Raw genomic sequence first — 57402 nt, forward strand, 5'->3', positions numbered from 1 at the left:
GCTCGAAGCTCGAAGCTCGAAGCTCGAAGCTCGAAGCTCGAAGCTCGAAGCTCGAAGCTCGAAGCTCGAAGCTCGAACACAGGATGAGCTTCTCTCCACGCGCAACGCAAACACCCCCACAGCATCGCTACGGGGGTGTTCTCTTCAAGCTTCAGGCTTCCAGGCGCGAAGCGCCGCTCTTCCGGCTTACTGGCTATCCCGGATCACATCGGTGCCGTCGGGGATGGCGAAGTCGAAACGACCGGGCTCCAGCCGCTCGTTCATGCGCACGTTATCGAAGCCGATGGCGGTGCGCTGCCCGGTGCTGTCGGTCATCTGCAGCATGGCCAGCGCCTCGCCGCGGAAGGTCATCTTCAGCTCCTCGAACAGGGTGTCGGGATCCTTCGGCACCAGGATGAAGGTCTCGCTGGCCCCCTGCTGCTGACGGGTGACCTCGTAGCTGTCGGTCAGCTCGTCGGCGCTACCGGAGAGCAGCAGGGCCGGGGTGTGAGTCACGCGCTGATCGAGCGGCTGCACCGTGGCCTGCTCGAGGTCGGGGTCGTAGAGGATGACCTCCTCGCCACCGGAGACCACCAGCTGCTCGTAGGGCGCTTCGACCTCCCAGCGGAACTTGCCAGGACGCGACAGCCACATGCGCCCACGCGCCTCCTGCAGGCGCTGGCCGCTACCGTCGAGGATCTGCTGCTCGAAATCGGCCGCGTAGGTCTGCAGCGGTTCGAGAATCGCCGCCAGGCGATCGGCGCCTTCACTGGCCAGCGCCGACATCGGCACGGCAAGCGACATGGTCAGCGCGGCGAGGGTCTTCTTGATGCTCATCGTCTCTGTCTCCCTGGACGGGTCCATCATGACATCCTGCCATTCGGACCCTAGAGGCCCCGACGGGTTGCACCCCCGCCGGGGCTTCCATCATTGGTGCATGATTGCGGCGCGTCAGTCGTTCACCGGGGGCGGCGCCAGCACCTCGCGGGCACCGTTGGTGCCCATGGTGGAGACCACGCCGGCCATCTCCATCGACTCGACCAGCCGTGCGGCGCGGTTGTAGCCGATCTTGAAGCGACGCTGGACCGCCGAGATGGAGGCGCGCCGGCTCTCGGTGACGAAGGCCACCGCCTCGTCGTAGAGCGCATCCTGCTCGGCGTCGCTGTCGCCACCGCCCCCCTCGGCTTCCAACCCGGCCAGGGCCTCGGCGGAAACGCCCCCGGAGAGGATCTCGTCGATGTATTCCGGCTCGCCGCGGCGCTTCCAGTCCTCGACCACCCGGTGCACCTCGTCGTCGTCGACGAAAGCGCCGTGCACGCGGGTCGGCATGCCGGAGCCGGCGGGCAGGTAGAGCATGTCGCCGTGCCCCAGCAGGTTCTCGGCGCCGCCCTGGTCGAGGATGGTGCGCGAATCGACCCGCGAGGAGACCTGGAAGGCCATGCGGGTGGGGATATTGGCCTTGATCAGGCCAGTCACCACGTCCACCGACGGGCGCTGGGTGGCGAGAATCAGATGGATACCAGCGGCACGGGCCTTCTGGGCCAGGCGGGCGATCAGCTCCTCGACCTTCTTGCCGACGATCATGAACATGTCGGCGAACTCGTCGATCACCACCACGATATAGGGCAGCTTCTCGAGCACCGGCGGCGCCTGGTGCATCTCCCAGGGCTGGGGCTCCCACAGCGGGTCGGCCACCTGGGCGCCAGCCCGCTCGGCCTCGTCGAGCTTGGCGTTGAAGCCGGCGATGTTGCGCACGCCCATGGACGCCATCAGCTTGTAGCGGCGCTCCATCTCGGCCACGCACCAGCGCAGGGCGTTGGCCGCCTCCTTCATGTCGGTGACCACCGGCGCCAGCAGGTGCGGGATGCCATCGTAGACCGAAAGCTCCAGCATCTTGGGGTCGACCATGATCATGCGCACCTCATCGGGCGTCGCCTTGAGCAGCATGGAGATCAGCATGGCGTTGACCCCCACCGACTTACCCGAGCCGGTGGTCCCGGCCACCAGCAAGTGGGGCATCTTGCCCAGGTTAGCCACCACCGGGCCGCCACCGATGTCCTGGCCCAGGGCCAGGGTCAGCGCCGAGGCCTCGTGCTGGTAGCGATCGGAATCGATCACCTCACGCAGGCGGATCATCGCCCGGTGCGGATTGGGGATCTCGATGCCCACGGTGGGGCGACCCGGGATCACCTCCACCACCCGCACGCTCTTGACCATCAGCGAGCGCGCCAGGTCCTTGGCCAGGTTGCTGATCTTGGAGACCTTCACCCCGGCGGCCGGCTTGATCTCGAAGCGCGTGATCACCGGCCCCGGCCAGGTGTCGACCACCTCGGCCCGGACCCCATATTCGCGCAGCCGCGTCTCGAGCAGCTCGGCCATCTCGGCGAGCTGCTGCTCCGTGTAGTTGCGCTGCTGGGGCTCCGGCGGCGTCAGCAGGCGCATGCTCGGCAGCTCGCCATCGGGCTCCGGCAGATCGTCGAACATCGGCCGCTGACTCTGCAGATGCTCCACGGTCCATAGCGCCGGACCCTCGGGCTCGTCGGCAGCCTCGCGCCCCTGTTCGGCGCTCGCCACGCGGGGCGCGTCGTCATGCGCGCCAGGCGCGAGGACGCCCACGACCGGCTCATCCTCTTCCTCGGCGGGCTCGGGAGGCGCCATGCCGGGATCCCACCGAGCCGGCGTCTCGGCGGGGACATACGGCTCTTCGCGGTTCGCTCGAAGGGCGTCGCGTGCCGCCTCGGGAGCTTCACGAACCGTCTCGGGAAGTTCACGAACCGCAGGAGAAGCAAGGAACGGCTCCGAGGCCTCCTCGTCGAGCTCAGCGTCCTCACCCTGCCAGTCGGCGAGCCGCGGCTCGTACCGCCGTGACTCGTTTCGCCGGGGCTCGCGAGCGGGCGAATGCGGCGAGGCCCCCGAGGAGGCACGCGCGACGGGCGGCTCCTCGATGTCTTCGGCGTCGTGCCGAGTGACCTCCCGGACGTCGTCCTGAGCGTTGCCCCGGGCATCGACGGACGCCTCGCGCGGGGCGTCCAGGCGATCCTCGTCACGCTGTGCCCGCAGGGCCGGCCCCTGCCAGGCCGGCATCACCTCGTCGTCATCGGGCAGCACCGGCTCGGGGATCGTCTCCGGCCGACGCGGCGCGCTTGGCGCCTCGGCGGCGGGCTCGCCGCGAGAGCGCTCGGGTGCCACGCTTTCGGCGGAGGCCCGCGAGGCCGGCGTCTCGCGGCGCGGCGCCTCGGGAGGCGTGACGTCGACCCGCGGCTCCTGGGCCATGCGCGCCGCGTAGGCGGCCTCGGGGCGTTTGGCCGACGGCGTGCGCGCGGGTACCTCCCAGGGGATATCGGTCTCGCCGTCGTCGCCGAAGCCGGGGGCGCGACGCCCGCCCTGATCGGTCGCCAGGGCCGGCTCGGCATCGCGACGCCGGCCACCGACCAGCCGCCGCCACCAGGATGGCCGCTCCTCGGTCTCGCCGGAGTCCGCAGGCTTCGTCTCGCGCGCCTGCTGGTCGAGGTCGCTTCGCTCGGCGCGTCGTTCCCGCGACAGCCCGAACCGATCGACCACCCAGCGCCACCCCAGCAGGCTGCGACCGCCCAGCTCGTCCATCACCGTCAACCAGGAGAGACCGGTAAACAGGGGAAAGCCGCAGAGCATGGCCGCCACCGAGAGCAGGCCGGTGCCGCCCGACCCCACCAGCGGCAGCAGCGCACCGACCAGCCCCTCCCCGAGGATCCCGCCCGTCGAGTAGGGCAAGGGGCCTTCGGGGCGATAGAAGTGCAGCGCGCCCAGGGTGGTGGTGCCCAGCAACAACAGCAACAGCCCCCCGCAGCGCACCGCCAGGGCGGTGGGGTCCCACTCGAAACGCACCTGCCGTGAACGGATCAGCCACCAGGCGGCGAACCCGAGCATGCCGGGCCACCACAAGGCGCTCACGCCAAACAGCGAATAGAGCACGTCGGCGAGCCAGGCGCCGATGGCGCCCATCCAGTTGGCAACCTCGGTTTCCGGGCCGCTGCTCGACCAGCCGGGATCGTCCCCACGAAAGCTGTAGAGCGCCAGCAGCAGGAACACGCAGGCGGCCAACAGCAGGATCACCACGCCCTCGCGAGTCGCCCCCTGCAGCCGCAAGCCAAAGCGCTTGGCCGTCGCCCTGGCATTCGCCGCCGTCGCCCGACGCGACGAGGACCTTTTCTTGACACTCAAGCGGCCACCTCCCTTGCGCCCATATGGCGTATTGCGGATGTCATGCGACAATCATACCGAGCAAGCGCTCACCATCACAGGGGCCCGCGCACCTTGAGCCCTGCCCCCCGGCGCGGCAGACTGGGCGAGCCGCCAACGAGGAAGAGGCCCCATGCTGCCGTGGCTACCCGCCCATGCCGTCCATTTCCCCCCTGTCGAGTCCGCGCTGCGCGACCCCGACGGCCTGCTGGCCGCGGGCGGCGCCTTGACCCCGGCCTGGCTGCTGGCCGCCTATCGCCACGGCATCTTCCCCTGGTTCGGCGACGATCAGCCGATCCTGTGGTGGAGCCCGGACCCCCGCATGGTGCTAGTGCCCGGCGAGATCCGCGTCAGGCGAAGCCTCGCCAAACGGCTGCGCAACGCCGGCTTCACCATCACCGCTAACCGCGCCTTCGAGGCGGTGGTGACGGCCTGCTCGGCCCCGCGCAACGGCCAGCCAGGCACCTGGATCACCGACGAGATGCGCACGGCCTACGGGCAACTTCACGCGCTGGGGGCGGCCCACTCGGTGGAAGTATGGCGCGACGACGCCCTGGTCGGCGGCCTCTACGGCATCGCGCTGGGACCGGTGTTCTTCGGCGAATCGATGTTCTCCCGGGTACCGGACGCCTCCAAAGTCGCCCTGGTGCAGCTGGCCCGCGCCATGGCCGCTGGCGACGGTCGGCTGATCGACTGCCAGATGCATACCGACCATCTGGCAAGCCTGGGCGCCCGGGACATCGCCCGCCGCGAGTTCATCGACTATCTTGATCAGTGCCTGGGTGACCCCGTGCATGGCCGCCGGAAAGCGGCCACGAACGTGCCGGCCCCCACCTGGACCTTCGATACGATCGGCACCGCAGGATGACCGGGCCGGGGACTCCCCGGAGCCGGAGCATGAAGTAGAGGAGATGGCAGCCTTGAGCAGCAACGCCCCCCGACAGCCGGTCAGGGATCTGCGCTTCTTCCTGACCGTGCCCCACGCCTGCAGCTACCTGGCAGGGCGTGAGGCGACCACGCTGTTTCTCGATCCCCAGGAGGCACCGGGCCAGGGCGTGTACGATGCCCTGGCACTGCTCGGCTTTCGTCGCAGCGGCCGCCACCTCTACCGTCCGCACTGCGATGCCTGCAGCGCCTGCATCTCGGTGCGCATCCCGGTGGAGGCGTTCTCGCCGAACCGGACCCAGCGCAAGCTGATGAACCGCAATGCCGATCTCAGCCTGCACGTGCGCCCCGCCCTCTTCGATGCCGAGCACTATGCCCTCTATGCGCACTACGTCAGGACCCGCCACGCCGATGGCGACATGTACCCGCCGAGCCACGAGCAGTACCGCACCTTCCTGACCCTCGATCAACCCTATGCCCGGCTGCTGGAGTTTCGCCTCGACGGTCGACTGGTGGCCGTCTCGGCCTTCGATCAGCTCGAGCATGGCCTCTCGGCCATCTACACCTTCTTCGATCCCGCGCCCGAGCTGGAGCGCCGCTCCCTGGGCACCCTGGCCGTGCTGTGGCTGGTGCGGCGCGCCCTCGATCAGGGACTCCCGCATGTCTATCTCGGCTACTGGATCCGCGAGTGTCGCAAGATGAGTTACAAGCAGGCCTTCCAGCCGCTGGAGATGCTCGACGGTCGCCACTGGCGACGCCTGATCACGACGCGATAGGCGCAGGCAAGCCAGGGTTCCTTTGCCATGAAGAGCGGCATGCGGCACAATATCGCGCTATCCTGTCGGCACGGGTGGACCAGCCGCGACATCGCGCCGCCTGTTTTTTGTCATCATCAGCGAGGAACCGCCTATATGGCACGTGAAGACCATATCGAAATGGAAGGCGTCGTCGTCGATACCCTTCCCAACACCATGTTCCGCGTCGAGCTCGAGAACGGCCACGTGGTGACCGCCCATATCTCTGGCAAGATGCGCAAGCACTACATCCGCATCCTCACCGGCGACAAGGTCAAGGTCGAGCTGACCCCCTACGACCTGTCCAAGGGCCGCATCGTCTACCGCGCCCGCTGAGCGCCGATCGGGCCACCAGGGCCCGGACGCCGCTCGAGTGCCGGCCGCCTCCGCGTCCGCCACCTCCTCCCGCATCACGCCCGAACGAACAACGCCCCGTCCGAAGACAGGGCGCTGTGCTGGATTAGCCGACCGAACTCCCGTCAGGGCGCGTCGGCAAGCTCAGACTCCGTGGCCAGGTGCAGCTCGCCGTCTTCCACGCTGACGTGCACCACGCCGCCGTGCTCGGCGAGCTCCCCGAACAGGATCAGCTCGGCCAACGGTTTCTTGAGTTTCTCCTGAATCAGACGAGCCATCGGGCGTGCCCCCATATCGGGGTCGTAGCCCTTCTCGGCCAGCCACTCCCGCGCCGCATCGTCCACGTCCAGCTGGACACGCTTCTCATCGAGTTGCGCCTGCAGCTCCACCAGGAACTTGTCCACCACGTTGCGCACCACCGAGGTGGGCAGGGCATGGAACTGGATGATGCCGTCCAGGCGGTTGCGGAACTCCGGCGAGAAGGTCTTGCGGATCACCTCCATGGCATCCGTGGAGTGGTCCTGGGTCTGGAAGCCGATGGAGCGCCGTGTGGCCTGCTCGACCCCGGCGTTGGAGGTCATGATCAGGATCACGTGGCGGAAGTCCGCCTCGCGGCCATTGTTGTCGGTCAAGCGGCCATGGTCCATGACCTGCAGCAGCAGGTTGAAGACCTCGGGATGCGCCTTCTCGATCTCGTCGAGCAGCAGCACGCAGTGGGGCTGCTTGGTGATCGCCTCGGTCAGCAGCCCGCCCTGGTCGTACCCGACGTAGCCGGGAGGCGCGCCGATCAGCCGCGACACGGTGTGACGCTCCATGTACTCGGACATGTCGAAGCGCACCAGCTCAATGCCCATGATATGGGAGAGCTGCCGGGCCACCTCGGTCTTGCCCACACCGGTCGGGCCGGCGAACAGGAAGCTGCCCACCGGCTTGTCCGGCGCCTTGAGGCCGGCCCGCGACAGCTTGATCGCCGCGGCGAGGCTGTCGATGGCCTCGTCCTGGCCGAACACCAGCATCTTGAGATCGCGGTCGATGTTGGCCAGCAGCTTGCGATCGGAGCTGGAGACGCTCTTCGGCGGGATCCGCGCGATGGAGGCCACCACCGCCTCGACCTGGTCGACGTCGATGGTATCCACGCGCACCTCCGGCGGCAGAAGCCGCTGGTGGGCGCCGGCCTCGTCGATCACGTCGATCGCCTTGTCGGGCAGGTGCCGGTCGTTGATGTAGCGATCCGACAGCCGTGACGCACTCTCCAGGGCCGCGTCGGTGTACTTCAACTGGTGATGCTCCTCGAAGCGAGAGCGCAGCCCCTTGAGGATGCGGGTGGTGTCCTCCACCGAGGGCGCCATCACGTCGACCTTCTGGAAGCGCCGCGCCAGGGCCCGATCCTTTTCGAAGATACCGCGATACTCTTGGAAGGTGGTGGAGCCGATGCAGCGCAGCTCGCCCGAGGAGAGCAGCGGCTTAAGCAGGTTGGAGGCATCCATCACCCCGCCGGAGGCGGCGCCTGCGCCGATCACCGTGTGGATCTCGTCGATGAACAGGACAGCGTTGGGCTGCTTGCGCAGCTCGGCCAACAGGTTCTTCAGGCGCTTCTCGAAGTCGCCGCGGTACTTGGTGCCGGCCAGCAGCGCGCCCATGTCCAGCGAATAGACCACGGCGTCGCTGATCACCTCGGGCACGTCCTCCTCGACGACGCGCTTGGCCAGCCCCTCGGCGATGGCGGTCTTGCCGACCCCGGCCTCGCCGACCAACAGCGGGTTGTTCTTGCGTCGCCGCGCCAGGATCTGCACCACCCGCTCGAGCTCATGGTCGCGACCGATCAGCGGATCGATCTTGCCCATTCTTGCCTGCTCGTTGAGGTTGGTGGCGTAGCTGGTCAAGGGGTTGGAGCCCGTCTCGGCTCCCCCTTCCTCGGCCTCCTCGGCCTCGGGCGAGGGCGAGGGCGAGGCCTGACTCTGGCCGTGCCCGGCCACCTTGGAGATGCCATGGGCGATGTAGTTGACGGCATCGACCCGGGCCACGTTCTGCTGCTTGAGGAAGTAGACCGCCTGGCTCTCCTGTTCGGAGAAGATCGCCACCAGCACATTGGCGCCGGTGACCTCGCTCTTGCCGGACGACTGGACATGGAAGACCGCGCGCTGCAGCACGCGCTGGAACCCCAGGGTCGGCTGAGTCTCCCGGTCAGACTGATCCTCGGGGATCAGCGGCGTGGTGGAATTGATGAAATCCTGCAGGTCGGACCGCAGCTTGTCGAGGTTGGCCCCGCAGGCGCGCAGCACGTCCGCCGCCGAGGCGTTGTCGAGCAGCGCCAGCAGCAGGTGCTCCACGGTCATGAACTCGTGGCGCTTGGAGCGAGCCACGGTGAAGGCCGTGTTCAGGGTCAGTTCAAGTTCTTTACTCAGCATGGCAGTCCCCTTCTCGCCGCTCAGGGCTTCGCGTCGGATCGTTCGTGGTCCGGCATCATCAACATTCGGGTACAAATGGCAGCGTTGCAAGTCTCCCGTCAACGCTTGACCGTCATACGCCCTCTTCGACCATGCCGCTCAGTCCACCGCCTCGATGTCGCACAGCAGCGGATGCTGACACTCTCTTGCATATTGATTGACCTGATGGCTTTTGGTTTCCGCAATGTCGTGAGTGAAGACGCCACAGGTCGCTTTGCCGCGGGTGTGAACGGTCAGCATGACCTGGACCGCCGTCTCGCTGTCCATATGGAAAAAGGTCTGCAGCACCTCGACCACGAACTCCATGGGCGTGAAGTCGTCGTTGTGCAGCACCACCTTGTACATCGAAGGGCGCGCGACTTCGGGGTCGGCATGCTGCACCGCCAGGTCGCCATCGTCCTCCTCCTCGGGGCTGCCGGGGCCTTGTGGGCCAGGCGTCTCAGGTCCCGGCGGTCGTGTCATGCCTGCCGTCGGGAAGGCCAGCCACGCTCGCCCCATCACCTCATCGTCTCTACTGAACATAAGAGCCACTATCCATCTCGACAAGCCGCGCGCGGCGATCATCTCAACCGTGTTTGGACGCCGCCGCGCCGGCAGGGTTCATCACCATGGTTCGTTATGGGAACAGCCGAACGCAAAGAACCCCCGCCCGCCTGGCGGCGGACGGGGGCCCCGGGCTCGGCAACGCGATTACATGTTGTCGGCGACGGCCTGGCCGAACTCGGAGCACTTCAGCAGCTTGGCATTGTCCATCTGGCGATGGAAGTCATAGGTGACCTCGCCCTTGGAGATGGCCTTCTCCATGCCCTTGAGCACGAGATCGGCGGCCTCGGCCCAGCCCATGTGGCGCAGCATCATCTCGGCGGAGAGAATCAGCGAGCCCGGGTTGACCTTATCCTGACCGGCGTACTTCGGCGCGGTGCCGTGGGTAGCCTCGAACATGGCGGTCGTGTCGGAGATGTTAGCGCCCGGCGCAATGCCGATACCGCCCACCTCGGCCGCCAGGGCGTCGGAGATGTAGTCACCGTTCAGGTTCAGGGTGGCGATGACGTCATACTCGGCCGGGCGCAGCAGGATCTGCTGCAGCATCGCATCAGCGATGACGTCCTTGATGACGATTTCCTTGCCGGTCTTGGGGTTCTTCATGGTCATCCAGGGACCGCCGTCGAGCAGCTCGGCACCGAACTCTTCCTTGGCGAGCTCGTAGCCCCAGTCCTTGAAGGACCCCTCGGTGAACTTCATGATATTGCCCTTGTGCACCAGGGTCAGCGACTCACGGTCGTTGTCGATGGTGTACTGCAGGGCCTGGCGCACCAGACGCTTGGTGCCCTCGACGGAAACCGGCTTGACGCCGATGCCGCAGTTCTCCGGGAAGCGGATGTTCTGGACACCCATCTCCTCGCGCAGGAACTTGATGACCTTGTCGGCCTCCGGAGTGCCGGCCTTCCACTCGATGCCAGCGTAGATGTCCTCGGAGTTCTCGCGGAAGATCACCATGTCGACGTCACCGGGCTTCTTGACCGGGCTCGGCACGCCCTCGAACCACCGCACCGGGCGCTGGCAGACGTAGAGATCGAGCTTCTGACGCAGGGCAACGTTCAGGGAGCGAATGCCGCCCCCCACCGGCGTGGTCAGTGGGCCCTTGATGGAGACCACGTAGTCCTTGACCGCCTCCAGAGTCTCTTCCGGCATCCAGGTGTCGGCATCATAGACGTGAGTGGCCTTCTCGCCGGCGTAGACTTCCATCCAGTGGATCTTGCGCTCGCCGTTGTAGGCCTTCTGCACGGCGGCATCGATGGCGATCATCATCGCCGGGGTCACGTCGATACCGATGCCGTCACCCTCGATGTACGGGATGATCGGATTGTTCGGCACGTTCAGGGTGTTGTCGGCGTTGGTGGTGATCTTCTGGCCACTCTCAGGAACGACGATCTTATTGAACCCCATGGCGAACTCCCCTTTTTGGACTGTTCAGTGGAGCCCGGAGTGTAGCACTCCCCTCCACCGGGAGTCAGCTTCGCGGGACATTTGTCGACAATCTTGGTAGACTCGCCGCCATCCGCCGGGTCGCCCGCGCCTGGCACCCCCACTCCATGCCACCGCAGCGACCAGAGAGATCAACGCCCCATGTCCCAAACGCCGAAGATTATCTACACGTTCACCGACGAAGCGCCTGCGCTGGCGACCCACTCGCTGCTACCGATCATCGACGCCTTCACCGACGCCGCCGGCATCGACGTGGAAACTCGCGACATCTCCCTGGCGGCACGGATTCTCTCGCTGTTTCCCGACTACCTGGCCGAAGACCAGCGCGTCGAGGACCACCTCGCCGAACTGGGCGCCCTGGCCAAGACGCCGGAAGCCAACATCATCAAGCTGCCCAACATCAGCGCGTCCATGCCGCAGCTTCATGAGGCCATCAAGGAGCTGCAGGGACAGGGCTATCCCGTGCCAGACTACCCGTACGAGCCGAATAGCGACGAAGAGCGAGACATCCAGGCGCGCTACAACAAAGTTAAAGGGAGCGCCGTCAACCCGGTGCTGCGTGAAGGCAACTCCGACCGCCGTGCGCCCAAGGCCGTCAAGGCCTATGCCCGCAAGTACCCGCACCACATGGGCGAGTGGAGCCAGGCCTCGCGCAGCCACGTCTCTCACATGCACGGCGGCGACTTCTACCACGGCGAGCAGTCGATGACCCTGGATCGCGCCCGCAACGTGAAGATGGAGCTGATCACCAAGAGCGGCCAGGCGCGCGTGCTCAAGCCCGAGATCTCGCTGCAGGAGGGCGAGGTCATCGACAGCATGTTCATGAGCAAGAAGGCGCTGCTCGAGTTCTACGAGCGGGAGATCGAGGATGCGCGCCAGACCGGCGTGATGTTCTCCCTGCACGTCAAGGCGACGATGATGAAGGTCTCGCACCCCATCGTGTTCGGCCACTGCGTGAAGATCTTCTACAAGGACGCCTTCGAGAAGCACGGCGAGCTGTTCGATGAGCTGGGCGTCGACGTCAACAACGGCATGGCGAATCTCTACGAGAAGATCGACACCCTGCCCGAGACCCAGCGCGAGGAGGTCATCCGCGACCTGCACGCCTGTCACGATCAGCGGCCGGAACTGGCCATGGTGGACTCGGCGCGCGGCATCACCAACTTCCACTCGCCCAGCGATGTGATCGTGGACGCCTCGATGCCTGCCATGATTCGTGCCGGCGGCAAGATGTACGGTGCCGACGGCCGCCTCAAGGACGTCAAGGCAGTGATGCCGGAGTCGACCTTCGCGCGCATCTACCAGGAGATGATCAACTTCTGTAAGTGGAATGGCGCCTTCGACCCGGCCACCATGGGCACCGTGCCCAACGTCGGCCTGATGGCCCAGAAGGCCGAGGAGTATGGCTCCCACGACAAGACCTTCGAGGCCCCGGAAGCCGGTGTCGCCAACATCACCGACCTGGAGACCGGCGAGGTGCTGCTCTCCCAGACCGTCGAAGAGGGCGATATCTGGCGGATGTGCCAGGTCAAGGATGCGCCGATCCGCGACTGGGTAAAGCTGGCGGTGGAGCGCTGCCGCGACTCCGGTATGCCGGCCGTATTCTGGCTCGATCCCTATCGTCCGCACGAGAATGAACTGATCAAGAAGGTCAGGGCCTACCTCGCCGAGCACGACACCGACGGCCTCGACATCCAGATCATGTCCCAGGTCCGGGCCATGCGCTACACCCTCGAGCGTGTCGTTCGCGGCCTCGACACCATCTCGGTGACCGGCAACATCCTGCGCGACTACCTCACCGACCTGTTTCCGATCCTGGAGCTGGGCACCAGCGCCAAGATGCTCTCCATCGTGCCGCTGATGGCCGGTGGTGGCATGTTCGAGACCGGGGCCGGCGGCTCGGCACCCAAGCACGTCCAGCAGCTCATCGAGGAGAACCACCTGCGCTGGGATAGCCTCGGCGAATTCCTCGCCATGGGGGCCTCCCTGGAGCACCTAGCCAAGCAGTTCGGCAACCCTCGCGCGACCCTGCTGGCCGAGGCGCTGGACAAGGCCACCGGTGAGTTCCTCGAGCACAACAAGTCGCCCTCCCGCAAGGCGGGCGAACTGGACAACCGCGGCAGCCACTTCTATCTCGCCCTCTATTGGGCCCAGGCCCTGGCGGCCCAGGACGAGGATGCCGAACTCAAAACACTCTTCACCCGCCTGGCCGAGACGCTGACGGCCAACGAGGCGACCATTCTCGAAGAGCTGAACGGCGTGCAGGGGCAGCCGGTGGACATCAAGGGCTACTACCATGCAGACCCCGAGCTGGCGCGTGCCGTCATGCGCCCCAGCAAGACCCTGAACAAGGCCCTGGCGCTGGTCGCCCAGGGCTGAAGGTAGCACCCCGAGCCGACCCGTTACCCTTCACGGGCGGCCCCTCCGGCTCCCGTCCGCCCCTTGGCGGAGGGGAGCCGTTGCGTTGTAGCATCAGGCATTGCTTGGCGTCAGGCGCTCGGTATAGTGGAAGAAGACGATGAACCTTTACCTGTTGCACAAGCCCTACCGCATGCTCTCCCAGTTCACCGACCGCCGTGTCGATGAAGCGGAGCGCCGCGCTACCCTGGCCGATGTCATCTCGGTGCCGGACATCTACGCCGCCGGACGACTGGACTACGACTCCGAGGGGCTACTACTGCTCAGCGACGATGGCGCGCTGATTCACCGCATCAGCCACCCCCGTCAAAAGCAGCCCAAGACCTATCGCGTGCAGGTGGAAGGCAGCCCCGACGAGGACGCCCTGCAGGCGCTGCGCGACGGCGTCACCCTCAAGGACGGCCGGACCCGGCCGGCGAAGGTCCGCCGGCTCGCCTCGAGCGAACTGGCCGAGCGCACCCCGCCCGTGGATCCCAGGCGTCACCCCGTCACTACCTGGCTGGAGCTGACCATCAGCGAGGGGCGTAACCGACAGGTGCGGCGCATGACCGCCCACGTCGGCCACCCCACCCTGCGCCTGGTGCGCGTGGCCATCGGCCCCTGGCGGCTGGACGGCCTGGCGCCCGGGGAGTGGCGCCGCGAGCCCCTGCATGCCCCCAAGCCGCCGGCCCAGCGCCGCCGCCCGCCGAGGAGACGCCCATGAGCCGCTGGCACCCCTTCGTCACCGTGGCTACCGTGGTGGAACGCGCCGGCCGCTTCCTCATCGTCGAGGAGGACCGCGGCGGACCCGAGACCCTGTTCAACCAGCCCGCCGGTCACCTGGAACCCGACGAGCGCATCCGCGACGCCGCCCTGCGTGAGCTACGCGAGGAGACCGCCTGGCAGGTCGGCATCACCGACTACCTCGGCATGTACGTCTACCACACGCCCGACGGCCTGACCTTCCACAGCCACGGCTTCTTCGGCATGGCGCTGGCGCATCTCGGCAACGAGCTGGACCCGGCCATCCTCGCCGTGCACTGGCTGACCCTCGAGGAGCTCGAGGCGCTGGAGCGCGAGGGTCGCCTGAGAAGTCCCCTGGTGATGCGGCGCATCCGCGATGCCCTGGCGAGCCGCTTCTACCCCATGGACGTGATCCATGAGCGCTGAGCGGCCAAGCGGCCAAGCCGAGGCTCAAGTAGAAAGTAAAAAGTAACGGCCCCCCTTGTTCCTTGTTCCTTGGAACTTGGCGGCTCGGCGCACGGCGCTCGTATCATGTATAATCCCAGCCCATTTGCGACACACTCAATCCGAGAGCGCCCATGACCGCCACCACAGGCAAGGTGATCGTCGGCATGTCCGGCGGCGTCGACTCCTCCGTGTCCGCCCTGCTGCTGCTCGAGCAGGGGTACGAGGTCGAAGGCCTGTTCATGAAGAACTGGGACGAGGACGACGGCACGGAGTACTGCACCGCCAAGGAGGACCTGGCGGATGCCGAGGCCGTGTGCCAGAAACTCGGCATCACGCTGCACACCGCCAACTTTGCCGCCGAATACTGGGACAACGTCTTCGAGCACTTCCTGGCCGAATACCAGGCGGGCCGCACCCCGAACCCGGACATCCTCTGCAACCGCGAGATCAAGTTCAAGGTGTTCCTCGAGTACGCCGAGATGCTCGGTGCCGAGAAGATCGCCACCGGCCACTATGTTCGTGAAGGGCAGGTGCGCGGTCATCTCGATGGCAACGAACGCCCAAGACTGCTCAGAGGCCTCGACGCCAACAAGGACCAGAGCTACTTCCTGCACGCTGTGCCGGAGGCCGCCATCGCCCGCACCCTCTTCCCGGTGGGCGAGCTCGAGAAACCCGAGGTGCGCGCCATCGCCGAGCGCCACGACCTAGTCACCGCGCGCAAGAAGGACTCGACCGGGATCTGCTTCATCGGCGAGCGCCGCTTCAGCGACTTCCTCAAGCAGTACCTGCCCGCCCAGCCCGGCGTGATCGAGACGCCCGCGGGCGAGGTGATCGGCGAGCACATGGGCCTGATGTACTACACCCTGGGCCAGCGCCAGGGGCTCGGCATCGGCGGGCTCGCCGATCACCCCGACGCGCCCTGGTACGTGGCCGCCAAGGATCTCACGCGCAACGTGCTCGTCGCCGTGCAGGGCAAGCACCACCCGCTGCTCTATACCGACAGCCTGGCCACCGAGGCCATGGACTGGGTGGCCGGCGAGGCCCCCGCTGCCGAGGGTCGCCTCACCGCCAAGACCCGCTATCGCCAGGCCGACGTGCCCTGTACGTTCCGCACGCGGGAAGATGGCGGCGTCGAGGTGCGCTTCGACGATCCCCAGCGTGCCGTGACGCCGGGGCAGTCGCTGGTGCTCTACGACGGCGATATCTGCCTGGGCGGCGGCGTGATCCACACCACCTGGAACGCCACGGAGCCCGGACAATGACCGCCTCGACCCCGATCCACCGTGCCCCGGACACGCCGGCCGCTCGCCAGGCCCTGGCGCTGGCCGGGGTCTTTCAGGCCGCCTATCTGGTCGACGAGCTCGCCCGCACCGGACAGACCGACCAGCGCGCCTGGGAGACCCTGATCCGCGCCACCCTGGACACCAACCCGGAGAGCTTCGAGGCGATCTACGGCGGCCACCCCAACAACCTGCGCCAGGGCCTCGAGGTGCTCGAGGGCGTGGTCGGCCGCCAGCAGGTCAATCCGGTGGTGCTGCGCTACGGCTTCTCGCTACTAATGCTGATGAATCAGCTGCGTACCAACGACGCCATGATGGACGATCTGGGGACGCGCCTGACGCGCATCCAGGGTCAGGCCGAGCACTTCGGCGCGACCCACGAGAACGTCATCTCGAGCCTCGGCGAGGCCTACCAGGAGACGCTCTCGATGCTCAAGACACGGATCGTCGTCCAGGGCGACCCCTCGCTGCTGCAAAGCCGCATGATGCCGGAGCGCGTTCGCGCCATCCTGCTCGCCGGCATCCGCTTCGCCTTACTCTGGCATCAGCAGGGGGGCCGGCGCTGGAAGCTGGTCTTCCAGCGCGGCGCCTTGAAGAAAGCCCTGGACCAGCTGGGCTGATCCGCCTTTTCATCACCCCCGTTACCACCCCTCGACCGGAATCCGACCCATGCAAGCCGCTCCCCTGCCTCTCTCCGCCCTCACCGCCCTCTCTCCCGTCGATGGCCGTTACGAGTCCAAGGCCGCCGCCCTGCGCGAGCACTTCAGCGAGTTCGGGCTGATCCGCGCCCGGGTCATCGTCGAGATCCGCTGGCTGGAGTGCCTCGCCGAGCACCCGCAAATCACCGAGGTGCCTAGGCTCTCCGCCGAGGCCACCGCGCACCTCGAGGCCCTGCTGCGCGACTTCTCGCTGGCGGATGCCGAGCGCATCAAGACCATCGAGCGCACCACCAACCACGACGTCAAGGCGGTGGAGTACTTCATCAAGGAGAAGATCGCCGACCAGCCAGAGCTGCATGCGGTCACCGAGTTCGTGCACTTCGCCTGCACTAGCGAGGACATCAACAACCTCTCCCACGGCGTGATGCTGACCGACGGCCTCAAGGTGCTGCTGCCGATGATGCACCGGGTCGCCGACGAGATCGCCCGCCTGGCCGAGGAGCACGCCGCCCAGCCGATGCTCTCGCGCACTCACGGCCAGACCGCGAGCCCCACCACGCTCGGCAAGGAGATGGCCAACGTCGCCTACCGCCTGCGTCGCCAGCTCAAACAGATCGAGACGGTCGAGATCTTCGGCAAGATCAACGGCGCGGTGGGTAACTACAACGCCCACCTCACCACCTACCCCGAGGTGGACTGGGAAGCCAATGCCCAGCGCTTCGTCGAGGGGCTGGGCCTGACCTTCAACCCCTACACCACCCAGATCGAGCCCCACGACTACATCGCCGAACTGTTCGATGCGGTCTGCCGTTTCAACACCATCCTCATCGACTTCGATCGCGATGTCTGGGGCTACATCTCGCTGGGCTACTTCAAACAGCGCACCGTGGCCGGTGAGATCGGCTCCTCGACCATGCCTCACAAGGTCAACCCGATCGACTTCGAGAACTCCGAGGGCAACCTGGGGCTCGCCAACGCCGTGCTCGGCCACCTGGCTCAGAAGCTGCCGATCTCCCGTTGGCAACGCGATCTCACCGACTCCACTGTGCTGCGCAACCTCGGCGTGGGCCTGGCCTACGGCATGATCGCCTACCAGGCCTCGCTCAAGGGCATCTCCAAGCTCGAGGCCAACCCGACGCGCCTGGCTGAGGACCTCGACAACAGCTGGGAGGTGCTCGCCGAGCCGATCCAGACCGTGATGCGCCGCTACGGCATCGAGAAGCCCTACGAGAAGCTCAAGGAGCTGACTCGCGGCAAGCGCATCGACCAGACCGGTTTCGCCGCCTTCATCGATACCCTCGAGCTGCCCGCCGAGGTGAAGAGCGAGCTCAAGGCACTCAGCCCGGCCAGCTACATCGGCAACGCCAGCGAGCAAGCTCGCAAGCTCTAAGCTGGAAGCTGGAAGCTGGAAGCTGGAAGCTGGAAGCTGGAAGCTGGAAGCTGGAAGCTGGAAGCTGGAAGGCAGCATGCCGCCTTCTGCCGGGAGAGCAAGAGGGTACTTCCAGCTTCACGCTCAAGCCCGCGAAGCGGGCGCTCTTCCAGCTTCACGCTATGGCCCGGTTGCTTACCCATCCCATTCGAGTCCCAGGATCCTTATGTCAACCGATACGCCCCTGCCCATGCTCGGCGGCCTCTCTGCCGCCGAGTTCCTGCGCGACCACTGGCAGCGCAAGCCGCTGCTGATCCGCGGCGCCTTCCCCGACTTCCAGTGCCCCCTCGCCCCCGATGAGCTGGCCGGCCTGGCCTGCGAGGAGAACATCGAGGCCCGCCTGGTCGAGGAGCGCGGTCCCAAAGGCCCCTGGCAGGTCAGCCACGGCCCCTTCAGTGATGCCACCTTCGCCCGGCTGCCCGAGCGCGACTGGACCCTACTGGTGCAGGCCGTGGATCACTACGTGCCCGAGGTCGCCGCGCTGCTCGAGCACTTCACCTTCCTGCCACGCTGGCGCCTCGACGACGTCATGATCAGCTACGCGCCGCCTGGCGGCAGCGTCGGCCCCCACGTCGACCAGTACGACGTCTTCCTGCTCCAGGGCCAGGGCACCCGGCGCTGGCAGCTCGGCGGCCAGGTGTCTGACGAGGCGCCGATCCTTGCGGGCATCGACCTGCGCATCCTCGAGCGCTTCGAGGTTGAGGCCGACCAGGACTGGGTCCTGGAGCCAGGCGACATGCTCTACCTCCCCCCCGCCTGGGCTCACCACGGCGTCAGCCAGTCCGACGACTGCCTGACGCTCTCGGTCGGCTTCCGCGCGCCCTCGGCCGACGAGGCCATCACCTCCTACGCCGACTACCTCGGCGAGCAGCTGCCGGCCTCACGACGCTACGCCGACGCCGGCATGGCGCCTCCGGCGGACCCCGCCGAGCTCGACGATGCCGCCGTGGCCCGCATGCGCCAGCTGATCCTCGACACCCTCGACGATCCAGCCCAGCTGGCCCAGTGGTTCGGTCGGGTGATGACCCAACCCAAGTACGCCGACCAGCTGGTCCCCACCGAGACGCCGACCGAGGCCGAGGAGCTTGTCACCGCACTACAGGAGGGCGAGCAGCTGGTGCGCAGCCCCGGCTCGCGCTTCGCCTGGCGGGCCCTGGACGAGACGCGGGCGACGCTGTTTGCCGACGGCGACGGCGTGGTATGCGCCCTACCGCTGGCTCGCACGCTGGCCTCCGACGCTCCCCTGAACGCGGCGCTGCTGGCCTTCCCGGAGGCGCCCGCACTGCTCGCCGCCCTGCGCGATGCCGGCAGCCTCGCCTGGACCGACGAGTTCGAGGAGTAGCAAGGAGCAAGGGGCAAGGGGCAAGGGGCAAGGGGCAAGGGGCAAGGGAACCATGATCCGGCCGGGAGGGGCCCATCATGCATAAGAAAAGCGTGGAAATTCGTGAAGGAAGCTGGGAGGCCCTTGGCCCCGAAGCCACCGCGATTCGTCGCGTCGTCTTCATCGAGGAGCAGCGCGTCCCCGCCGAGGAGGAGTGGGACGGGCGCGACAGCGCCTGTCGCCACTTCCTGGCCCTGCAGGACGGCCGCCCGGTAGGCACCGCGCGGCTGCTGCCCGACGCCCACATCGGTCGGGTGGCGGTGCTTGCCGAGGCTCGAGGCAGCGGCATCGGGGTGGCCTTGATGCAGGCCGCCATCGAGGCCGCCCGTCGCGACGGCCACCCTAGGGTGGAACTCGCCGCCCAGACCCACGCCCTGGCCTTCTACGAGCGGCTGGGCTTCGAGGCCGTCGGTGGCGAGTTCATGGACGCCGGTATTGCGCACCGCAACATGCACCTCCCGCTGCAGGATTGAGCCGAGTCCCGCCATGTCCTTCTCGGCATTCGACTACACGAAAGGCGGCGCCCACCGCCCTCCTGTAGTCGAGTTACAACGCCTTCTGCACCCAAGGGGGAATGGTGAACGCCCGTCATACGGGGCCATAGTGGAATCCATGGCGAGGGAGGCAGGGTCGCCGATCAGCTGCCTCAGCGGCATGAAGGATCCTCCCTCCTCACTCTCGCCGGGGTTCGACCAAGGCCGTAGAGACAACCCGACGGCACTGGTGGAACCTGAAGACACTTCGCAGATGCAGCATAAGGCTTTCCGGATTCACAGGCTTGGCCGAATGATGCAGCAGGCGACCTTGGCGACGCGCAGCGACGGATGGCTGCGATCGTGAGATTCCACTCCTGACCTGAAGGATGGCCCCATGACGACATACAAAGACGAACTCAAGGCACTGGCTCAACTGCGCGAAGCCCAGCAAGGCAAGTGGGACAATGTCAACCCTGAGCACGCCGCCCGCATGCGGGTACAGAATCGCTTTCAGACCGGCCTGGACATCGCCCGCTACACCGCGAAGATCATGCGCGAGGACATGGCCGCCTACGACGCCGACAGCTCACAGTACACCCAGTCGCTGGGCTGCTGGCACGGCTTCATCGGCCAGCAGAAGCTGATCTCCATCAAGAAGCACTTCAACACCACCAAGCGCTCCTACCTCTACCTTTCCGGCTGGATGGTCGCCGCGCTGCGCTCCGAGTTCGGCCCGCTGCCCGACCAGTCCATGCACGAGAAGACCAGCGTGCCGTCGCTGATCGAGGAGCTCTACACCTTCCTTCGCCAGGCAGACACCTGGGAGCTGAACCACCTGTTCCGCGACCTGGAAGAGGCGCACAAGGCCGGTGACCAGGCCAAGGCCGACGAGGCCATGGCGAAGATCGACGGCTTCGAGACGCACGTCGTGCCGATCATCGCCGACATCGATGCCGGCTTCGGCAATGCCGAGGCCACTTACCTGCTGGCCAAGAAGATGATCGAGGCGGGCGCCTGCTGCATCCAGATCGAAAACCAGGTCTCCGACGAGAAGCAGTGCGGCCACCAGGCCGGCAAGGTCACCGTGCCCCACGAGGACTTCATCGCCAAGATCAACGCCGTGCGCTACGCCTTCCTGGAGCTCGGCGTCGAGGATGGCGTGATCGTCGCTCGCACCGACTCCCTGGGCGCCGGCCTGACCCAGAAGATCGCCGTGACCAACGAGCCGGGCGACCTGGGCGATCAGTACAACAGCTACCTGGACGGCGACGAGATCGCCAGTGCCTCCGACATCAACAACGGCGACGTGGTCATCAAGCAGGACGGCAAGCTGGTCAAGGTCAAGCGCCTGGCTTCCGGTCTCTACGAGTTCAAGCCGGGCACCGGCGAGGATCGGGTGGTGCTAGACTGCATCACCAGCCTGCAGAACGGCGCCGACCTGCTGTGGATCGAGACCGAGAAGCCCCACGTCGGCCAGATCGCCGGCATGGTCAACCGCATCCGCGAGGTCTGCCCGGACGCCAAGCTGGTCTACAACAACTCGCCGTCCTTCAACTGGACCCTGAACTTCCGCCAGCAGGTCTTCGACGCCTGGGAGCAGGAAGGCAAGGACGTCTCCGCCTACGAGCGCGCCGACCTGATGAATGCCAAGTACGACGAGACCGAGCTTGGGCAGCTGGCCGACGAATGGACCCGCAACTTCCAGCGCGACGGCGCCCGCGAGGCCGGGATCTTCCACCACCTGATCACCCTGCCGACCTACCACACCGCGGCCCTGTCGACCGACAACCTGGCCAAGGGCTACTTCGGCGACGAGGGCATGCTGGCCTACGTGGCGGGCGTGCAGCGCAAGGAGATCCGCGAGGGCATCGCCACCGTCAAGCACCAGGACATGGCCGGCTCCAACATCGGCGATGACCACAAGGAGTTCTTCCACGGCGAGGCGGCCCTCAAGGCCGGAGGCAAGGACAACACCATGAACCAGTTCGGCTGAGGAGGCGGGCCCGATCGCCCCAGGACAATCGCCTGGGCCGATCGCTGCCCCTCATCGCTAACCCCGGGGAGGCCTTCATGGCCTCCCTTTTTTCATGCGGATTGTTTTTTGCTGATTGTTTTCATACTGCTCGCCTCGCCCCGGCGCTACACTCGCCATCATCATGGCCAGAACGCTGGCCAAGCCCCCTCGCGATGGGTAGACTCATTAGCGAACACTGTCCATTAACCTTTGGCCGTCCCTGTATGGCTGAGTGTTCCTCAAGGACATCAAGGAGATCTCCTCATGAAGCGCTTTCTTCCCGTTCTCGCCCTGAGCGTCCTGACGCTGGCCGGTTGCGCCAACACCTCGCCCTACTCCGGCAACGTCTATAGCGGCAACCAGGCCAAGGCGGCCCAGTCCGTCACCTTCGGCACCATCACCGCCCTGCGCCAGGTGCAGATCCAGGCCGACAGCCGTGCCGGCGGGCTGATCGGTACCGGCGGCGGCGCGGTGATCGGCGGCCTGCTGGGCAATCAGGTCGGCGGCGGTTCGGGCCGCACCCTCGCCACGGCGGCCGGGGTGATCGCCGGCAGCCTGGCCGGCTCCAAGGTCGAGGAGTCCAGCAACCTGATTCCGGCCTGGGAAATCGAGATCCGCCAGGACAACGGCCAGAGCGTGGTCATCGTCCAGAAGGCCGACCAGAATTTCCAGGTGGGCCAGCGCGTGCGCATCATCGGCAGCGGCGCAAGCGCCAGCGTTGCGCCCTACTGAGGGCGGTGAGGTCAGGGGCGGCCTGATCGCCATGAACGGATTGGCAAGACACTGACCGACATGAAAAGGCCCGCGGAGCGCTCCGCGGGCCTTTTTCAATGCATCAATGCTGGAGGGCGTGTCAGCGTGAACGCCTCGCCTCTCGCGACAGGCTCAGCCGGGGACTCAGTGCTGCACCTTGTTGACGACCCAGCCGGCCAGCTTGGTGCCGATCAACGCCAGCACGCCGATGATGATCAGGGTGAGCAGCAGGTCGACCGGCTGCACCACGGCGGTGGCGACCAGCACCGCGAGCGCCGGACACCAGACCCAGCGGTCGTCCTCGCTGCGTAGCACGGCGGGCAGCAGCCCATCGAGCCCACGGTTGATCGAGGCATCCCAGCGTTTTAGCAGCAGCGTCAGGACGACGGCGAAGGCGATCAGCCAAATCAGGATCGGGGTCATGGCATTCTCCAGGTAAAGGGGCGAACGTAAGGGGCAGAAATCTCGGTCTGTCAGGGTATCCCCGCCCGATGGACCACGCAACAGTCCGACAGTCCCTGGCGGCGGATCGGCCGGCGCGCCAGGGTGAATAGCGCTCAGGCTCGCCCGGCACATCCTGAATTTCCTCAATGCCCCTGACAGCCGCTTGACCGGCGCGTTACCATGGTTGGCCACATGCACTCACCGAAAGGTTCTTCAATGCAGATTGCGCAGAATTCCGTTGTCGCGTTCCACTACACCCTGACCAACGACGCAGGTGAAGTGCTGGACAGCTCGGAAGGCCGCGAGCCGCTGACCTACCTCCACGGCGCCGGCAACATCATTCCGGGCCTCGAGAAGCAACTGGAAGGTCGCGCGGCTGGCGACAAGCTCCAGGCACAGGTTGCCCCGGAGGAAGGCTATGGCGAGATTCAGCCCCAGCTGGTGCAGGAAGTGCCGCGCGATGCCTTCCAGGGCGTCGAAAGCGTCGAGCCGGGCATGCAGTTCCAGGCGCAGACCCAGGGCGGCCCGCTGATGGTCACCGTGACCCAGGTCGAGGGTGATACCGTCACCGTCGACGGCAACCACCCGCTCGCCGGTCAGTCCCTGAACTTCGACGTCGAGATCGCCGAAGTCCGCGAGGCCAGCGAGGAAGAGGTCGAGCACGGCCACGTGCACGGTGAAGACGGTCACGAGCACTGATCGCATCGCCGACAGCATGCCCCCGCCTGACGGCGAATCCGGCATGACACGACGCGAAGGGGCAGCCATGGGCTGCCCCTTCGTCGTTTCGGATCGACCGGAGGCGGTTCGCCTCGGAGGCGGTGCGTCTGGAGGCGGCTCGGCGTCGTCTACCCGATTCCGCTCACGCGCCGTCAGCGAGTAACCTCCTGCCCGGCCTGGGCCGCATCCTCCTCCGCCTCGAAGGCCCGCAGGGTCCGGTAGCCGCCCCACAGCCGGGTGGCGGTGGTCAGCAGACAGGCCGCGGCGAACAGCGTGGCGAGCAGCGCGAAGTGCTCGGGGAACAGGCAGAACACCACGAAGGCCAGCACCGTCTCGGTGCCCTCGGTCAGCCCGTGCAGGTAGTAGAAGGCCTTCTGCTGGAAACGCGGTCGATCCAAGCCGTGGCGGGTGGCCATGATGGCGAAGGCCAGGAAGGAGGTCCCCGTGCCGATGAAGGCGAACAGCAGCAGGGCCGCCGCCAGGGCATGGGCGACCGGGTCGGCCAGGGCGAAGCCAAGCACCACCGCTGCGTAGAAGACGAAGTCCAGGCCGATGTCGAGAAAACCGCCGGCGTCGCTGGCCCGGCCCAGGAGCCGGGCCAGCGCCCCGTCCAGCCCGTCGCCCAGCCGGTTGAGCAGGATCGTGGCCAGCGCCGGCAGATACCACTCCAGGGCCAGCAGAGGCAGCGCCAGCATGCCGACCAGGAAGGCCGCCATCGTCACCTGGTCGGGACGCACCCGCCACCTCGCAAGGCCCCGCGCCAGGCGCGTCAGCGGCGCCTGGGCGAGGGGCATGGTCCAGCGATCGAACATTACTGCCCCCCTTTCCCAGTCGCTTTCCCAGTCGCTTGCTCAGTCGCTTGCTCGCCCGCTGACTCGGCGGCTTTCTCAACCGCTGGGCCGCGCCGCCAGGCGAAGTAGCGCGACAGCCAGCCCAGCACACGCTCCGGCTTGTGGGCGTTCTTCCACACTCCCGCCGTCGCCTTGACCGCCTCGCTGTGGGTCGGATAGGGGTGGATGGTGCCCAGCAGCTTGTTGAGCCCGATGCCGTGGGTCATCGCCAGGGTGAACTCGGCCAACATCTCCCCCGCGCCCGGGCCCACGATGGTCGCGCCCAACAAGCGGTCGCGGCCAGGCACGGTCAGCACCTTGACGAACCCGCGGGTGCTGCCCTCGGCGATGGCCCGGTCCAGCTCGCTCAGGGCGTAACGGGTTACCTCAACCGCCACGCCCTGCTGGTGGGCCTCGCGCTCGTTGAGGCCGACGCGAGCCACCTCGGGGTCGGTGAAGGTGACCGCCGGCAGGGCCCGATAGCTGACGCGAAAGCGCTTGAACTCGCCGAACAGCGCATTGACCGTGGCATGCCAGGCCTGGTGGGCGCTGGCGTGGGTCAGCTGGTAGGGGCCGGCCACGTCGCCACAGGCCCAGACGTTGGGCAGCACGCTCTGCAGCGTTTCGTTCACGGCCAGGGTGCCATCGCCGCGAGTCTCGACCCCCAGCGCCTCGAGGCCCAGCCCCTGGACGTTGGCCTGGCGCCCCACCGCCACCAGCAGGTGGCTGAAAGGCAGGCGCTCGAGGTGCGCCTCGCCGTGCTCGTCGCCGTGCTCGACCTCCAGCACGTGGCCGCCGTGGTCGTCGGAGAGCACCCGCCGCGCCCGGGTGGCGAGGCGCACCGAGACGCCCTCCTCGGCGAGCCGCGCCTCGAGCTCGCCGGCCACGTCGCGATCCTCCCGGGGCAGCAGCTGCTCGCCCATCTCCACCAGCGACACCCGGCTGCCCAGCCGGGCGAAGCTCTGCCCGAGCTCGCAGCCGATCGGACCGCCACCCAGCACCACCAGCCGCTCGGGCAGCGTCTCGAGCTGCCAGAGGTTGTCCGAGGTGAGCACCTCGATGGTCTCGAGGCCCGGCAGGGGCGGCACCCGCGGGCGCGCCCCGCTGGCGATGATCACGTGGCGGGTGGTGATCACCCGCTCCGTCTCACCCTCCCGGATCCGCACCCGCCAGGGGTCGTCGAGGACGGCATCGCCGGCGATCACCTCGACGCCCAGCCCCGCGTAGCGCTCGCGGCTGTCGTGGGGCTCCACCTCACGGATGGCCCGGTGCACGTGGCCCATCACCGCGGCGAAGTCCACCTCGGGCGCCCCGGCGGAGACACCGTAGCGCGGGGCCTCGCGAATCTCGCTGGTGAGGCGGGCGGCACGGATCAGCGCCTTGGAGGGCACGCAGCCGGTATTGAGGCAGTCGCCGCCCAGCCGGTCGCGCTCGACCAGCGCCACCCGGGCCTTCACCGCCGAGGCGATGTAGCTCGCCACCAGCCCCGCCGAGCCGCCGCCGATCACCACGATGTCCTGGTCGAAGCGGGACGGTCGCGCGAAACGACGGGCCAGCTGGCGGCGCTTGCCGATGGCCACCAGGCCACGCGCCAACCAGGGAAAGAGGCCGATCAGCACGAAGGAGCCGATCAGGCCCGGCGAGAGGATACCGGCCAGCGACTCCAGCTGGCCCAGCTCGCGACCCGCGTTCACATAGACCGCGGTGCCGGGCAGCATGCCCAGCTGGCTGACCCAGTAGAAGGTCGTGAGCCGCATGCGGGTCAGGCCCATCACCAGGTTGATCACGAAGAAGGGGAAGAGCGGGATCAGCCGCAGGGTGAACAGGTAGAAGGCCCCCTCGCGCTCGATGCCGGCGTTGATGCGCTCGAGCTGGGTGGCGAAACGCCGCTCCAGCGGCTCGCGCGCCAGGGTGCGGGCGATCAGCGCGGCGAGCGTCGCGCCCAGGCTGCTGGCGAAGGAGATCAGCAGCAGCCCCCAGCCGAGCCCGAACAGCGCCCCGCCGAGCAGCGTCAGCAGGGTCGCCCCGGGCAGCGAGACCGCGGTGATGACCACGTAGATCAAGAAGAAGCCGCCGGCAACGGTCAGAGGATCGGCGGCCAGCCAGGCCTGGAAGCGGTCCTGCTCGGCCTGCAGGTTGGCAAGCGTCAGGACCTCGTCGGCGCCGGTGAGGAAATAGGCCGCCACCAGCAGGGCGATCACGGCCGCGAGTATCAGACGTCGTCGAGTCAAAGGAGGCTCCTGGTCGAGAAGGTGTGAGGGTCACGTCGATGAAGGCAGATGAAGCCTGAGCCGGGCGGGGGCCCGCATGGCAACGCCCCCGCATGGCAACGCCCCTCTGTCGCCGCGGGACGGGGTCCCTTACACTGCTCACATTATTGAACAGAGCTTGTACGGAACCCTGGGCAATCGATAGCCTCCAATCTAACACCTCTCATCAATGGAGCCACCCATGAATCGATCCTCCTTCCCTACCCTGCGGCCCCTTGCGCTGCTGGCCCTGCCGGTCGCCATCCTGCTGGGGAGTCCCTCTCAGGCCAGCGCGGAGTCAGCCAGCGCGGTCTTCGCTGGAGGCTGTTTCTGGTGCATGGAAGAGGCCTACGACAAGGTCGATGGCGTGACCGCCACCACCTCGGGATTCACCGGCGGGCACACGGAGAACCCGACCTACCAGCAGGTTGTGGCCGGCGGAACGGGTCACACCGAGGCGGTCAAGATCGATTACGACCCCGAGCGGGTCGACTACGAGACCCTACTGCACGTGTTCTGGCGCAACATCGATCCCTTTGCCGTGAATCGCCAGTTCTGCGACAAGGGCGCCTCCTATCGCAGCGCCATCTTCCCCATGGATGCCGAGCAGCGCGCCCTGGCCGAGGCCAGCCGTGAGGCCGTGGCCGAGCGCTTCGACCGGGAGATCGCCACCGAGATCAGCGACTTCGATGCCTTCTACCCGGCCGAGGATTACCACCAGAACTACTATGCCGAGAATCAGGTGCGCTACCGCTTCTACAAGTCGGCCTGCGGCCGCGTCGATCGGCTCGAGGAGGTCTGGGGCGAGGAGGCCAGCGCCCACTCGGCGCCCTGAGCCTCGCGGCGCTCGCCTCGCCACAGCCAGGCGGCGAGCGCCAGAGTGGTGCGCCACCAGGCGGGGAGCGCTTCGCGCTCATGCCGCCCCCTCAGCCTTCGCCCAGGGTGTCGAGGCGCCGAGCCAGCAGCACCGGTTCCAGGGTGCGGCGCGCCTGCCAGTAGTAGCGCTGCCAGTAGCGATTATCGAGCTCGGAGATCATCACGCCCCGGGAGGTGGAGGCATGCAGGAAGCGGCCCTCGCCGACGTAGATGCCGACGTGACGATAGGCGCCGGGCGGGCGGAAGAACACCAGGTCGCCGGGACGCAGGGCATCACGCTCGATCTCGAGCCCTTGGCGAACCTGCTCGCCGGTGGTGCGCGGCAGGTCGAAACGGAAGGTGTCACTGAAGATGTTCTGGACCAGCGCCGAGCAGTCGATGCCCCGGGTGCTCTCCCCGCCCAGCCGATAGGGCGTGCCGGCCCAGCGCTCGTGCTGTGCCAGCAGGGCGCGACGAATCAGCCGCGGGGGCGGATGCCGCAGGCCACGGGCCTCGAGGATGGGATTGTCCACCGGCGACATGCGGGGATCGCCGGGCAGGCCCGGCAGGTCGCGGGCGAAGTAGTCGCCGACCGGCGGCTGATCGCTTGGCCCCGGCGCGGCACAGCCGGCCAGCATCAGCAAGGCGACCCCCAGGGTTCCCACACGACACGCGCGAGCGTCCAGCATCCTGCAACGACCTCGTTCCTGGAGCCGCATCTGCTCCCTCGATGCGGTGCGTTCCTCCGCTCCTGCGGATTGTCGCTGTGGCAGTGTTCCCTGATGCGCCGGGGGCACTGCCACAGCGGCCTCTCGGCGGCTCACTGCGGGACCATGGCCCGACAGCGGCGCTGCGCCGAGGCGACTATAAACCAAAGACGCATCGCAGGGCGAGCCCTCAGTGGAGGGTGCGATGGTCGCCCGGCAGCGTATCGATATGCAGCGGCGCCCAGTGGCGCGGTCGCGCCCCAGGGAAGTCGAGGCTGGCCCAGGCGCCGGCCAGAGGCGGCGCGCCGGAGAGCCAGACCACCAGCGCCTGGCGGAAACCGGCCAGGAAGCTCTCACGCTCGGGGGTCTCGCCCATGAAGAAGGAGAAGCCGGCGTGCAGGCCTCGGGCGTACTCCTCCCAGCCCGCGTAGTGCTCACTGGCCAGGGCGTAGGCGCGCTCGAGCAGGCGCAGGAAGGCGTCCTGCTCGAGCCAGCCAAGCTGGCGGCCGGCGATCGCCAGGTCCACCGCCTGGGCGATGTCCCAGGCCGCCAGGTCGATGTCATTGCAGCCGTCCTCGTCATCCCTGACCCGCTTCAGGCGCAGCAGGTGGGCGCCCTCCTCCTCGCTGCACTCGTCGCTCTCTAGGATGGCGATCTCCGAGGCGAGCCGTCCCCGATTGAGGGTGTAGGGAGCGTAGTTGATCTGATACTCCTGGCGATCACCCGCCTCGATCAGATAATCGAGGAACTCGCAAAGCTCGGCCGCGCCGTGCAGGGCGTAGTGGCCGTCGACCCACTCGCGGATGGCCGCGCACTCGCGCTCGCTCTCCGGCTGGGGCAGGCTCCAGGCCGGACTGTTGAGCGGGCCCACCATGGCCATGGCCGTGAAGTGGACGAGCGTCGGCCGCGGACCGGGCTCGTGCCACTCCCCGCCCCGCCAGTCGAGCCAGTGGAAGAGGCTACCGGGATCCTCCAGGTGCCAGCGAATCTCGGCGACCATCGGCGCCTGCTCGGGCTCGGGGAGCAGGCTCTCCCACTGGGACCAGGCCTTCAGCAGGCGCCGGGCATCGGGATAGAAACGGCACAGCGAGCCCTGCAGGGCACGCGCCAGCGCGGCCAGGCGGGTCGCATCGAAGTCGCCGCTGTCCATGGCCATCTGCAGGTGGAAGGCGAACTTCTCGGCCATGTGGATCGTCGCGGCGTGGCGGCTGGCCTGCTTCAGGCCGTCGCGGCCGGCCAACTCCTTGGGGAGCGCATGGCCAAAGGGCGTCTCGGCCGTCGGCAGGGCCCCGTGGGCGGCGTCCGCGGCCAGCTGATTGAGGTGATGGGCCTGGGCCGGCAGCCAGTAACGGGAGAGCGCCTCGACGCCCTCGTCGGCATGCAGGTCGAGGGTCTCGGCGAGGTAGTGTCGCGCCTCTTCGCGCCGCGCCGCCGGCAGCACGGGTGGCGTGCCCTGGCGAGCGGCGAACTCGGGCTCGCGCACCGTCGCCAGCGCCAGCACCCAGTGGCGCGGATCGCGGCGCCAGGCATGCAGGGCCTCCCGCGACGCCGCGATGAGCTCGTCGGCGACCAGCCCCTGCAGGGGCGTCTTCCAGGGACTGACCGGCGAGTGCAACAGCAGCGACCAGTCGGCCTCGAGCGCGGGCAGCAGGTTGCGCCCTTCGAACAGGCTGCGGCCGCGCTGGTAGGCCCGCGCGAGCGCCGTCCAGTCGCTGTAGCGACGCAGCAGCAGATCGGCCCCGTGGTGAGCGAAGTCCTGGGCCTCCTGCTCATCGAGCCACCCCAGGCAGGCCCCGGCCCAGGCCAGGTCGACCAGCCGAAGCCAGTCCCAGGCGGCCCACTCCAGCGGCTCACCTCGATCGAGGAAGCCGAGCAGCACTCGGCCATAATCGCGCTCCCCCCCGTCCAGCGCGTCCTGCCACTGCCGGCGCGCCGCGCCATCGGCCTCGAGCAGGCGCGAGGCGTCCAGGTCCCAGCCGTGGCGGTCGCCCTGGGCAGCCAGCCACAGCAGGCTGCGCACCAAGTCGTCACGGTCCTGGATCTGCCACGCCTCGAGCAGACAGGCCTCGAGGCGCTGCCAGTCATGCGCGCCGGCCGGCAGCTCGAGGACCGGCGAGAAGGCGGCGCGCAGCCGCCATACCTGATGCTCGGGGGGCGTCGGCCAGAGCGCCGCCTCCCGGGGGTGATGGGCGAGCCACTCCTGCAGCATCTCCCAGGTCACGCCGGCGCCGTCGTGTTCGAGGACCGCCAGCGCCTCGCACGCCTCATAGAAGCCGTCGTCGCCGCGCACCCAGCCTTCGGCGCTGCGGGCATGCAGCAGCGCCGACAGCCAGGCATCGAGGTTCGCGTGCCGCGCGGTGATCTCCTCGGCCAGCCGCTGGGCCCAGCCGCGGGCGCGTGCCTCACAGAGCCAGCCTGCCCCGCCGGCCAGGGCGATGATCTCCAGGCCGGCCAGCAGCCGGGCCGGGTCGACGTCGCTCCCGGTGCCGAGGGTCTCCAGCAGGCACCAACCCAGTTCGCCTCGGTCGACGACCCCGAGTGCCGCGAGTCGCGCAACCGCCGTCTCGGCATCCACCGCGAGAGGATCGGGGGCGAAGGCCCAGTCACACAGCACCAGCTGCTGGGCCCACCAGGCATTTAGGGGATCGACCAAGGCTCACCTCGCCATCATCCGGAACAGGAACGTGCAGTGCTGCCAAGCGCAGCAAGTCGGCGGCATAGTGTACCGGAAAGCCGTGCCAGCGCCGATGGCCATGAAGGACTCGCGCGAGAAAATCGCGCTGGACGCGGGCTTGGCGACATGTTTTAAATAATGCACACTCGTCAAACAAGATGATCATATCACGAGGAACCCTGATGTCTGCGCACCCCGAGCTGCTGATCGACAAGGCCTTTGTGGCCGGCCAATGGCGAGACGGCGAACGCCGCTTCGCCGTGACCAATCCCGCCACCGGCGAGCGCCTGGCCGAGGTCCCGGATCTCACCGGCGAGCAGGCCCGTGAGGCCGTCGCCGCGGCCGCGGACGCCTGGCCGGCCTGGCGCCGGAAGACCGCCAAGGAGCGTGCCGCCCTGCTGCGCGGCTGGTTCGATCGCATCATGGAGCACCAGGAGGCCCTGGCGCGGCTGATGACCCTCGAGCAGGGCAAGCCGCTCGCCGAGTCCCGCGGCGAGGTGGCCTACGGCGCCGCCTTCGTGGAGTACTACGCCGAGGAGGCCAAGCGCGTGGCCGGCGAGACCCTGCCCGGCCACGGCGCGGACAAGCGCATCCTGGTGTTCCGCGAGCCCATCGGCGTGGTGGCGGCCATCACCCCCTGGAACTTCCCGCTGGCCATGATCACCCGCAAGTGCGCCCCGGCCCTGGCCGCGGGCTGCCCGGTGGTGATCAAGCCCGCCGAGGCCACGCCGCTGACCGCCCTGGCGCTGGCCAAGCTCGCCGAGGAGGCCGGCTTCCCCGCCGGGGTGATCAACGTGGTCACCGCCTCGAAGCCCGCCGAGATCGGCGAGGTGCTGACCACCGATCCGCGGGTGCGCAAGATTTCCTTCACCGGCTCCACCCCGGTCGGCAAGCGGCTGCTCGCCCAGTGTGCCGGCACGGTGAAGAAGGCCTCCATGGAGCTGGGCGGCAACGCGCCCTTCATCGTCTTCGACGACGCCGACCTGGACGCCGCCGTCGAGGGCGCCGTGGCCTCCAAGTTCCGCAACTCGGGCCAGACCTGTGTGTGCACCAACCGCCTGCTGGTCCAGGCCGGGGTCTATGACGCCTTCCTCGAGAAGCTCGCCGCGCGGGTCGTCGAGCTCCAGGTGGGCAACGGCCTCGAGGAGGGCGTGGTGCAGGGCCCGCTGATCAACGCCGCCGCCGTCGACAAGGTGCAGACGCATATCACCGACGCCCTCGACAAGGGCGGGCGCCTGGTGTGCGGCGGCGCGCCCCACGCGCTGGGCGGCACCTTCTTCGAGCCGACGATCATCGCCGACGTCACCGACGCGATGCGCGTGGCGCGCGAAGAGACCTTCGGCCCGCTGGCCCCGGTGTTTCGCTTCGAGACCGATGACGAGGCCATCGCCATGGCCAATGCCACCGAATTCGGCCTCGCCGCCTACTTCTATGCCCGCGACTATCGTCGTATCTGGCATGTGATGGAAGGGCTCGAATATGGCATGGTGGCGGTCAACGAGGGCATTCTCTCCACCGAGCTTGCCCCCTTCGGCGGCGTCAAGGAATCGGGCCTGGGACGCGAAGGGTCGCGCCACGGCCTGGATGAGTACACTGAACTAAAATACGTCTGCGTCGGCGGCCTCTGATCGCCCGCAGCGTCTAACAAGGAGTCAGGACCCATGAACAACGCACAGCTCAACGACCTCAAGCAGCGTTACGTGGCCAGCGGTGCCGCAAGCCCGGCCACCCAGTTCGCCGACCGCGCCGAGAACGCCCTGGTGTGGGATGCCGACGGCAACCGCATCATCGACTTCGCCGGCGGCATCGGCGTGCTCAACATCGGCCATCGTCATCCCAAGGTGGTCCAGGCGGTCAAGGATCAGCTCGACCGCGTCATGCACACCTGCCAGACCGTGATGCCCTACGAGGGCTACGTGAAGGTGGCCGAGAAGCTCAGCCAGGTCACCCCGGTACGCGGCCATGCCAAAGTGATGCTCGCCAACTCCGGTGCCGAGGCCCTGGAGAATGCGGTCAAGGTCGCCCGCGCGGCCACCGGCAAGAACAACGTCATCTGCTTCGACGGCGGCTACCATGGCCGCACCTTCATGACCATGGCGATGAACGGCAAGGTCGCGCCCTACGCCACCGACTTCGGCAGCATGCCGGGCAACGTCTTCCGTGCGCCCTACCCCGTGCCCTACCACGGCGTCAGCGAGGACGAGGCCCTGCGCGGCCTGAAGATGGCGCTGAAGACCGATGCCAATCCCAAGGACACCGCGGCCATCGTGCTCGAGCCGGTGCTCGGCGAGGGCGGCTTCTACCCGGCGCCGGCGAGCTTCCTCAAGGCGATCCGCGAGATCTGCGACGAGCACGGCATGCTGATGATCGTCGACGAGGTGCAGTCCGGCTTCGGGCGTACCGGCAAGCTGTTCGCCATCGAGCACAGCGGCGTCGAGCCGGACATCATCACCATGGCCAAGAGCATGGCCGATGGCATGCCGATCTCCGCCGTGGTCGGCACCGACAAGCATATGGACGCCTCCGGCCCCAACTCCCTGGGCGGCACCTACACCGGCAGCCCGGTCTCCTGCGCGGCCACCCTGGCGGTGCTCGAGGTGTTCGAGGAAGAGGACATCCTCGGCAAGAGCCAGGCGCTCGGTGACAAGCTGGCCAAGCGCTTCGCCCAGTGGCAGCAGGACTTCGACTGCGTCGACTTCGGCCGCAACCTGGGTGCCATGGCCGCCATCGATCTGGTGTCCGACAAGGCCAACCACACCCCGGACGCCGAGCTCGCCGCCGCGCTGTGCAAGAAGACCCGCGAGAAGGGGCTGATCCTGCTCTCCTGCGGCCTCTACGGCAACACCATCCGCTTCCTGATGCCGGTGACCATCGAGGACGAGATCCTCGAGGAAGGCCTGGCCATCGTCGAGGAGTCCCTCAGGGAACTGGTCGGCAGCAAGAGCGCCGCCACCGCCTGACGCGGGCCCCTGACGGGACACACCGCGCACGACCCTACCGCCCGGCTGGAGACAGCCGGGCGGTTTGCGTCGGGGGACGGCCGCCGTTGACGCCGTCGGCCGTCGAGCCTGCTATGGTCGGACATGCCATGACACCTTCGCTCTTCCGCACCGGGACCGCGCCATGATCTTTCGCACCCTCTCCCTGCTGCGCTCCCTGCAGGGGGCCCATCACACGGTCAACGATGCCCAGGCCAGGATCCAGCAGGCCTGCGACTACCGCTGGCTCCGGGGACAGCTGGCCCACGGGATGATCGGCGCCCGCGAGGCAAGGCTCGCCGACGGCACACCGGCCGTCTCGGTGGTGCTGCCCTTCGTGGCCAGCCCGGAACGGCGCCGCGGCGGCCGCTGGCCGGACGCCCCCGACGAACGGGAGGCCTGCTTCGTGGAGGGCGCCCACGCCTGCCGGGCCGCCGGAGCGCCGGGCTATCGCAAGCTGGAGAGCCTCTCCCGGGGGCTGGCCGAGGGCGGCATGGCGGTGCTCAAGGACGCGGCACGCTTCCAGTATCTCGTCGATCGACAGGCCCTGCGGCTTACCTGGCGGCGCGTCGAGTCCCTGGCCCCGGATCTCGCCGGACAGCTCGGTTATCGTCTCGCCGCGGCCGACAGCGAGCGTCACGGCCTCTTCCTGCTCGAGATCCGGCTTCCCGCCGCGGCAAGCGACATCGCGCTGAACGGCGAGTGGCTGGATCGCTGCCTGGATCGCTACCGGCGCATCCTGCCCACGCCGGCCGATTGAGGCGCCCCCTCGGGGACGCGCCCACCCGTTCAGTCCACCCGTTCAATCCACCACGTCGGCGGCCAGGTGGTCGGCCATCTCCGCGGGGGAGATCCGTCGCCCGGCGATATAGAAGACCTCGTCCCCCGCCGCCAGCAGGACGTCGTCGTCGGGGTTGAGCACCGGGTAGGGCTCCTCGCCCTGGCGGATCGCGATCAGCGAGGCGCGGCAGCGGGCGCGCAGGCGGCTCGCCACCCGCGCCACCGACAAGCGCTCCACAAGTCCCGCCAGGCGGGTCGAGTACTGCGTCTGCGTCTGATCGGCATCGACGAGCAGGCGCATGACCTCCTCGCTGCCGGGATCGACGGCGGCCTTGACCAGCATCTTCTGGTGCAGGGAGGGAATCACGTTCACCGTGGGGCAGTGGGTCTCGAGCAGCCGCCCCACCATCTGGTTCTTCACGTAGGCAGTGATCCGACAGCGCGCGTCGACCAGCGCGGAGAGGTGCATGCAGACCAGGTTGGTCTCGCTGTCGTCCTCGACGTCGACCACCACCAGGGAGGCGTCCTTCACCGCGGCCCGCTCGTAGAGCGACTCGTCCGACAGCGAGGCGGCGCGGAAGTACTCCACGCCCTGCTCGATGAAGGGGTTGCGGGACGGCGCACCACCGCCGACGCAGAGCGCCACCACCTGCCCGGGCCGCGACTCCTCACGGACCTGGTCGACCAGTGACGCGGTGTAGGCATTGTAGCCGACGATGACGATATGGTCCTTCTGCACGATCGATTGCTCCCCGTTGAGGCGCCGGGTGAACTGCGAGATCACCAGGGCGGAGGCCTTGCCCAGCAGGGTGGCGAAGAGCCCGATCCCCACTGGAATGATGAAGAACACGACCATCAGCTGACCGCCCCGCGTCACCGGAGAGTAGTCCCCGTAGCCGACGGTGGAGGTGGTGACGATCATGTAATAGAGGAAGGCGGTTGGCGAGGCGACCAGCGCCGTCTCACCGGCAAGCGCCAGGCCGATCCAGGCGAGCAGCAGGTAGCCGAGCAGCAGCAGGCCGAGCACTCCCCAGCCCATGTCGGCGATACCGCGGATCAGCACGGCGCCGAGGCGTTTCAGTACGTACATGCAGGTCCCTTGCGATGGCCCCGCCATGCGGGGCCATGAGATAACCCCGCGATGCGGGGCTCGAGCCGGTCGGAAGGCGCGTCAGGCCTTCTTGACCTTGGCAATGACCCACAGCAGCACTACGGCGCCGACGATGGCGGTGACCAGCGAGCCGACGAAGCCCCCGGCCTGCAGGCCCAGCAGGTTGAAGAGCCCGCCGCCGACCACCGCGCCGACCACGCCGACGCCGATGTTGCCGAGCAGGCCGAAGCCGCCGCCGCGCATGATATGGCCGGCGATCCAGCCGGCCAGACCACCGATGATCAACCAGGCAATGATACCCATGGAACACGCTCCTATTTTGTTTGTGGGGTGACCCGATCGGTCACGAGGACTCGATGGTGCCTCGGTGGCGCGTGAGAAAAAAGCCCGACGTGCCGGCGCCGCGAACCGAGGTGCGCAACAGCTGCTAGAACGTCGACCCGGGCCGGTCGAGGAAGGCGCGCTCCGCGGGCGTCGAGTCGCGTCCGAGCTGGGCGTTGCGATGGGGGTAGCGACCGAAGCGCTTGAGCACGTCGCGATGGCGCTGCTCGTGGCGCAGGTTCTCCTCGAGCCCCGGCTGGGCAAACAGGCGCAGCGCCTCTTCATGGATGACGAGCGATTCGCTGTGCATGTAGGGCATGAAGAGGAAGGCGCGCCAGGCCACGTCGAGCAGGCGGTCCGCCTGGTGGGCGACGGCCTCCTGGGCCAGCACCAGGGCCAGCGGGTCCCAGGCGAAGGCCAGGGGCGAGCCGCGATGGATGTGGCGCGGGAACTGATCGAGCACGATCACCTCGGCCAGGCGCCCGAGGGCCGAGGCCCGCCATTGCCACAGCTCGCCGCGGCCGGCCGCCGTCAGCAGCGCCTCGAAGCGCCGCGCGATCTCGCCGTCCAGGCCCGCATCCTTGCGAAACCACTGGGCGGGCTTGAGCTCGCCGAACCAGAAGTCGATCACCGTCTCGGGACGACGTTCCTCCATGTGACCCTCCTCATGCACCGGGATGAAGCTGGTACCATCAGAGGGTAGCCGTCCCCACCCCCACCCACCACAAGAGCGCCTCATGACCACCTTCGACATGCTGCAGATACTCGGTTACGTCTTCAATATCCTCGGCCTGCTGATCTGCATCGGGGGGCTGACCCTGGCACGGCGCCCGGAGCGGCGAGTGCTCGGCCGCAGCCTGGCGGTCCTGGGGTTCGTGATCGCCGCCACCCCCTTGCTGCTGCAGCTGTTCGGGCTGGTCCAGCCGGTCCCGGCGGGGGCCCTTCCGCCGAACTAGCCGCGACATCGACATGGCCCCCGCCGAGAGAAAATTGAGACCAAGGTCGAATGGAAGATTCGAGTCACAGGGCTAAACTCCCCGCCGTTCTCGTAAATTTACCAAAATTTCCGCCAGTCGCCGCCACGATGGGCGGTGAAACTCTCGCCCCGCAAGGATGTTTCCAACATGCATGCCCTCACCCTGGCGTCCTTTGTGTTCTTCACGGGATTGGTCGCCTTCATCACCTGGCGCCTCACCCGCCGCGACGACCATGCGACCTCTAACGGCTACTTTCTGGCCGGTCGCAGCCTGACCTTCCCGCTGATCGCCGGGTCGCTGCTGATGACCAACCTCTCCACCGAGCAGATGGTGGGCCTCAACGGGGCGGCCTTCAGCGACGGCCTCTCCGTCATGGCCTGGGAGGTGATCGCGGTCATCGCCCTGGTGGCCCTGGCGCTGTTCTTCCTGCCGCGCTTCCTGAAGAGCGGCATCGCCACCCTGCCCCAGCTGCTGTCGATCCGTTTCGATGCCGGCACCCAGCTGATCACCAACGTGATCTTCCTCATCGCCTACGCGGTGATCCTGCTGCCGATCATCCTCTACTCCGGGGCCATGGGCCTGCAGGGGATGCTCGACCTCTCCGGGCTCACCGGCATCGGGTCGGATACCGCCCTGCTATGGCTCACGGTGTGGATGGTCGGCCTGATCGGCTCGGTCTATGCCCTGTTCGGCGGCCTGCGCACCGTCGCCGTCTCCGACACCCTCAACGGCATCGGCCTGCTTATCGGCGGCTTCGTGATCTTCTACTTCGGCCTGCAGGCGGTCAGCGCCGACGGCGGCGTGTTCGAAGGCTGGGAGATCCTCAAGGCGACCAACCCGGACAAGCTCGACTCGATCGGCGGTCCCGAACAGCAGGTGCCCTTCGCCACCGTCTTCACCGGTGTGCTGCTGCTGCACCTCTTCTACTGGACCACCAACCAGCAGATCATCCAGCGCACCTTCGCCGCCAGAAACCTGGCCGAGGGCCAGAAGGGCGTGCTGCTGACCGGCTTCTTCAAGCTGCTGGGACCGCTGTACCTGGTGCTGCCCGGCATCATCGCCTATCACCTCTACGCCGATCAGGGCGTGGCAGCCGACGAGGCTTACGGCCACCTGGTGTTCAATGTGCTGCCCGCGCCGCTCACCGGTTTCTTCGCCGCGGTGATGGTCGGTGCCATCCTGTCCTCCTTCAACTCGGCGCTAAACAGCACCACCACCATCTTCAGCCTCGGCATCTACAAGGGAGTGTTCCGGAAGGACGCCAGCGAGGAGCAGGTGGTCCACTCCGGCAAGGTGTTCGGCTGGATCATGGCCGTCGTGTCAATGACCATCGCCCCGCTGCTGGCCGGCCAGGAGAGCCTGTTCGGCTACCTGCAGAAGATGAACGCCATCTACTTCATCCCGATCCTCGCCGTGGTCATCGTCGGCCTGCTGACCCGGCGCGTGCCGCCGCTGGCCGCCAAGGTGGCACTGGTCGGCGGCTGCCTGCTGATCTTCGCCGGCTACTTCGTGCCGCCGTTCAGCAAGCTGCCGACCCTCATGCACGAGTTCCACTTCGTGGCCGCGGTCTTCGTACTGCTGGTGGCGGTGATGCTGGTCATCGGCAAGCTGCGCCCGCGCGCCACCGACTGGATTCAGGAGGACAGCGGCGCCGTCGACCTGACGCCCTGGCGGGGCGCCGTGCCCACCGGCATCGTGCTGGTGATCCTGGTGATCGCCATCTACGCGGCCTTCGCCGGTTGAGGCCACCTTCCCTTCCCACCCTGCCGCTGCCCCGCCCCGCGCGGGGCAGCGGCGTTTCGTCACACCGTCCCTTGTCAGGTGCCATCGCGACCCGCACATTAGAGCGACGAAAAACCGCCTCCCAGGATGCCCGATGCGCCCCTCCCTGCCCCGTGAACTCCATGACCTGCTCGAGCGCGGCCGCGACCGCCAGCTGCGCCTGGCGGTGACCGGCCTCTCGCGAGCGGGCAAGACGGCCTTTCTGACCTCGCTGGTCAATCAGCTGCGCCATGCCGGCCTGGAGGCGCACCTCGACCTGCTGCCCGCCGCCCGCGAGGGACGGCTGCTCGGCGCCCGCCGGGTCCAGCAGCAGGACCTGGGCGTGCCGCGTTTCCCCTACGACCAGGCCATGGCGGCGCTGGACGCTCAGCCGCCGCGCTGGCCCGAACCGACCCGCGGCATCAGCGAGCTGCGCCTGACCCTCCGCTATCGCCCCTCGCGCAGCGGCCTGCTCGGCGGCGCGACGCGCCAGCTGACCCTGGACCTGTTCGACTATCCCGGCGAGTGGCTGCTCGACCTGCCGCTGCTGGGCCACGACTACCTGAGCTGGAGCGAGACCCAGCGCCACGACGTCGGCAGCGAGCGCGCCGCCCTGTTCGCCGACTGGCAGGCGGCGGTGGGCGATCTCGACCCCGCCGAGGAGGTCGACGAGGCGCGCCTGGCCGAGATCGCCGAGCGCTACGCGAGCGGGCTTCGGGCCGCCCGGGAGGCCGGCTTCGCCGACCTGCAGCCGGGACGCTTCCTGCTGCCCGGCGAACTCGAGGGCGCTCCGGTGCTGCAGTTCTTCCCGCTGCCCGGCATCGCCGAGGCCGACCGCGAGGCGCTCACCGCCCTGCCGGCCGAGAGCCTCTACGCCACCCTGGCGCGGCGCTTTCGCCACTATCAGCAGCACATCGTGCGCCCCTTCTATCGGGAGCACTTCCGCCGCTTCGATCGCCAGATCGTGCTGGTCGACGTGCTCGGCGCCCTCAACGCCGGGCCCGAGCGCTTCGAGGATCTCTCCCGGGCGCTGTCGCGGCTGATGCAGAGCTTCGACTACGGCAGGCGCAGCCTGCTGACGCGCCTCTTCGCGCCGCGCATCGATCGCCTGGCCATAGCCGCCACCAAGGCCGATCACGTCACGCCCGAGCAGCACGGCCGCCTGGTCGCCCTGCTCGAGGCGCTGCTGGCCGAGCCGCTCAAGGACCTGCGCTTCGCGGACGTGCCGGTCCGGGCCCTGTCGCTGGCGGCGATTCGCGCCACCGAGGGCCGTGAGGTCACTCAGCAGGGGCGCCACTCGCCGGCCCTGCGCGGCACGACGCTCGACGGCGAGTCGCGCCTGCTGTTTCCCGGCGAGGTGCCGGACCGCCTGCCCCGGGCCGACTTCTGGGCCCGCCAGGGCTTCGCCTTCACTGCCTTTCGCCCCCTGCCCCGCGAGCCCGGCACGCCGCTGCCGCACATCCGCATGGACGCCACCCTGGACTGGCTGATCGGAGACAAGCTGCCATGATGCCTCCCCGCGAGCCCGACCCGCGCCCGGGGGAGCACTTCCCCCTCGACACGTCACACGACGACGTCGCCCCCCAGGACCCGCAACCCGGCCGCCAGTTCGATGATGAGACGCCGAGCCGGCCGCCGGTCGAGCCGGACCCCCAGGCGCAGCGCGAGGCACAGGCGCTGGACAAGAGCCTGATGCGCCCGCGTAAGCGCCGCTGGGGGCTGCTCGCGCTGCTTGGCGGCAGCCTCGGCCTGGGGGCGCTGGAGGCCGGCCACACGCTCTATGCCGCGAGCCTCGGCGGCGACTGGCTGGCCGGCGCCTGGAGCCTGCTGCTGCTGCTGGCCCTCGTCCTCGGCGGCTCGGCGCTTACGCGCGAACTCTGGCGCCTGCGCCGCCTGACCCGCCACGCGCGGCTGCGCGAGTGCCTGGCCGCGCTGCCCGAGGCCACCCCGGCCGAGGCGCAGACGCTGGCCGAACGGCTGCGGCGCGATCTGGCCCTGGATGACGACCACCCCCACTGGCAGGCCTTCCTGACGGCCCGGGAGCCCCACCACGACGGGCGCGACGTTCGCGCCCTGCTCGACCATCACCTGCTCACGCCCCGGGATCGCGAGGCGAGCCGGCTGATCTCGCGGATGTCCGGCGAGACGGCCATCATGGTGGCGGTCAGCCCGCTGACCCTGGTGGACATGGCCCTGGTGGCCTGGCGCCACCTGGCGATGGTCGACCGGCTGTGTCGGCTCTACGGGCTGGAGCTCGGCTACGCGGCGCGCCTGCGGCTGCTGCGCAGCGTGCTCTATCAGATGGCCTTCGCCGGCGCCAGCGAGATCGCCGGCGAAGCCAGCATGGAGATGCTGACCATGAACCTGGCCGGCAAGCTCTCGACCCGGGCCGCCCAGGGGCTCGGCATCGGGCTGCTGGGGGCGCGGCTGGGGCTGCGCACCCAGCGGCTGGCGCGCCCGCTCGAGTTCACCTCGGACGAGACGCCACGCCTGGCCGACCTGCGCCGCGACCTGTGGCGGCAGCTGAGGCGCCTGGAGGCCAGCGAACAACGCTCCGGGGAGAAGACCCGCCACCCTTGACCCGGATCATGACAGCGTCCCGTGAGATGACTAGGCTCATCGGTAGGAAGCCACCCTCGTCTTCGCAAGGAGGACCGCGTCATGTTCCACTCCATTCTGGTGCCCATCGACGGTTCCGAGCACGCCAAGAAGGCCCTCTCCGTGGCCTGCCAGCTGGCGCTGCAGAAAGGGGCCGCGCTGATCCTGCTGCACATTCCCGAAAAGCTCGCCCATGAGACGCTGCTGGTGTGGGGCATCGGCGCCGTGGACCTCAAGGCCTCCGAGGAGGAGCTCGAGGCGGCCGGTCGCAAGGTCATGGACCGCGCCGAGCAGGCCGCCCGCGACGCCGGCATCTCCCACGTCGAGACGATGATCACCCAGGGCGACCCGACCCGCACCATCCTCGACGAGGCGCGGCGACGCGACGTCGATGCCATCGTGATGGGCAGCCGGGGCCTGGGCGACCTGAAGGGGCTGGTGATCGGCAGCGTCTCCCACAAGGTCGGCCACGCTGCCGACTGCACCGTGATCACCGTGCGCTGAGCGCGGCCCCCGAGTGCGGCGACAGGGTCAAGCGAGCCGCCGCTGGTTCTCCTGGTGGAAGAGCACGGCGCGACCCATGTCGACGCGCAGCGACAAGCGCTCTCCCGACGCCACAGGGCACTTGGGACCGACTCGCGCCGTGACCTCCGTCTCTCCCAGGGGAAGACGCAGCAGGATGTCCGCCCCAGTCGGTTCGACCACGCTGACCCGCGCCTCCAGCAGGGTGCCTTCGGCCTGTTCGCTCAGCCGCCGGTCCTCCTCGCTGAAGTGCTCGGGTCGCAGCCCCAGGATCAGCGGCTGGCCCACCTGTCCGGCCATGGCCGGGGTCTCACGGGAGACCGGCCATGGCAGCACCAGATCCGCCTCGCCGGGGGTGGCGATCCGCACGCGATAGTCGCCCGACTGTCCCTCCAGGATGGTGGCGACGAAGTTCATCGAGGGGGAGCCCATGAAGCCTGCCACGAAGATGTCGACGGGATCGTTGTAGACCTCGTCCGGCGTGCCCAGCTGCAGGATGTGGCCATCGCGCATCACGGCGATGCGGTCCGCCAGGGTCATGGCCTCGATCTGGTCGTGGGTAACGTAGACGATGGTGGTGCCCAGGCGCTGGTGGAGCTTCTTGATCTCGGTGCGCATGTCGACGCGCAGCTTGGCGTCCAGGTTGGAGAGCGGCTCGTCGAAGAGGTAGACCGCGGGTTCCCGGGCCAGGGCCCGGCCCATGGCCACCCGCTGGCGCTGCCCCCCGGAGAGCTGGGAGGGCTTGCGGTCCAGCAGCGCGGTGATCTGCAGCAGGTCGGCCACCCGCTCCACCGCCGCCTCGCGCTCCTCCCTGGGCACCTTGCGCATCTCCAGGCCGAAGCTGATGTTCTGGCGCACCGTCATGCTCGGGTAGAGCGCATAGGACTGGAAGACCATGGCGATATCGCGCTCCGCCGGGGTGAGCCAGGTGACGTCACGATCGGCGATGTGGATCCGGCCATCGGTGACCGGCTCCAGGCCGGCGATGGCGTTCATCAGGGTCGACTTGCCGCACCCGGAGGGGCCGACCAGGATCAGGAATTCGCCGGACTCGATGGCCAGGCTGACGTCCTTGAGGACGCGTTCGTTGCCGAAGTCCTTGCGGACCTCGTGGATCTCGAGAGCTGACATGACTACTTACCTTTGTTGTTCATCGACCGTCGGGTGAGGCGGCGGCCCGCTCACCCCTTGACGGACCCCGCGGTGAGCCCGCGCACGAAGTACTTGCCGGCCAACACATAGACCACCAGGGTCGGTAGCGCCGCGATCATGGCGGCGGCCATGTCGACGTTGTACTCGCGCACCCCCGTCGAGGTGTTGACCAGATTGTTCAGGGCCACCGTCACCGGCTGGGTGTCATGGGCCGAGAAGGCCACCCCGAACAGGAAGTCGTTCCAGATCTGGGTGAACTGCCAGATCACCGAGACCACGATGATCGGTGCCGAGACCGGCAGCAGGATGCGCCAGAAGATGCGGAAGAAGCCCGCGCCATCCAGCTTGGCCGCCGACACCAGTTCGGTGGGGACCGCCACGTAGAAGTTACGGAAGAACAGGGTGGTGAAGGCGATGCCGAAGATCACATGGACCAGGATCAGTCCTGCCCGAGAGCTGGAGAGCCCCAGCCAGCCCAGCGTCTGGGCCATGGGCAGCAGCACCACCTGGAAGGGGATGAAGCAGCCGAACAGCATCAGTGCGAAGAGCAGCTCCGAGCCCCGGAAGCGCCACTTGGTCAGGGCATAGCCGTTAAGGGCGCCGATCACCGTGGAGATCGCCACCGCCGGGATCACGATGGCGAAGGAGTTCCAGAAGTAGCCGCCCACGCCCTCGCAGCGCATGCCGGTGCAGGCCTCGCCCCAGGCCTTGGCCCAGGGGGCCAGGGTCGGCGACTGCGGCAGCGCCAGCAGGCTGCCGGCGCTGATCTCGTCCAGGGGCTTCATTGATGTGATCAGCATCACCGCCAGCGGCAGCAGGTAGAAGAGCGCGGCCAGCAGCAGCGCGGCATAGAGGGCCAGGCGCGCCAGTCGGGCGCCGGGCGTGCGGCGTCGAATCACGTTATCCATGCTTGCGGCTCCTCAGCTCCGAGTAGAGATAGGGAATCAGGATCGCCAGCACGCCGCCCAGCATCAGCATGGCGCTGGCCGAGCCCAGGCCGACCTGCGCCCGGGTGAAGGCGTGGGTGTACATGAAGGTGGCCGGCAGGTCGGAGGCATAGCCGGGGCCGCCGCCGGTCAGGGCCACCACCAGGTCGAAGCTCTTGATGGCGATGTGGGCGAGGATCATCACCGCACTGAACATCACCGGCCTCAGGCAGGGGATCACCACCCGCCAGTAGATGCGCGGCAGGCTGCCGCCGTCGAGCTGGGCGGCCTTGATGATGCTGTCGTCGATGCCGCGCAGTCCCGCCAGGAACAGCGCCATGACGAACCCGGAGGCCTGCCAGACCGCGGCGATCACCAGGGTGTAGACCGCCATGTCGGGATCGATCAGCCAGTCGAAGGTGAAGGACTCGAAGCCCCAGCTGCGCACCATGGCCTGGAGGCCGAGCCCGGGGTTGAGCAGCCACTTCCAGACCACCCCGGTCACGATGAAGGAGAGCGCCATGGGATAGAGGTAGATCGTGCGCAGGGTGCCCTCGCGGCGGATGCGCTGGTCGAGCAGGATGGCCAGGAAGGCCCCCAGCACCAGGCAGATCACCACGAAGAGGCCGCCGAAGATCACCAGGTTGGTGGAGGCGACCCACCAGCGCTCGTTCTCCATCAGCCGGCCGTACTGGGCGAAGCCGATGAAGTCGTAGCTCGGCAGCATGCGCGAGCTGGTCAGCGAGAGGATGAAGGTCCACAGCATGAAGCCATAGACGAAGAACAGCGAGATGGCGACGGAGGGAGCCAGCACCAGGCGTGGCAGCCAGTCCTGGAGGCGGCCGGACGACGAGCGCCGGCTCGCCGCCCGCCCCTCCTGCCGGAGGGAGGTCGAGAGTGTCATGGGAGGAGTCCTCGTGGATGAACACGGGCGCCGCCGCGGCGGCGCCCCGGGCCCGCGGCGGGTCCTAGTAGGCGGCCTGGGCCGTGTTGACCATGCGCCGGGCGGCCTCCTCGGCCTCCATGTCACTGTCGTTGAAGTAGTTGGTGACGACATCGAAGATGGCGCCCTGGACCGCGGCCCGCACGGCCATGCCATGGGCCATGCTGGGCACCAGCCCACCCTCGTCGGCGGTCCGCTGGAAGTCGGCCAGCGACTGCTGGGCGCAGCGGTCGAACTCGCTCATGTCCAGGTCGGGGCGCGCCGGGATCGACCCCTTGGCCATGTTGAAGGCCTTCTGGAAGGTCGGTTCCAGCACCAGTCGCGCCAGGTCCTCCTGGGCCTCGCGCTCACCCTCATCGCTGACCCGGAACATCGCTAGGCTGTCGATGTTGAAGGTGAAGGCGTCCTGAGTGCCAGGGGCCGGCGCACAGAGGTAGTCCTCGCCGGCGGTCAGGCCCGCGGCGGTGAACTCGCCCTTGGCCCAGTCGCCCATCAGCTGCATGGCGGCATCGCCCTCGATGACCATGGAGGTGGCGATGTTCCAGTCGCGGCCGGACATGTCGTCGTCCATCAGTTCGCGCAGGCGCTTGAAGGTCGAGAGCGCCTCGATCATCGGCTCGCCACCCAGGGCCTCGGGATCCAGGTCGACCAGGGCACGACGGTAGTAGTCGGTGCCGGCGGTAGCCAGCACGATATCCTCGAAGAGGGTGGCGTCCTGCCAGGCCTGGCCGCCATGGGCCAGCGGTATGTAGCCTGCCTCGCGCAGCGGCTCGGCGGCCGCGAACAGCTCGTCGAGGGTGGCGGGCATCTCGACCCCGGCATCGTCGAGCACCTCGGGATTGGCCCACAGCCAGTTGACGCGATGGACGTTGACCGGCACCGCCACGTAATGGCCGTCATGCCGCATGACCTCGGCCACGGTCTCGGGCAGCAGCGTCTCCCACTGCTGGGCCTCGGCCACGCCGTCGAGGTCGCCCAGCAGGCCAAGCTCGCCCCACTCCTGGATCTCCGGCCCCTTGATCTGGGCCGCAGAGGGCGGGTTGCCGGACATGGCGCGGGACTTCAGCACGGTCATGGCGGTCTCGCCGCCGCCACCGGCCACCGCGAAGTCCTCCCAGGTGTGTCCCTCGTCCTCCATCAGCTCCTTGAGCACGTTGGCCGCCTGGGCTTCGCCGCCGGAGGTCCACCAGTGCAGGACCTCGACATCGCCGGCCTGGACGCTGGAGAGGGTCAGGGATGCCGCCAGGCCGGTGGCCAGGGCGAGCACGGTCTTGCGGGGGGACGGGAGTCGCTTGGATGCGTGCATGACGTGGCTTCCTCGTGTCGTATTGTTATGGCCCCCGGCGCACCGGGATATCGACACGCTACGCCAGTCGTCGCGCGAAGGGGCGTTACCGAGTCCTGCAAAGTGTTCGCCCTTTATTGCAGGTCGGTAACATTGGCCTGGCGAGGCAGAATCAGGGTCACCAGCAGCCCGCCACCGGGCGCATCGGCGAGACCGATGTCGCCGCCGTGGGCCCGCACGATATGCCGGGCGATCCCGAGCCCCAGGCCGCTGCCACCGGTGTGCCGACTGCGCGAGGGCTCCAGGCGCACGAAGGGGGAGAAGACCCGCTCGCGCTGCCCCTCGGGAATGCCGGGGCCATGGTCGCGAAGGGTGATGACCAGCCGGTCCGGGGCATCCTCGAGCCGCACCTCGGCGCGTCGCCCGTAGAACAGCGCGTTCTCCAGCAGGTTGGCCAGGCAGCGCCTGAGGGCCAGCGGCTTGGCGGCAATGGGCGCCGCGCTCCCCTCGATGACCACCTCGCCGCCGTGCAGGCGCAGGTCGGCCGCCAGGTCGTTTAGCAGGGTGTCGGGCTCGACCATGGCGACCTGCTCCTGGAGGTCCAGCCCCTTGACCGAGGCCAGCGCCCCCTTGACCAGCGCATCCAGCTCGTCGAGGGAGGCGCAGAAGCGCGCCCGCTGGCCGGGGTCGTCGAGCATCTCGGCGCGCAGGCGCATCCGCGTGATCGGCGTCTTGAGGTCGTGGGAGATCGCCGCGAAGAGCCGCTCGCGCTCCTCTACCTGCTCGCGGATGCGTCGCTGCATGCGGTTGAAGGCCACGGCCGTGGCCACCACCTCGCGGGGCCCGGTCTCGCGCAGGGGCGGCGCATCGAGGTCGTCGCCCAGCTGGCGGGCGGCCCGCGAGAGCCGCGAGAGCGGTCGCGTCATGCTGCGAATGCCCAGCAGCGAGAGCCCCAGCACGGTGAGCAGCACCATCAACCCGGCCAGCAGGCGCTCACCGGAGAGCCAGGCGCGCTCCTCGAACACCTCGGCGATCGGCAGGATGGTGGCCAGGTAGAGCCAGGTCCTGGGCTCGAGCTCGAGCTGTACGACCAGTATCGGCGGCGAGAGGGGCTCCATCAGCAGGCTGTGCTGCCCCCAACGTGGCGGCAGGTCCTTCAGCAGCACCTCATTGTTGAAGACGCGCAGGGTCTCGGGGCGGGAGAACTCCACCCTCACCGCGTCGATGTCGAGCTGCTCGGTGAGGATGCGGCGGAAGGTCTCCACCACCAGGGCCTTCTCGGGCCCGTCGCCGATGTCGGCCACGTCGAGGCGCTTCTCGTTGACGCTGACGAAGAAGCGGGACCCGCCCATCTCGCGCAGCTGGTCCAGGACGATATGCCGGTATTCCCTCGGCAGCGAGCGGAAGAAGCGCATGGTGGACGCCACGCTGAAGGCGACATTGCTCGACAGCTCCTCGAGCTGGGCCAGGCGGCTGTCGCGCACCTGGGACGTCCAGATCACGTAGCTGGCGAGCTGGGCGGCCAGCACCCCGACCACCATGATCAGCACGAAACGTCCGCGCAGGGTGCCCGGCAGGCCGCGCGCCAGCCGGCGGCGCAGCCGCCGCCACCGGCCGTCGGTGGTCACGGCAGGACCTCGACCCGGGCGGTGAGCACATAGCCCGCCCCGCGCACCGTGCGGATCAGCTGGGAGTGCTGGGCGTCCTCGCCGAGACGCTGTCGCAGGCGACACACGTGCACGTCAATGGAGCGGTCCAGGGGCGGCGCCGGTCGCCCGCGGGTCAGCTCGAAGAGCGCGTCCCGCGACAGCACCTGCTCGGGATGCTCGAGGAACACCTGCAGCAGCTGGAAGTCTGCGCCGGACAGCGGGATGTGCTGCCCCTCGGCGTCCACCAACTCGCGGGTCAAGCGATCCAGTCGCCAGTCACCGAAGGCTACCAGCCGCGCCTGAGCGGGATCCGCCGGCTCCTGCTGGCCCCTGGCGCGACGCAGCACGGCCTTGATCCTCGCCAGCAGCTCGCGGGGGTTGAAGGGCTTGCCGAGGTAGTCGTCGGCGCCCAGCTCCAGGCCCAGGATGCGGTCGGTCTCGTCGGCGCTGGCGGTCAGCATGATGATCGGCACGTCGCTGTGGCGACGCAGGTCCCGGCAGATCGTGAAGCCGTCGTCGCCGGGCATCATCAGGTCCACGATCAGCAAGTCCGGGGTCTCGACCTCCAGCAGCCGACGCAGCGCCTCGGCGTCCTCGGCCATTAGGGCGCGCATGCCATGGCGGCCGAGGTAGTCGGCCAGCAGCTCGCGGATCTCGGGGTCGTCGTCGACCACGATCAGGGTAGCGGGTGTGGTGGTCATGGCAGCGGCCTCAGGTCGAAGCGCGCGCGCAGCCGCTCGGCCACGCCCTGGCGGTCGTGATGGCCGATGCCGGCGGCCTCGGGCACCCGGTCGGCCAGCGCCGGGTGGGCATTGGCCATCACGTGGGCCTCCCCGGCCAGGGTCAGCATCTCAGTGTCGTTGAGGTTGTCGCCGAAGGCCAGGCAGTCCTCGCGGCCGAGCCCCAGGGAGTCGAGCAGCGTGGCGAGCGCGGTGCCCTTGTTGACCCCGCCGGCCATGATCTCCAGCGAGGTGTCCATCGAGTACGTCAGGTGCAAGCGCTCGCCGTGGCGGGCACGGATCGTCGCCTCCAGCCGCCTCACCTCGCCCGGGTCGCCGATGTAGAGCACCTTGCCGACGCCCTCCCCGTGCCGCTCGGCGGGGTCGGCGACCCGATAGCCGAAGCCGGTGTGGGCGTGTAGCGCCAGCAGCCCGGGCGCCTCCGCATCGATCAGCCACTCGTCGTCGTGATAGAGGTTGAGGCGCACCTCGGGATGGCGCGGCAGGGCGATCAGCTCCCGGGCCAGGGAGGCGTCCAAGTGGCGGGAGGCGACCAGGCGGTCCTCGGGGTCGTGGAGGTAGGCCCCGTTGGTGCTGATCACGTGCACCGGCACGCCGAGCCGCTCCCGGAAGCGCTGCATGTCCCGGAAATGGCGCCCCGAGGCGAAGGCCAGGTGGTGGCCCCGCCCGGCCAGGGCGCGCAGCGTCTCGACGGTGGTCGGGTGAAGGTCATGGTCGGCCCCGAGCAGGGTGCCGTCGAGGTCGGAGACGATCAGTCGAGGGGTCATGGAGCCATCCGCATGTCAGAGAGCTCAAGGCTACCGCTCCCCCCCGCCGCTGTCTTCCCCGCCGGCGCCGACGCAATCGCTTGATTCCACGTCGGGACCTCCATCGGCGTTTGGCGGAGGGGTCGCGAATCCGTATAGTAGCCCCCCTACTCGCCAACCGATCGTGACCATGCTGCAGAACAATTCGGCGCTTGCTCAGCTCAAGCAGAAGATCCGCGACAACACCCCTCGCGTAGAGGGCGTGATCAAGGCCACCGACCGGGGCTTCGGCTTCCTCGAGACCGACGACGGTGACTCCTATTTCGTGCCGCCCCCCGCCATGAAGCAGGTGCTGCACGGCGATCGCGTCGCGGCCGTCCTCCACGAGGAGGGCGACAAGAAGTCGGTGGAGCCCGATACCCTGATCGAAACCGGCATGGAGCGCTTCATCGCCCGCGTGCAGAAGCGCGACGGTCGCCTGGCGGTGATCCCCGATCATCCCACGATGAACACCCCGCTGAAGGCGCGCATCAAGCGCAGCCTCGACGAGGCGAGCATCGGTGACGGCGACTGGGTCGTGGCCCGCCTGGTGCGCCACCCCCTCAAGCCCGACGATCGCGCCTTCTTCACCCAGATCGATGAGCTGGTGGCCAAGACCGACGATCCCGCCGTGCCGTGGCGCGTGACCCTGGCGCGCCACGCCCTCGAGCAGGAGTGCCCGGATGCCGGCGACGACTGGCCGCTGCGCGACGAGGGCCTCGAGCGCGAGGACCTGACCACCGAGCCGTTCTTCACCATCGACGGCGAGAAGACCCGGGACATGGATGACGCCCTGCGCATCCGGACCCGCGAGGATGGCGGCTGGTCGCTGAGCGTGGCCATCGCCGACCCCACCGCCTACGTGGAAGAGGGTCACGCCGCCGATCTGGAGGCGCGCACCCGGGCCTTCACCGTCTACCTGCCGGGCCAGAACGTCACCATGCTGCCCGAGCAGCTGGCCGATGACCTCTGCTCGCTATGGCAGGACCGGGACCGGCCGGTGCTGGCCTGCACCCTGGAGATCGGCGCCGACGGCAGCCTCGGCGACTACCGCTTCTTCGCCGCCACCGCCCGCTCCCACGCCAAGCTCGCCTACGATCGGGTCTCCGACTGGCTCGAGGGCCAGGGCGACTGGGCACCGGACGCGGCGATCGGCGACCAGCTCAAGGCCCTGGCGGCCATGACCGAGGCGCGCAGCGCCTGGCGCGCGGCCCACGCCCTGGTGTTCAAGGACCGTCCCGACTTCGTCTTCGACCTGGACGACGCCGGCAACGTGCTGGACATCCGCACCGAGCATCGGCGCATCGCCAACCGCATGATCGAGGAGTCGATGATCGCCGCCAACGCCTGCTGCGCGCACCTGCTTTCCGAACACGTCGGCCACGGCATCTTCAACGTCCACCGCGCCTTCGAGCCCGAGAAGGCCGAGGCCGCCCAGGAGTTCCTGGCCGAACAGGACATCCAGGTGGAGCACGAGCAACTCACCGAGCTGTCGCGCTACACCGAGCTCAAGCGCGAGCTCGAGGGCCGCGACGACGCCTGGCTCGACGCGCGCCTGCGCCGCTTCCAGGGCTTCACCAGCATGTCGGCGCAGCCCGGTCCGCACTTCGGCCTCGGCCTCGCCGCCTACGCCACCTGGACCTCGCCGATCCGCAAGTACGGCGACATGGTCAACCACCGCCTGATCAAGCGGGTGCTCAAGGGCGAGCAGGCCCCGGCCGAGGCCAGCCAGGCGCTCACCGAGCAGCTCACCGAGCGGCGCCGGCTGAACCGCATGGCCGAGCGCGATGTCAAGGACTGGCTCTACGTGCGCTACCTGACGCCCGCGGCCGAGGCCGGTGAGACCTTCGAGGCCGAGATCATCGCCATCAACCGCGGCGGCATGCGGGTGCGCCTGACCGCCAACGGCGCCACCGCCTTCATCCCGGCCCCGCTGATGCACAGCGACCGCAAGAAGGTGGCGATCGATGACAAGGATGGCCGCATCCAGATCGAGGGCGAGGAGCGCTTCAAGCTTGGCGACGTCATCCGCGTGACGCTGACCGAGGCCCGCGAGGAGACCCGCTCGCTGGTCGGCCGCCCCGCGGTCTGAGCCTCCCCCGGCGGGCGTGACCCGCCAGGCGTGAACGAAGACGGCGACCCTCGGGTCGCCGTCCTGCGTTGCGCCTGTCGCAAAACTGTCGCACGGCCGCCCTAGGCTGGCAGGACACGTCAGCGCCAGGAGGGCTCCTTGCACATCGTCGACGTCACCATGTTCCACGCACCGGCCAGCGGCGGGGTGCGCACCTACCTCGAGGCCAAGCATCGCGTGCTGGCCGCCCGGCCGGGCCTGCGCGGCAGCCTGCTGGTGCCCGGCGCCGAACGCGGCTCACTGGGCGGGGTACACACTCTTCCCGCCCCGCGGATCCCGCTGGGCCAGGGCTACCGCTTCCCGCTGCGCCGCCGCCCCTGGCGCGAGGCCCTAGTGGCGATGGCCCCCGACCTGATCGAGGCCGGCGATCCCTATGTCACCGCCTGGGCCGCCGTGGAGGCCGGCCAGGCCCTGGGGGTGCCCACCGTGGGCTTCTTCCACTCCGACCTGCCGAGGCTGATGGGGGAGCGCTTCGGGGCCGCGGTCCGCCGGCGTCTGCAGCGCTACGTGGGCGACCTCTATGGCCACTTCGACAGCGTGCTGGCGCCCTGCACCGCCATGGCGGAGCGGCTGGCCGACTGGGGCGTGGAGAAGGTGCGGGTGCAGCCGCTAGGGGTCGATCTGGAGGCCTTCCACCCCCGGCGTCGTGATCCGGGCCTGCACCGGGCACTGGGGCTGTGCGACCGCAAGCGGCTGCTGGTCTTCGCCGGCCGCCACTCCCCGGAGAAGCACGTCGACGTACTGCTGGCCACCATGGCCCGCCTGGGACCGAGATATCACCTGCTGCTGATGGGGCCCGGCATGCCGACCCGGGCGCCCGAGAACGTCAGCGTGGTGCCCCGCTACTGCCCCCCCGCCGAGGTGGCCCGGGCACTGGCCAGCGCCGATGCCATGCTGCATGCCGGCACCCGCGAGACCTTCGGCCTGGTGGCACAGGAGGCGATGGCCTGCGGCGTGCCGGTGGTCGCGGCCCGGGCCGGCGCCCTGAAGGAGTACGTGCCGCTGGGGGCCGGGGTCCTCTGCCGCCCGGGCGACCCCGACGACATGGCCCGCGCCGTGCGAGAGCTCTTCCTCAATGATCCTGTCGCCATGGGTCGCCATGCGCGACGCCACGTGGAGCGCCATTTCCACTGGGAGCACGTCATCGACGGCCTGAGCCGACACTATGCCGGCCTGGTCGACGGGGAGGCACGCCCCGCCGTCGAACGAGCCGAGCGGGCATGACCCGGCCCGGCATGGCGATGTCATGGCGCTGGCACCACCTCGGCCTGCTGCTGCTAGCGCTGCTGGCGCCCCTGCTGGTGCCCTGGTGGCTGGGGGGCCCGGGGACCATCGAAGCGATCGCCGACTTCCCCGGGTTCCTGCTGGTCCTGATGGGAGGCGTCGCCGTGCTGTGCTGGAATCTCAATGCCACCCGCTGGCGACTGCTGCTCTCGGGGCGGGCCGGACGCCTGGGCCAGGATGGCGCCCTGGCCATCGAGAAGGCCGCCAAGTTCGCCCTGTGCGGCACGCTGGGAGGCAGCGGCGGCGCCCTCTTGCTGCCGCTGATGGAGCGCGACCAGGCCGCCGCCGCCGTGGTGATCTGGCGCCTGGCCAGCTATCACCTCTACCTGCTCGCCGGTGGGCCCGTCTTTTTCGTGCTGGCCGCCCGCTGGCTGGCGCGATCGACGGCCTCGTGAATGGCCGCCCACGAAAAAGGGCACCTTCGGGTGCCCTTTGTCGATGCTGAGAGTCGCGCGGCTTACCAGCCGGTGGCGACCTTCAGGGCATCGCCGATCTCGGCCAGGGAGCGCACGGTCTTGACACCCGCCGCCTCGAGGGCGCCGAATTTCTCGTCCGCCGTGCCCTTGCCACCGGCGATGATCGCCCCGGCATGGCCCATGCGCTTGCCCGGAGGGGCGGTTACGCCGGCGATGTAGGAGACGACCGGCTTGGAGACGTGCTCCTTGATGTAGGCCGCGGCCTCTTCCTCGGCGGTGCCGCCGATCTCGCCGATCATCACGATCGCCTCGGTCGCCGGGTCCTTCTCGAACATCTCGAGGATGTCGATGAAGTTGGAGCCCGGGATCGGGTCGCCGCCGATGCCCACGCAGGTGGACTGGCCGAAGCCGTGATCGGTGGTCTGCTTGACGGCTTCATAGGTCAGGGTGCCGGAACGCGACACGATACCGACCTTGCCGGGCTTGTGGATGTGGCCCGGCATGATGCCGATCTTGCTCTCGCCCGGGGTGATCACGCCGGGGCAGTTGGGGCCGATCAGGCGCACGCCCAACTCGTCGCATTTCACCTTGACGTCAAGCATGTCGAGGGTCGGGATGCCCTCGGTGATGCAGACGATCAGCTTGATGCCGGCGTTGGCGGCTTCCAGGATGGAATCCTTGCAGAACGGGGCCGGCACGTAGATCACGCTGGCCTCGGCACCAGTCTGCTCGACGGCCTCCTTGACGGTGTTGAACACCGGCAGGCCCAGGTGCTCCTGGCCGCCCTTGCCTGGGGTCACGCCGCCGACCATCTGGGTACCGTAGGCGATCGCCTGCTCGGAATGGAAGGTCCCCTGTCCGCCGGTGAAGCCCTGGCAGATGACCTTGGTGTTCTTGTCGATCAGGATGCTCATTACTTGCCCTCCGCTGCCTTGACGACCTGCTGAGCCGCATCGGTCAGGCTGGTAGCAGCGATGATGTTCAGACCGCTGGAGGCCAGTTTCTCGGCACCCAGCTCGGCGTTGTTACCTTCCAGACGCACCACCACCGGCACGTTGACACCGACCTGCTCGACGGCACCGATGATGCCCTCGGCGATCATGTCGCAACGCACGATGCCGCCGAAGATGTTGACCAGCACGGCCTTCACGGAATCGTCGGACAGGATGAGCTTGAAGGCCTCGGCCACGCGTTCCTTGGTGGCACCGCCGCCCACGTCGAGGAAGTTGGCCGGCTGGCCGCCGTTGAGCTTGATGATGTCCATGGTGCCCATGGCCAGGCCAGCGCCGTTGACCATGCAACCGATGTTGCCTTCCAGGGCCACGTAGTTCAGTTCCCAGGCGGCCGCCTCGGCTTCGCGCTCGTCTTCCTGAGACGGGTCGCGCATCGCCTGCAGGTCCGGGTGGCGATAGAGGGCGTTGCCATCCAGGCCGATCTTGGCGTCGAGGCAGTGGAGGTTACCCTCGTCGGTGACCACCAGCGGGTTGATCTCGAGCAGCGCCAGGTCCTTGTCATGGAACAGCTTGGACAGGCCCAGGAAGATCTTGGTGAACTGCTTCACCTGGTTGCCGGTGAGGCCCAGGGCGAAGGCCAGCTCACGCGCCTGGTAGGGCTGAGCGCCGACCAGCGGGTCGATCTCGGCCTTGAGGATCTTCTCGGGGGTCTCTTCCGCGACCTTCTCGATCTCCACGCCGCCTTCGGTGGAGGCCATGAAGACCACGCGCTGGGTGCCGCGATCGACCACGGCGCCCAGGTAGAGCTCGTTGGCGATGTCAGTGCAGGTCTCGACCAGGATCTTGGTGACCGGTTGACCCTTCTCGTCGGTCTGGAAGGTCACCAGGTTCTTGCCCAGCCAGGATTCGGCGAAGGTCTTGGCCTCTTCCGGATCCTTGATCAGCTTGACGCCACCGGCCTTGCCACGGCCGCCGGCGTGGACCTGGGCCTTGACCACCCACATGTCGCCACCGATCTTCTTGCAGGCCTCTGCGGCCTCCTCGGGGGTGTCGACGGCGAAGCCCTTGGATACCGGCAGGCCGTAATCGGCAAACAGCTGCTTGCTCTGATACTCGTGAAGGTTCATCGATTCATGCCATTGGTTGCATGTGACTCGAACGGTGACACGGCCCGCCGCCTCGGGGTGGCGGGTGTCGTGTCACCACCGTTCGCTTCCGATACATGGCCGGAAGCGATGCGCCACCTGACGGTGGCGCTTGTTGTCCTTACTTCTTCTTCTTGCGGTTGGCCATGTGGATAGCATGGCCCTCGACGGCCAGCGCCGCCTCGTGCACCGCTTCCGACATGGTCGGGTGCGCGTAGCAGGTCAGCGCCAGGTCCTCGGCGCTGGAGCCGAACTCGAGCGCGATCACGCCCTGGGCGATCATCTCCCCGGCATGCTGACCGACGATGTGCACGCCCAGCACGCGATCCGTCTCGGCGTCGGCGATGATGCGCGCCATGCCCTCGGTCGCATTGTTGGCCATGGCACGGCCGCTCGCCGCGAACGGGAAGGCGCCGACCTTGACCTCGATGCCGGCCGCCTTGGCGTCCTGCTCGGTCATGCCGACCCACGCCACCTCCGGGAAGGTGTAGATGACGTTGGGGATGGCGTCGTAGTTCATCTCGGCCTTATGGCCGGCGATGATGTCGGCGACCATGATGCCCTCTTCTGAGGCCTTGTGCGCCAGCATCGGGCCGCGCACGCAGTCGCCGATGGCGTAGACGCCCGGCACGCTGGTGCGGCACTGGTCGTCGACGTGGATGAAGCCGCGCTCGTCGGTGTCGACGCCCACGCCGTCGGCGATCACGCCCTGGGTGTAGGGCTTGCGACCGACGCAGACGATCAGCTTGTCGAAGGTGATCTCCTGGTCGCCGTCGGCATCGGCGTACTTGACGACGACTTCCTCACCCTTGACCTCGGAGCCGGTCACGCGCGCGTTGAGCTTGATGTCCAGGCCCTGCTTCTTGAGCAGCTTCTGGGTCTCCTTGGCGACGGCCCCGTCGACCATCGGCAGGAAGTTGTCCATGGCCTCGAGCACGGTCACCTCGGAGCCCAGGCGGTTCCACACGCTGCCGAGCTCCAGGCCGATGATGCCGGCGCCGATCACGCCCAGGCGCTTGGGGGTCTCCTGGAATTCCAAGGCGCCGGTGGAGTCGACCACCAGGCCTTCCTGCAGCGGGGTCGGCGGAATCTCCACCGGCACGGAGCCGGCGGCGACGACGATGCTGTCAGCCTCATAGGTGGTCGCCTTGCCGTCCTGGTCGGTGACCTCGACCTGCTTGGCGGAGGCCACCTTGCCGGTGCCCTCGATGGCGGTGACGCCATTGGCCTTGAACAGACCGGAGATGCCACCGGTCAGGTTCTTCACGATCTTGTCCTTGCGGGCCATCATCTTCTTGACGTCCATGCTGACGTCACCGGCCTGGATACCCAGGTCGTCGAAGTCGTGCTTGGCCTCGACGAACTTGTGGGAAGCCTCGAGCAGCGCCTTGGACGGGATACAGCCCACGTTGAGGCAGGTGCCACCGTGGACGACCTTGCCTTCCTTGCCGATCCACTTCTCGACGCAGGCGGTCTTCAGGCCCATCTGGGCGGCACGAATGGCGGCCACGTAGCCGCCGGGGCCCGCGCCGATCACGATCACATCAAACTTGTCAGCCATGTTGGCTCCTTTGTGGCTTGTTGCTGGAAGACGTTGCCGGCTTCGCGAATCAGATGTCCAGCAGCAGACGCGCCGGGTCTTCGAGCAGTTCCTTGATGGTCACCAGGAAGCGGACCGCGTCCTTGCCGTCGATCATGCGGTGATCGTAGGAGACCGCCAGGTACATCATCGGGCGAATCTCGACCTTGCCGTTCACCGCCATCGGACGCTCCTGGATCTTGTGCATGCCCAGGATCGCCGTCTGCGGCGGGTTGAGGATCGGCGTGGACATTAGCGACCCGAAGGTGCCGCCGTTGGTGATGGTGAAGGTGCCGCCCTGCATCTCGTCGATGCCGAGCTTGCCGTCACGGGCCCGCTTGCCGAAGTCGACGATGCCCTTCTCGACGTCGGCGATCTTCATGCTGTCGGTGTCGCGCAGCACCGGCACGACCAGGCCGCGGTCGGTGGAGACCGCCACGCCGATGTCCTGGTAACCGTGATAGACGATATCGGTACCGTCGATGGAGGCGTTGACGTCCGGGAAGCGCTTGAGGGCCTCGGAGGCGGCCTTGACGAAGAAGCCCATGAAGCCGAGCTTGACATCGTGGGCCTTGAGGAAGGTCTCCTTGTACTGGCCGCGCAGCTCCATCACCGCGCTCATGTCCACCTCGTTGTAGGTGGTG

Annotated in this window: 50 protein-coding genes (1 of these 50 only partly in view); 26 read left to right on the plus strand and 24 right to left on the minus strand. The window is 68.0% G+C overall.

The features are described from left to right. Nucleotides 1–186: 186 nt before the first annotated feature. Nucleotides 187–816 carry an outer membrane lipoprotein periplasmic chaperone LolA gene (lolA, locus tag FEI13_RS06385; protein ID WP_138180536.1) on the minus strand — a complete coding sequence of 210 codons (630 nt, stop codon included), beginning with the start codon at nt 814–816 and terminating at the stop codon, nt 187–189. Nucleotides 817–930: 114 nt separating this feature from the next. Continuing rightward, nucleotides 931–4179, minus strand: coding sequence for a DNA translocase FtsK (locus FEI13_RS06390; protein WP_138180538.1), 3249 nt, complete (start codon nt 4177–4179; stop codon nt 931–933). Between the two features lie 151 nt (nt 4180–4330). Here FEI13_RS06390 and aat point away from each other — a divergent pair, with 151 nt between their 5' ends. The 3 genes from aat (at nt 4331) to infA (ending at nt 6212) form a co-directional block, all read left to right on the plus strand. Further along, nucleotides 4331–5065 carry a leucyl/phenylalanyl-tRNA--protein transferase gene (gene aat / locus FEI13_RS06395; RefSeq protein ID WP_138180540.1) on the plus strand — a complete coding sequence of 245 codons (735 nt, stop codon included), beginning with the start codon at nt 4331–4333 and terminating at the stop codon, nt 5063–5065. A 52-nt stretch (nt 5066–5117) separates the two neighbouring features. Further along, entirely contained in the window at nt 5118–5858 is a 741-nt protein-coding gene (locus FEI13_RS06400) for an arginyltransferase (protein WP_138180542.1), read from the plus strand. A 135-nt stretch (nt 5859–5993) separates the two neighbouring features. Then, nucleotides 5994–6212 (plus strand): translation initiation factor IF-1, encoded by a 219-nt coding sequence (infA, locus tag FEI13_RS06405; RefSeq protein ID WP_040185975.1) that lies wholly within the window; start codon nt 5994–5996, stop codon nt 6210–6212. A 143-nt stretch (nt 6213–6355) separates the two neighbouring features. Here infA and clpA read toward each other — a convergent pair whose 3' ends face one another. The 3 genes from clpA to icd all read right to left on the minus strand — a co-directional run bounded on the left by clpA (nt 6356) and on the right by icd (nt 10624). Further along, on the minus strand, nt 6356–8638 hold the full coding sequence (gene clpA, locus FEI13_RS06410) for an ATP-dependent Clp protease ATP-binding subunit ClpA (RefSeq protein ID WP_138180544.1): 2283 nt from the start codon (nt 8636–8638) through the stop codon (nt 6356–6358). 138 nt (nt 8639–8776) lie between these two features. Beyond that, entirely contained in the window at nt 8777–9139 is a 363-nt protein-coding gene (gene clpS, locus FEI13_RS06415) for an ATP-dependent Clp protease adapter ClpS (protein ID WP_138180546.1), read from the minus strand. A 228-nt stretch (nt 9140–9367) separates the two neighbouring features. Next, complete coding sequence (icd, locus tag FEI13_RS06420) at nt 9368–10624, minus strand: NADP-dependent isocitrate dehydrogenase (protein ID WP_138180548.1); 1257 nt, start codon at nt 10622–10624, stop codon at nt 9368–9370. A 180-nt stretch (nt 10625–10804) separates the two neighbouring features. Here icd and FEI13_RS06425 point away from each other — a divergent pair, with 180 nt between their 5' ends. The 10 genes from FEI13_RS06425 to FEI13_RS06470 all read left to right on the plus strand — a co-directional run bounded on the left by FEI13_RS06425 (nt 10805) and on the right by FEI13_RS06470 (nt 22222). Then, the gene (locus tag FEI13_RS06425) at nt 10805–13042 is read left to right on the plus strand and encodes an NADP-dependent isocitrate dehydrogenase (RefSeq protein WP_138180550.1); all 2238 of its coding nucleotides are present in this window, start codon (nt 10805–10807) and stop codon (nt 13040–13042) included. Between the two features lie 139 nt (nt 13043–13181). Beyond that, a complete protein-coding gene (locus tag FEI13_RS06430; protein WP_138180552.1) occupies nt 13182–13784 on the plus strand; it encodes a pseudouridine synthase in 603 nt (200 codons plus the stop codon). Further along, on the plus strand, nt 13781–14230 hold the full coding sequence (locus FEI13_RS06435; RefSeq protein ID WP_138180554.1) for an NUDIX domain-containing protein: 450 nt from the start codon (nt 13781–13783) through the stop codon (nt 14228–14230). Before FEI13_RS06430 ends, FEI13_RS06435 begins: the two co-directional genes overlap by 4 nt. 152 nt (nt 14231–14382) lie before the next feature. Further along, nucleotides 14383–15513, plus strand: coding sequence for a tRNA 2-thiouridine(34) synthase MnmA (gene mnmA, locus FEI13_RS06440; RefSeq protein WP_138180556.1), 1131 nt, complete (start codon nt 14383–14385; stop codon nt 15511–15513). Beyond that, on the plus strand, nt 15510–16151 hold the full coding sequence (gene hflD / locus FEI13_RS06445) for a high frequency lysogenization protein HflD (protein ID WP_138180558.1): 642 nt from the start codon (nt 15510–15512) through the stop codon (nt 16149–16151). The genes mnmA and hflD overlap by 4 nt, the downstream gene beginning before the upstream one ends. Before the next feature lie 64 nt (nt 16152–16215). Next, nucleotides 16216–17580, plus strand: a complete 1365-nt coding sequence (gene purB / locus FEI13_RS06450) for an adenylosuccinate lyase (protein WP_138180752.1) — start codon at nt 16216–16218, stop codon at nt 17578–17580. A 205-nt stretch (nt 17581–17785) separates the two neighbouring features. Further along, a complete protein-coding gene (locus FEI13_RS06455; protein WP_138180560.1) occupies nt 17786–18961 on the plus strand; it encodes a cupin domain-containing protein in 1176 nt (391 codons plus the stop codon). A gap of 77 nt (nt 18962–19038) precedes the next feature. Further along, nucleotides 19039–19473, plus strand: coding sequence for a GNAT family N-acetyltransferase (locus FEI13_RS06460; protein ID WP_138180562.1), 435 nt, complete (start codon nt 19039–19041; stop codon nt 19471–19473). Nucleotides 19474–19870: 397 nt separating this feature from the next. Beyond that, the gene (locus FEI13_RS06465) at nt 19871–21469 is read left to right on the plus strand and encodes an isocitrate lyase (protein WP_138180564.1); all 1599 of its coding nucleotides are present in this window, start codon (nt 19871–19873) and stop codon (nt 21467–21469) included. A gap of 285 nt (nt 21470–21754) precedes the next feature. Next, entirely contained in the window at nt 21755–22222 is a 468-nt protein-coding gene (locus FEI13_RS06470) for an outer membrane lipoprotein (protein ID WP_138180566.1), read from the plus strand. Nucleotides 22223–22387: 165 nt separating this feature from the next. On the opposite strand, the gene FEI13_RS06475 is transcribed toward FEI13_RS06470, so the two are convergent. After that, complete coding sequence (locus FEI13_RS06475; protein ID WP_138180568.1) at nt 22388–22666, minus strand: hypothetical protein; 279 nt, start codon at nt 22664–22666, stop codon at nt 22388–22390. Nucleotides 22667–22903: 237 nt separating this feature from the next. Between FEI13_RS06475 and FEI13_RS06480 the strand changes: the two genes are divergently transcribed. Next, the gene (locus FEI13_RS06480) at nt 22904–23386 is read left to right on the plus strand and encodes an FKBP-type peptidyl-prolyl cis-trans isomerase (protein ID WP_138180570.1); all 483 of its coding nucleotides are present in this window, start codon (nt 22904–22906) and stop codon (nt 23384–23386) included. 173 nt (nt 23387–23559) lie between these two features. Here the strand turns inward: FEI13_RS06480 and FEI13_RS06485 are convergent, their stop codons facing one another. Further along, nucleotides 23560–24219 carry a CDP-alcohol phosphatidyltransferase family protein gene (locus FEI13_RS06485; protein WP_138180572.1) on the minus strand — a complete coding sequence of 220 codons (660 nt, stop codon included), beginning with the start codon at nt 24217–24219 and terminating at the stop codon, nt 23560–23562. Then, nucleotides 24219–26468, minus strand: coding sequence for an FAD-dependent oxidoreductase (locus FEI13_RS06490; RefSeq protein WP_240036453.1), 2250 nt, complete (start codon nt 26466–26468; stop codon nt 24219–24221). The genes FEI13_RS06485 and FEI13_RS06490 overlap by 1 nt, the downstream gene beginning before the upstream one ends. Nucleotides 26469–26688: 220 nt before the next feature. Here FEI13_RS06490 and msrA point away from each other — a divergent pair, with 220 nt between their 5' ends. Further along, nucleotides 26689–27321, plus strand: coding sequence for a peptide-methionine (S)-S-oxide reductase MsrA (gene msrA / locus FEI13_RS06495; RefSeq protein ID WP_138180574.1), 633 nt, complete (start codon nt 26689–26691; stop codon nt 27319–27321). Nucleotides 27322–27412: 91 nt separating this feature from the next. On the opposite strand, the gene FEI13_RS06500 is transcribed toward msrA, so the two are convergent. Then, nucleotides 27413–28030 (minus strand): NlpC/P60 family protein, encoded by a 618-nt coding sequence (locus FEI13_RS06500; RefSeq protein WP_240036454.1) that lies wholly within the window; start codon nt 28028–28030, stop codon nt 27413–27415. Between the two features lie 208 nt (nt 28031–28238). Next, nucleotides 28239–30701 carry a DUF1266 domain-containing protein gene (locus FEI13_RS06505; RefSeq protein ID WP_138180576.1) on the minus strand — a complete coding sequence of 821 codons (2463 nt, stop codon included), beginning with the start codon at nt 30699–30701 and terminating at the stop codon, nt 28239–28241. Nucleotides 30702–30904: 203 nt separating this feature from the next. Here FEI13_RS06505 and FEI13_RS06510 point away from each other — a divergent pair, with 203 nt between their 5' ends. From FEI13_RS06510 to FEI13_RS06520, 3 genes are all read left to right on the plus strand, one after another. After that, a complete protein-coding gene (locus FEI13_RS06510; RefSeq protein ID WP_138180578.1) occupies nt 30905–32350 on the plus strand; it encodes an NAD-dependent succinate-semialdehyde dehydrogenase in 1446 nt (481 codons plus the stop codon). 33 nt (nt 32351–32383) lie between these two features. Continuing rightward, nucleotides 32384–33682, plus strand: coding sequence for a 4-aminobutyrate--2-oxoglutarate transaminase (gabT, locus tag FEI13_RS06515; RefSeq protein WP_138180580.1), 1299 nt, complete (start codon nt 32384–32386; stop codon nt 33680–33682). A 163-nt stretch (nt 33683–33845) separates the two neighbouring features. After that, nucleotides 33846–34460 carry a hypothetical protein gene (locus tag FEI13_RS06520; protein WP_138180582.1) on the plus strand — a complete coding sequence of 205 codons (615 nt, stop codon included), beginning with the start codon at nt 33846–33848 and terminating at the stop codon, nt 34458–34460. A gap of 42 nt (nt 34461–34502) precedes the next feature. On the opposite strand, the gene FEI13_RS06525 is transcribed toward FEI13_RS06520, so the two are convergent. From FEI13_RS06525 to FEI13_RS06535, 3 genes are all read right to left on the minus strand, one after another. Then, nucleotides 34503–35570, minus strand: a complete 1068-nt coding sequence (locus FEI13_RS06525) for an ion channel (protein ID WP_158294520.1) — start codon at nt 35568–35570, stop codon at nt 34503–34505. An 81-nt stretch (nt 35571–35651) separates the two neighbouring features. After that, nucleotides 35652–35894: a GlsB/YeaQ/YmgE family stress response membrane protein gene (locus FEI13_RS06530; protein WP_138180586.1), complete on the minus strand. Its 243-nt coding sequence runs from the start codon at nt 35892–35894 to the stop codon at nt 35652–35654. Nucleotides 35895–36018: 124 nt separating this feature from the next. Next, complete coding sequence (locus FEI13_RS06535; RefSeq protein WP_138180588.1) at nt 36019–36567, minus strand: DUF924 family protein; 549 nt, start codon at nt 36565–36567, stop codon at nt 36019–36021. Between the two features lie 82 nt (nt 36568–36649). On the opposite strand from FEI13_RS06535, the gene FEI13_RS06540 reads away from it, so the two are divergent. The 5 genes from FEI13_RS06540 (at nt 36650) to FEI13_RS06560 (ending at nt 41752) form a co-directional block, all read left to right on the plus strand. Then, nucleotides 36650–36868: a hypothetical protein gene (locus FEI13_RS06540; protein WP_138180590.1), complete on the plus strand. Its 219-nt coding sequence runs from the start codon at nt 36650–36652 to the stop codon at nt 36866–36868. A 168-nt stretch (nt 36869–37036) separates the two neighbouring features. Beyond that, nucleotides 37037–38632 (plus strand): solute:sodium symporter family transporter, encoded by a 1596-nt coding sequence (locus FEI13_RS06545; RefSeq protein WP_138180592.1) that lies wholly within the window; start codon nt 37037–37039, stop codon nt 38630–38632. A gap of 133 nt (nt 38633–38765) precedes the next feature. Further along, a complete protein-coding gene (locus FEI13_RS06550; protein WP_138180594.1) occupies nt 38766–40160 on the plus strand; it encodes a YcjX family GTP-binding protein in 1395 nt (464 codons plus the stop codon). Beyond that, entirely contained in the window at nt 40157–41230 is a 1074-nt protein-coding gene (locus FEI13_RS06555; RefSeq protein WP_240036455.1) for a TIGR01620 family protein, read from the plus strand. Before FEI13_RS06550 ends, FEI13_RS06555 begins: the two co-directional genes overlap by 4 nt. An 81-nt stretch (nt 41231–41311) precedes the next feature. Next, nucleotides 41312–41752: a universal stress protein gene (locus FEI13_RS06560; protein ID WP_138180596.1), complete on the plus strand. Its 441-nt coding sequence runs from the start codon at nt 41312–41314 to the stop codon at nt 41750–41752. A gap of 27 nt (nt 41753–41779) precedes the next feature. Here the strand turns inward: FEI13_RS06560 and FEI13_RS06565 are convergent, their stop codons facing one another. From FEI13_RS06565 to FEI13_RS06595, 7 genes are all read right to left on the minus strand, one after another. Further along, nucleotides 41780–42901, minus strand: coding sequence for an ABC transporter ATP-binding protein (locus FEI13_RS06565; RefSeq protein WP_138180598.1), 1122 nt, complete (start codon nt 42899–42901; stop codon nt 41780–41782). Between the two features lie 50 nt (nt 42902–42951). Next, the gene (locus FEI13_RS06570; RefSeq protein ID WP_138180600.1) at nt 42952–43830 is read right to left on the minus strand and encodes a carbohydrate ABC transporter permease; all 879 of its coding nucleotides are present in this window, start codon (nt 43828–43830) and stop codon (nt 42952–42954) included. Then, nucleotides 43823–44752, minus strand: coding sequence for a carbohydrate ABC transporter permease (locus tag FEI13_RS06575; RefSeq protein ID WP_138180602.1), 930 nt, complete (start codon nt 44750–44752; stop codon nt 43823–43825). Before FEI13_RS06575 ends, FEI13_RS06570 begins: the two co-directional genes overlap by 8 nt. Before the next feature lie 64 nt (nt 44753–44816). Beyond that, entirely contained in the window at nt 44817–46097 is a 1281-nt protein-coding gene (locus tag FEI13_RS06580; protein WP_138180604.1) for an ABC transporter substrate-binding protein, read from the minus strand. Nucleotides 46098–46210: 113 nt separating this feature from the next. Continuing rightward, complete coding sequence (locus FEI13_RS06585) at nt 46211–47617, minus strand: ATP-binding protein (protein WP_138180758.1); 1407 nt, start codon at nt 47615–47617, stop codon at nt 46211–46213. An 83-nt stretch (nt 47618–47700) separates the two neighbouring features. Then, the gene (locus FEI13_RS06590) at nt 47701–48426 is read right to left on the minus strand and encodes a response regulator (protein ID WP_138180606.1); all 726 of its coding nucleotides are present in this window, start codon (nt 48424–48426) and stop codon (nt 47701–47703) included. Then, nucleotides 48423–49232: a Cof-type HAD-IIB family hydrolase gene (locus FEI13_RS06595; RefSeq protein ID WP_138180608.1), complete on the minus strand. Its 810-nt coding sequence runs from the start codon at nt 49230–49232 to the stop codon at nt 48423–48425. The genes FEI13_RS06590 and FEI13_RS06595 overlap by 4 nt, the downstream gene beginning before the upstream one ends. Nucleotides 49233–49401: 169 nt before the next feature. Here FEI13_RS06595 and FEI13_RS06600 point away from each other — a divergent pair, with 169 nt between their 5' ends. From FEI13_RS06600 to FEI13_RS06610, 3 genes are all read left to right on the plus strand, one after another. Then, complete coding sequence (locus tag FEI13_RS06600; protein WP_138180610.1) at nt 49402–51342, plus strand: exoribonuclease II; 1941 nt, start codon at nt 49402–49404, stop codon at nt 51340–51342. Between the two features lie 138 nt (nt 51343–51480). Then, nucleotides 51481–52605, plus strand: a complete 1125-nt coding sequence (locus FEI13_RS06605) for an N-acetylglucosaminyl phosphatidylglycerol synthase (protein ID WP_138180612.1) — start codon at nt 51481–51483, stop codon at nt 52603–52605. Then, a complete protein-coding gene (locus FEI13_RS06610) occupies nt 52602–53060 on the plus strand; it encodes a hypothetical protein (RefSeq protein ID WP_138180614.1) in 459 nt (152 codons plus the stop codon). The genes FEI13_RS06605 and FEI13_RS06610 overlap by 4 nt, the downstream gene beginning before the upstream one ends. 62 nt (nt 53061–53122) lie before the next feature. On the opposite strand, the gene sucD is transcribed toward FEI13_RS06610, so the two are convergent. The 4 genes from sucD to odhB all read right to left on the minus strand — a co-directional run. Then, entirely contained in the window at nt 53123–53995 is an 873-nt protein-coding gene (gene sucD / locus FEI13_RS06615) for a succinate--CoA ligase subunit alpha (protein ID WP_138180616.1), read from the minus strand. Further along, nucleotides 53995–55161 carry an ADP-forming succinate--CoA ligase subunit beta gene (gene sucC / locus FEI13_RS06620; RefSeq protein WP_138180618.1) on the minus strand — a complete coding sequence of 389 codons (1167 nt, stop codon included), beginning with the start codon at nt 55159–55161 and terminating at the stop codon, nt 53995–53997. Before sucC ends, sucD begins: the two co-directional genes overlap by 1 nt. A gap of 139 nt (nt 55162–55300) precedes the next feature. Continuing rightward, nucleotides 55301–56740 (minus strand): dihydrolipoyl dehydrogenase, encoded by a 1440-nt coding sequence (lpdA, locus tag FEI13_RS06625; RefSeq protein WP_138180620.1) that lies wholly within the window; start codon nt 56738–56740, stop codon nt 55301–55303. 49 nt (nt 56741–56789) lie between these two features. Next, a protein-coding gene (odhB, locus tag FEI13_RS06630; RefSeq protein ID WP_138180622.1) for a 2-oxoglutarate dehydrogenase complex dihydrolipoyllysine-residue succinyltransferase crosses the window boundary here: on the minus strand, nt 56790–57402 show its 3' end. Its footprint extends 935 nt past the window's final position; only the last 613 of its 1548 coding nucleotides appear in the window; its start codon lies off the right edge, out of view — the gene reads right to left on this strand; it ends in the stop codon at nt 56790–56792.

The organism is Halomonas urmiana, from assembly GCF_005780185.1.
GTDB lineage: Bacteria > Pseudomonadota > Gammaproteobacteria > Pseudomonadales > Halomonadaceae > Halomonas > Halomonas urmiana.

Coding starts and splice junctions, on each gene's coding strand:
- lolA (WP_138180536.1), bottom strand. CDS start 816: ATGAGCATCAAGAAGACCCTCGCCGCGCTGACCATGTCGCTTGCCGTG.
- aat (WP_138180540.1), top strand. CDS start 4,331: ATGCTGCCGTGGCTACCCGCCCATGCCGTCCATTTCCCCCCTGTCGAG.
- infA (WP_040185975.1), top strand. CDS start 5,994: ATGGCACGTGAAGACCATATCGAAATGGAAGGCGTCGTCGTCGATACC.
- clpA (WP_138180544.1), bottom strand. CDS start 8,638: ATGCTGAGTAAAGAACTTGAACTGACCCTGAACACGGCCTTCACCGTG.
- clpS (WP_138180546.1), bottom strand. CDS start 9,139: ATGACACGACCGCCGGGACCTGAGACGCCTGGCCCACAAGGCCCCGGC.
- icd (WP_138180548.1), bottom strand. CDS start 10,624: ATGGGGTTCAATAAGATCGTCGTTCCTGAGAGTGGCCAGAAGATCACC.
- FEI13_RS06425 (WP_138180550.1), top strand. CDS start 10,805: ATGTCCCAAACGCCGAAGATTATCTACACGTTCACCGACGAAGCGCCT.
- FEI13_RS06430 (WP_138180552.1), top strand. CDS start 13,182: ATGAACCTTTACCTGTTGCACAAGCCCTACCGCATGCTCTCCCAGTTC.
- FEI13_RS06435 (WP_138180554.1), top strand. CDS start 13,781: ATGAGCCGCTGGCACCCCTTCGTCACCGTGGCTACCGTGGTGGAACGC.
- mnmA (WP_138180556.1), top strand. CDS start 14,383: ATGACCGCCACCACAGGCAAGGTGATCGTCGGCATGTCCGGCGGCGTC.
- hflD (WP_138180558.1), top strand. CDS start 15,510: ATGACCGCCTCGACCCCGATCCACCGTGCCCCGGACACGCCGGCCGCT.
- FEI13_RS06455 (WP_138180560.1), top strand. CDS start 17,786: ATGTCAACCGATACGCCCCTGCCCATGCTCGGCGGCCTCTCTGCCGCC.
- FEI13_RS06460 (WP_138180562.1), top strand. CDS start 19,039: ATGCATAAGAAAAGCGTGGAAATTCGTGAAGGAAGCTGGGAGGCCCTT.
- FEI13_RS06465 (WP_138180564.1), top strand. CDS start 19,871: ATGACGACATACAAAGACGAACTCAAGGCACTGGCTCAACTGCGCGAA.
- FEI13_RS06470 (WP_138180566.1), top strand. CDS start 21,755: ATGAAGCGCTTTCTTCCCGTTCTCGCCCTGAGCGTCCTGACGCTGGCC.
- FEI13_RS06475 (WP_138180568.1), bottom strand. CDS start 22,666: ATGACCCCGATCCTGATTTGGCTGATCGCCTTCGCCGTCGTCCTGACG.
- FEI13_RS06480 (WP_138180570.1), top strand. CDS start 22,904: ATGCAGATTGCGCAGAATTCCGTTGTCGCGTTCCACTACACCCTGACC.
- FEI13_RS06485 (WP_138180572.1), bottom strand. CDS start 24,219: ATGTTCGATCGCTGGACCATGCCCCTCGCCCAGGCGCCGCTGACGCGC.
- msrA (WP_138180574.1), top strand. CDS start 26,689: ATGAATCGATCCTCCTTCCCTACCCTGCGGCCCCTTGCGCTGCTGGCC.
- FEI13_RS06500 (WP_240036454.1), bottom strand. CDS start 28,030: ATGCTGGACGCTCGCGCGTGTCGTGTGGGAACCCTGGGGGTCGCCTTG.
- FEI13_RS06510 (WP_138180578.1), top strand. CDS start 30,905: ATGTCTGCGCACCCCGAGCTGCTGATCGACAAGGCCTTTGTGGCCGGC.
- gabT (WP_138180580.1), top strand. CDS start 32,384: ATGAACAACGCACAGCTCAACGACCTCAAGCAGCGTTACGTGGCCAGC.
- FEI13_RS06520 (WP_138180582.1), top strand. CDS start 33,846: ATGATCTTTCGCACCCTCTCCCTGCTGCGCTCCCTGCAGGGGGCCCAT.
- FEI13_RS06525 (WP_158294520.1), bottom strand. CDS start 35,570: ATGTACGTACTGAAACGCCTCGGCGCCGTGCTGATCCGCGGTATCGCC.
- FEI13_RS06530 (WP_138180586.1), bottom strand. CDS start 35,894: ATGGGTATCATTGCCTGGTTGATCATCGGTGGTCTGGCCGGCTGGATC.
- FEI13_RS06535 (WP_138180588.1), bottom strand. CDS start 36,567: ATGGAGGAACGTCGTCCCGAGACGGTGATCGACTTCTGGTTCGGCGAG.
- FEI13_RS06540 (WP_138180590.1), top strand. CDS start 36,650: ATGACCACCTTCGACATGCTGCAGATACTCGGTTACGTCTTCAATATC.
- FEI13_RS06545 (WP_138180592.1), top strand. CDS start 37,037: ATGCATGCCCTCACCCTGGCGTCCTTTGTGTTCTTCACGGGATTGGTC.
- FEI13_RS06550 (WP_138180594.1), top strand. CDS start 38,766: ATGCGCCCCTCCCTGCCCCGTGAACTCCATGACCTGCTCGAGCGCGGC.
- FEI13_RS06555 (WP_240036455.1), top strand. CDS start 40,157: ATGATGCCTCCCCGCGAGCCCGACCCGCGCCCGGGGGAGCACTTCCCC.
- FEI13_RS06560 (WP_138180596.1), top strand. CDS start 41,312: ATGTTCCACTCCATTCTGGTGCCCATCGACGGTTCCGAGCACGCCAAG.
- FEI13_RS06565 (WP_138180598.1), bottom strand. CDS start 42,901: ATGTCAGCTCTCGAGATCCACGAGGTCCGCAAGGACTTCGGCAACGAA.
- FEI13_RS06570 (WP_138180600.1), bottom strand. CDS start 43,830: ATGGATAACGTGATTCGACGCCGCACGCCCGGCGCCCGACTGGCGCGC.
- FEI13_RS06575 (WP_138180602.1), bottom strand. CDS start 44,752: ATGACACTCTCGACCTCCCTCCGGCAGGAGGGGCGGGCGGCGAGCCGG.
- FEI13_RS06580 (WP_138180604.1), bottom strand. CDS start 46,097: ATGCACGCATCCAAGCGACTCCCGTCCCCCCGCAAGACCGTGCTCGCC.
- FEI13_RS06585 (WP_138180758.1), bottom strand. CDS start 47,617: ATGGTGGTCGGGGTGCTGGCCGCCCAGCTCGCCAGCTACGTGATCTGG.
- FEI13_RS06590 (WP_138180606.1), bottom strand. CDS start 48,426: ATGACCACCACACCCGCTACCCTGATCGTGGTCGACGACGACCCCGAG.
- FEI13_RS06595 (WP_138180608.1), bottom strand. CDS start 49,232: ATGACCCCTCGACTGATCGTCTCCGACCTCGACGGCACCCTGCTCGGG.
- FEI13_RS06600 (WP_138180610.1), top strand. CDS start 49,402: ATGCTGCAGAACAATTCGGCGCTTGCTCAGCTCAAGCAGAAGATCCGC.
- FEI13_RS06610 (WP_138180614.1), top strand. CDS start 52,602: ATGACCCGGCCCGGCATGGCGATGTCATGGCGCTGGCACCACCTCGGC.
- sucD (WP_138180616.1), bottom strand. CDS start 53,995: ATGAGCATCCTGATCGACAAGAACACCAAGGTCATCTGCCAGGGCTTC.
- sucC (WP_138180618.1), bottom strand. CDS start 55,161: ATGAACCTTCACGAGTATCAGAGCAAGCAGCTGTTTGCCGATTACGGC.
- lpdA (WP_138180620.1), bottom strand. CDS start 56,740: ATGGCTGACAAGTTTGATGTGATCGTGATCGGCGCGGGCCCCGGCGGC.